At 35.8% G+C, this 57671-nt stretch carries 44 protein-coding genes and 1 tRNA gene; 32 read left to right on the plus strand and 13 right to left on the minus strand.

What is annotated here, in order from left to right; translation table 11 throughout:
* Nucleotides 1-190: 190 nt before the first annotated feature.
* Nucleotides 191-1372 (plus strand): response regulator, encoded by a 1182-nt coding sequence (locus GQR56_RS12380; protein ID WP_166111889.1) that lies wholly within the window; start codon nt 191-193, stop codon nt 1370-1372.
* Nucleotides 1373-1429: 57 nt separating this feature from the next.
* Complete coding sequence (locus tag GQR56_RS12385; protein ID WP_024612848.1) at nt 1430-2185, plus strand: class I SAM-dependent methyltransferase; 756 nt, start codon at nt 1430-1432, stop codon at nt 2183-2185.
* 452 nt (nt 2186-2637) lie between these two features.
* Here the strand turns inward: GQR56_RS12385 and GQR56_RS12390 are convergent, their stop codons facing one another.
* Complete coding sequence (locus tag GQR56_RS12390) at nt 2638-3300, minus strand: ankyrin repeat domain-containing protein (protein ID WP_166111892.1); 663 nt, start codon at nt 3298-3300, stop codon at nt 2638-2640.
* Nucleotides 3301-3658: 358 nt separating this feature from the next.
* On the opposite strand from GQR56_RS12390, the gene trmJ reads away from it, so the two are divergent.
* From trmJ to GQR56_RS12435, 9 genes are all read left to right on the plus strand, one after another.
* Nucleotides 3659-4384: a tRNA (cytosine(32)/uridine(32)-2'-O)-methyltransferase TrmJ gene (gene trmJ / locus GQR56_RS12395; protein ID WP_166111895.1), complete on the plus strand. Its 726-nt coding sequence runs from the start codon at nt 3659-3661 to the stop codon at nt 4382-4384.
* Nucleotides 4385-4633: 249 nt separating this feature from the next.
* A complete protein-coding gene (gene iscR / locus GQR56_RS12400) occupies nt 4634-5125 on the plus strand; it encodes a Fe-S cluster assembly transcriptional regulator IscR (protein WP_024612845.1) in 492 nt (163 codons plus the stop codon).
* Between the two features lie 23 nt (nt 5126-5148).
* Nucleotides 5149-6366: an IscS subfamily cysteine desulfurase gene (locus GQR56_RS12405; protein WP_024612844.1), complete on the plus strand. Its 1218-nt coding sequence runs from the start codon at nt 5149-5151 to the stop codon at nt 6364-6366.
* A 41-nt stretch (nt 6367-6407) separates the two neighbouring features.
* Nucleotides 6408-6791: a Fe-S cluster assembly scaffold IscU gene (gene iscU / locus GQR56_RS12410; RefSeq protein ID WP_007377675.1), complete on the plus strand. Its 384-nt coding sequence runs from the start codon at nt 6408-6410 to the stop codon at nt 6789-6791.
* A 9-nt stretch (nt 6792-6800) separates the two neighbouring features.
* Nucleotides 6801-7124: an iron-sulfur cluster assembly protein IscA gene (iscA, locus tag GQR56_RS12415; protein ID WP_007377674.1), complete on the plus strand. Its 324-nt coding sequence runs from the start codon at nt 6801-6803 to the stop codon at nt 7122-7124.
* A 111-nt stretch (nt 7125-7235) separates the two neighbouring features.
* Nucleotides 7236-7763, plus strand: a complete 528-nt coding sequence (gene hscB / locus GQR56_RS12420) for a co-chaperone HscB (RefSeq protein ID WP_024612843.1) — start codon at nt 7236-7238, stop codon at nt 7761-7763.
* 41 nt (nt 7764-7804) lie between these two features.
* A complete protein-coding gene (gene hscA, locus GQR56_RS12425) occupies nt 7805-9667 on the plus strand; it encodes a Fe-S protein assembly chaperone HscA (RefSeq protein ID WP_166111898.1) in 1863 nt (620 codons plus the stop codon).
* Between the two features lie 11 nt (nt 9668-9678).
* Entirely contained in the window at nt 9679-10017 is a 339-nt protein-coding gene (gene fdx, locus GQR56_RS12430) for an ISC system 2Fe-2S type ferredoxin (RefSeq protein ID WP_024610528.1), read from the plus strand.
* Between the two features lie 1129 nt (nt 10018-11146).
* The gene (locus GQR56_RS12435; RefSeq protein WP_166111901.1) at nt 11147-12574 is read left to right on the plus strand and encodes an NAD-dependent succinate-semialdehyde dehydrogenase; all 1428 of its coding nucleotides are present in this window, start codon (nt 11147-11149) and stop codon (nt 12572-12574) included.
* A 350-nt stretch (nt 12575-12924) separates the two neighbouring features.
* Here GQR56_RS12435 and GQR56_RS12440 read toward each other — a convergent pair whose 3' ends face one another.
* From GQR56_RS12440 to GQR56_RS12470, 7 genes are all read right to left on the minus strand, one after another.
* The gene (locus GQR56_RS12440) at nt 12925-14586 is read right to left on the minus strand and encodes an HD domain-containing phosphohydrolase (protein WP_024609435.1); all 1662 of its coding nucleotides are present in this window, start codon (nt 14584-14586) and stop codon (nt 12925-12927) included.
* Nucleotides 14558-16777, minus strand: a complete 2220-nt coding sequence (locus tag GQR56_RS21710) for an adenylate/guanylate cyclase domain-containing protein (RefSeq protein WP_166112048.1) — start codon at nt 16775-16777, stop codon at nt 14558-14560. Before GQR56_RS21710 ends, GQR56_RS12440 begins: the two co-directional genes overlap by 29 nt.
* Before the next feature lie 20 nt (nt 16778-16797).
* Nucleotides 16798-17631 (minus strand): MBL fold metallo-hydrolase, encoded by an 834-nt coding sequence (locus GQR56_RS12450; protein WP_206018170.1) that lies wholly within the window; start codon nt 17629-17631, stop codon nt 16798-16800.
* A gap of 3 nt (nt 17632-17634) precedes the next feature.
* Nucleotides 17635-23784 carry an Ig-like domain-containing protein gene (locus GQR56_RS12455; RefSeq protein ID WP_166111904.1) on the minus strand — a complete coding sequence of 2050 codons (6150 nt, stop codon included), beginning with the start codon at nt 23782-23784 and terminating at the stop codon, nt 17635-17637.
* A 39-nt stretch (nt 23785-23823) separates the two neighbouring features.
* Nucleotides 23824-24960: a FecR family protein gene (locus GQR56_RS12460; protein ID WP_166111907.1), complete on the minus strand. Its 1137-nt coding sequence runs from the start codon at nt 24958-24960 to the stop codon at nt 23824-23826.
* Between the two features lie 12 nt (nt 24961-24972).
* Nucleotides 24973-26298: an outer membrane beta-barrel protein gene (locus GQR56_RS12465; protein ID WP_166111910.1), complete on the minus strand. Its 1326-nt coding sequence runs from the start codon at nt 26296-26298 to the stop codon at nt 24973-24975.
* Nucleotides 26299-26648: 350 nt separating this feature from the next.
* Nucleotides 26649-26724: transfer RNA gene (locus GQR56_RS12470), tRNA-His, on the minus strand.
* Nucleotides 26725-27009: 285 nt separating this feature from the next.
* On the opposite strand from GQR56_RS12470, the gene GQR56_RS12475 reads away from it, so the two are divergent.
* Together GQR56_RS12475 and GQR56_RS12480 are read left to right on the plus strand one after the other, a co-directional pair.
* Nucleotides 27010-27828, plus strand: a complete 819-nt coding sequence (locus GQR56_RS12475) for a mechanosensitive ion channel domain-containing protein (protein WP_166111913.1) — start codon at nt 27010-27012, stop codon at nt 27826-27828.
* Nucleotides 27829-28017: 189 nt separating this feature from the next.
* The gene (locus tag GQR56_RS12480; RefSeq protein WP_166111916.1) at nt 28018-28800 is read left to right on the plus strand and encodes a DUF481 domain-containing protein; all 783 of its coding nucleotides are present in this window, start codon (nt 28018-28020) and stop codon (nt 28798-28800) included.
* 159 nt (nt 28801-28959) lie between these two features.
* Here the strand turns inward: GQR56_RS12480 and GQR56_RS12485 are convergent, their stop codons facing one another.
* A complete protein-coding gene (locus GQR56_RS12485) occupies nt 28960-30879 on the minus strand; it encodes an acyltransferase family protein (RefSeq protein WP_166111919.1) in 1920 nt (639 codons plus the stop codon).
* Nucleotides 30880-31513: 634 nt separating this feature from the next.
* Here GQR56_RS12485 and GQR56_RS12490 point away from each other — a divergent pair.
* The 19 genes from GQR56_RS12490 to GQR56_RS12580 all read left to right on the plus strand — a co-directional run bounded on the left by GQR56_RS12490 (nt 31514) and on the right by GQR56_RS12580 (nt 53093).
* Nucleotides 31514-34129 carry an SLBB domain-containing protein gene (locus GQR56_RS12490; protein ID WP_166112054.1) on the plus strand — a complete coding sequence of 872 codons (2616 nt, stop codon included), beginning with the start codon at nt 31514-31516 and terminating at the stop codon, nt 34127-34129.
* A gap of 272 nt (nt 34130-34401) precedes the next feature.
* Nucleotides 34402-36174 carry a hypothetical protein gene (locus tag GQR56_RS12495; protein ID WP_166111921.1) on the plus strand — a complete coding sequence of 591 codons (1773 nt, stop codon included), beginning with the start codon at nt 34402-34404 and terminating at the stop codon, nt 36172-36174.
* Between the two features lie 76 nt (nt 36175-36250).
* Nucleotides 36251-36967 carry a thioredoxin domain-containing protein gene (locus GQR56_RS12500; protein ID WP_166111924.1) on the plus strand — a complete coding sequence of 239 codons (717 nt, stop codon included), beginning with the start codon at nt 36251-36253 and terminating at the stop codon, nt 36965-36967.
* Nucleotides 36968-37067: 100 nt separating this feature from the next.
* Nucleotides 37068-37472, plus strand: a complete 405-nt coding sequence (gspG, locus tag GQR56_RS12505) for a type II secretion system major pseudopilin GspG (protein WP_166111927.1) — start codon at nt 37068-37070, stop codon at nt 37470-37472.
* A complete protein-coding gene (locus tag GQR56_RS12510; protein WP_331461422.1) occupies nt 37447-39120 on the plus strand; it encodes a GspE/PulE family protein in 1674 nt (557 codons plus the stop codon). The genes gspG and GQR56_RS12510 overlap by 26 nt, the downstream gene beginning before the upstream one ends.
* Nucleotides 39117-40307, plus strand: a complete 1191-nt coding sequence (locus tag GQR56_RS12515) for a type II secretion system F family protein (RefSeq protein ID WP_166111930.1) — start codon at nt 39117-39119, stop codon at nt 40305-40307. Before GQR56_RS12510 ends, GQR56_RS12515 begins: the two co-directional genes overlap by 4 nt.
* Complete coding sequence (locus GQR56_RS12520) at nt 40294-40794, plus strand: prepilin-type N-terminal cleavage/methylation domain-containing protein (protein ID WP_166111933.1); 501 nt, start codon at nt 40294-40296, stop codon at nt 40792-40794. Before GQR56_RS12515 ends, GQR56_RS12520 begins: the two co-directional genes overlap by 14 nt.
* Nucleotides 40784-41185, plus strand: a complete 402-nt coding sequence (locus tag GQR56_RS12525) for a type II secretion system protein (protein WP_166111936.1) — start codon at nt 40784-40786, stop codon at nt 41183-41185. Before GQR56_RS12520 ends, GQR56_RS12525 begins: the two co-directional genes overlap by 11 nt.
* A complete protein-coding gene (locus GQR56_RS12530) occupies nt 41166-41852 on the plus strand; it encodes a type II secretion system protein (RefSeq protein WP_166111939.1) in 687 nt (228 codons plus the stop codon). Before GQR56_RS12525 ends, GQR56_RS12530 begins: the two co-directional genes overlap by 20 nt.
* Entirely contained in the window at nt 41836-42675 is an 840-nt protein-coding gene (locus GQR56_RS12535; RefSeq protein WP_166111941.1) for a type II secretion system protein GspK, read from the plus strand. The genes GQR56_RS12530 and GQR56_RS12535 overlap by 17 nt, the downstream gene beginning before the upstream one ends.
* The gene (locus GQR56_RS12540) at nt 42675-43634 is read left to right on the plus strand and encodes a hypothetical protein (protein ID WP_166111944.1); all 960 of its coding nucleotides are present in this window, start codon (nt 42675-42677) and stop codon (nt 43632-43634) included. The genes GQR56_RS12535 and GQR56_RS12540 overlap by 1 nt, the downstream gene beginning before the upstream one ends.
* Nucleotides 43625-44173: a hypothetical protein gene (locus GQR56_RS12545; RefSeq protein ID WP_166111947.1), complete on the plus strand. Its 549-nt coding sequence runs from the start codon at nt 43625-43627 to the stop codon at nt 44171-44173. The genes GQR56_RS12540 and GQR56_RS12545 overlap by 10 nt, the downstream gene beginning before the upstream one ends.
* The gene (locus tag GQR56_RS12550; RefSeq protein ID WP_166111950.1) at nt 44170-44658 is read left to right on the plus strand and encodes a hypothetical protein; all 489 of its coding nucleotides are present in this window, start codon (nt 44170-44172) and stop codon (nt 44656-44658) included. The genes GQR56_RS12545 and GQR56_RS12550 overlap by 4 nt, the downstream gene beginning before the upstream one ends.
* Entirely contained in the window at nt 44655-46703 is a 2049-nt protein-coding gene (locus GQR56_RS12555) for a secretin N-terminal domain-containing protein (RefSeq protein ID WP_166111953.1), read from the plus strand. Before GQR56_RS12550 ends, GQR56_RS12555 begins: the two co-directional genes overlap by 4 nt.
* Nucleotides 46704-46711: 8 nt before the next feature.
* Nucleotides 46712-47965 carry a colanic acid biosynthesis pyruvyl transferase WcaK gene (gene wcaK, locus GQR56_RS12560; protein ID WP_166111956.1) on the plus strand — a complete coding sequence of 418 codons (1254 nt, stop codon included), beginning with the start codon at nt 46712-46714 and terminating at the stop codon, nt 47963-47965.
* Nucleotides 47956-49191 carry a glycosyltransferase gene (locus GQR56_RS12565; RefSeq protein ID WP_166111959.1) on the plus strand — a complete coding sequence of 412 codons (1236 nt, stop codon included), beginning with the start codon at nt 47956-47958 and terminating at the stop codon, nt 49189-49191. The genes wcaK and GQR56_RS12565 overlap by 10 nt, the downstream gene beginning before the upstream one ends.
* Entirely contained in the window at nt 49181-50473 is a 1293-nt protein-coding gene (locus GQR56_RS12570; RefSeq protein ID WP_166111961.1) for an oligosaccharide flippase family protein, read from the plus strand. Before GQR56_RS12565 ends, GQR56_RS12570 begins: the two co-directional genes overlap by 11 nt.
* Nucleotides 50474-50491: 18 nt before the next feature.
* Nucleotides 50492-51925: a hypothetical protein gene (locus tag GQR56_RS12575; RefSeq protein ID WP_166111964.1), complete on the plus strand. Its 1434-nt coding sequence runs from the start codon at nt 50492-50494 to the stop codon at nt 51923-51925.
* Between the two features lie 61 nt (nt 51926-51986).
* Nucleotides 51987-53093 carry an acyltransferase gene (locus GQR56_RS12580; protein WP_166111967.1) on the plus strand — a complete coding sequence of 369 codons (1107 nt, stop codon included), beginning with the start codon at nt 51987-51989 and terminating at the stop codon, nt 53091-53093.
* Between the two features lie 433 nt (nt 53094-53526).
* Here GQR56_RS12580 and GQR56_RS12585 read toward each other — a convergent pair whose 3' ends face one another.
* The 4 genes from GQR56_RS12585 to GQR56_RS12600 all read right to left on the minus strand — a co-directional run bounded on the left by GQR56_RS12585 (nt 53527) and on the right by GQR56_RS12600 (nt 57399).
* Complete coding sequence (locus GQR56_RS12585; RefSeq protein ID WP_166111970.1) at nt 53527-54807, minus strand: O-antigen ligase family protein; 1281 nt, start codon at nt 54805-54807, stop codon at nt 53527-53529.
* Entirely contained in the window at nt 54794-55519 is a 726-nt protein-coding gene (locus GQR56_RS12590) for a WecB/TagA/CpsF family glycosyltransferase (protein ID WP_166111973.1), read from the minus strand. The genes GQR56_RS12585 and GQR56_RS12590 overlap by 14 nt, the downstream gene beginning before the upstream one ends.
* A 144-nt stretch (nt 55520-55663) precedes the next feature.
* Entirely contained in the window at nt 55664-56494 is an 831-nt protein-coding gene (locus GQR56_RS12595; protein ID WP_166111976.1) for a glycosyltransferase, read from the minus strand.
* Nucleotides 56494-57399, minus strand: a complete 906-nt coding sequence (locus GQR56_RS12600; RefSeq protein WP_166111979.1) for a Wzz/FepE/Etk N-terminal domain-containing protein — start codon at nt 57397-57399, stop codon at nt 56494-56496. The genes GQR56_RS12595 and GQR56_RS12600 overlap by 1 nt, the downstream gene beginning before the upstream one ends.
* Nucleotides 57400-57671: the final 272 nt, after the last annotated feature.

Raw genomic sequence — 57671 nt, forward strand, 5'->3', positions numbered from 1 at the left:
AAAATACCCTCATAATCAAAAGATGATAAGGGTATTGTGAAGCAACCAAAAGATCGGTCAACCGATCAAAAATACCTTAACTGATCGGTGTTAGCCTCTATGGCGCTTTTTTATTGTTTTTTAATTATTATCTAGTAATTTTAACCTGCCGTACTATGCTCTTAATACACCTATTAAAATGGACTAAGGCATGGCAAAGTTGGTATTAGCGATAGATGATGACAAATACGTCCATCATATTATTGAAGAATCTCTAGCGGGGTTTTGTGAAATTATACATGCTAAAGATGGTGATGAAGGACTAAGGCTTACCAACAAATACAATCCAGATATTATTTTGCTCGATATAGAAATGCCAGGTAAATCAGGATATGAAGTGTGCCAAATAATTAAAGAAAATGAGTCAACTAAAGATATTCCTGTTATGTTTTTATCTTCTAAAGTTGAGCTTGCTGATCGCGTAAAAGGTTATAGTGTAGGCGCCAGTGATTATATAACTAAACCTTTTAATGCTGAGGAGCTAATGGCACGAATAAAAGTGCTATATGAGTACCGTCAGCAATGCGTAAGACTAAAATTCGATATAGAGAAAGCAAATAAAACAGCCGAAATGGCAATGACTGAATCGGGTGATATGGGGCGAATAATGCGCTATGTCGGGCAGAGCTATCATTCAAATAATTTTCAAACATTGAGTGAACATTTTTTAGCTTTTTTTAAGCCTTTTGATTTAGATATTGCTGTGGTTTTTTGGTACAAAAACAAAGGTATTTTTTATAGCCAGCAAAGCGGTGTATGCCCTTTAGAGCAAGAGCTATTAGAGCAACATAGACATGCCGAGCGATTTGTTGATATTGGTAATAGCACAATTATAAATTACCCTAAAATATCACTGCTAATAAAAAATATGCCAGTTGATAACCACTTATTGTACGGACACTATAAAGATTTATTCCCACATATTTTAAACGTTACCAACGAAAAAGTCGTTAGTATGGAAAGAGACGAAAGTGGTTACGAACAAGCTTCTCAAGTGAGCACTGCACTTCAAGATATTACAAAGCAATTAAATAGCCAAAATGTAATACAAAATAACACCACTAAGCAGTTTATAGAGCAACTACATGAGCTCGATTGTGCTATTAAATTGCAAAGTGAAATAACTAACACCGCAGATTTAGATTTGTATATGTCGCAACTTGATCAAACTATGCAGCTATTTACCTCGGCTAATAGTGATTTAGCATTTATTAAATATCAATTAAAGCATATTACCGAAAGTCGCAACGAGCTTTTAGCTAATTTACGCAGTAAAGCGGAAATTACTGTGGAGTCTAATGTTATTCATACTAACGATATAGAGCTATTTTAGTGCTTTAAAGAGTACTGGTTGATATACTGCGAAGGTATTTTATCGTCGGAGTTTATTGTGGTTATTCAGTGTGCTTTTAAAGAGTTACGCCCTTATTTAAATGAGCTAGAAACACGCTTTGGTTTAGCCCAATGGGCGCAACATAGTAATGGCTTTAGCTTACATTACGACGATAAAGGACTTAGTTTATATAAAACCGACGAGCCAAAATTAGGCGCAATTAGCGTAGATTTTGTAACTGGTGCTGCTGCTCACAGACGCAAGTTTGGCGGTGGTAAAGGGCAAGCAATTGCTAAAGCTGTAGGGTTAAACAAAGGTGCAACTCCGGTCGTGCTAGATGCAACTGCTGGCCTTGGGCGTGACGGTTTTGTACTTGCATCACTTGGGTGCAAAGTTATATTGCATGAGCGCCACCCAGTTGTAGCTGCGCTATTATATGATGGCTTACAGCGTGCTTATAGCGATACCGAAATTGGCTTATGGATGAAAGAAAACATGAGCTTAGTTTTTGGCTCAAGCCACACATTATTAGCACAATGCGAGAGCATGCCTGATGTTGTGTATTTAGACCCTATGTTTCCGCACCGCGAAAAATCAGCCTTAGTTAAAAAAGAAATGCGCGTATTTCAAGAGTTAGTGGGCGCCGATAACGACGCTGACGACTTACTGGAATTTGCCTATCCACTTGCTAGCAAACGTGTCGTTGTAAAGCGCCCCGATTACGCCCCGTTTTTAAATGATAAAACGCCGAGTATGCAAATAAAAACAAAGAAAAACAGATTTGATGTTTATGTAAAAGCAGCAATGGTTTAAATATCGCTATAAACATAGTCGCTTGCAGCGACAGAATTGTCTGTGAGAGCACAAATCTGTCTCAGTTATATTTTTCTATTTACAGCAAAGCCACTAAAACAATATTACACAGTTACTTGGCTTTTCTTATTTACAATTTTTGTGCAAAACTCTAAGTAATCACAAACTTCTTTTGGAGCATATCTTTGAAATATATTCATTAAAAAAGCTTGCCCGTTGAGGTATTACCTAAATTACCGAACATTCAGTCAACACTGAGTTTTTGATATTGACCCCGTATATAAACGTCACAGGTTATATCGCCTCTACACTGAGCAAGCATTTCTGCTCTATACTTTTCAAGATACTCACTAGTTCCCATAGCTGTATCTGAAATATCTAAACCAGCATTAATAATAAACTCTAACCGTTTAAGCTTTTTAATCTATTTTATCTCTGCGCTACAGCTAAGCTTAAAAACTAAGCAGTTTAGCCATTGCAGGATTTGAGCTGTTTATTGCAATGTCATAAGGGGTGAGACCCTCTTCAGTTATCACTTGTTTATTTGCTCCATGCGCCAAGAACAACTTAGTTAATTGGTAGCATGAATTACTTGCAGTTATATGCAAAGGTGTAACCCCCTTTGCATTGTGGGTATAGTAAGTTTTTGTTTGTGAAACATAATTAACGTTCGCGCCTTTTTCAATAAGTTTTTTAGCTTTATCCAATTGGTAATGAAAGGCTGCTCTAAAAAGAGGAGTTATACCGTCAAGCTTATCAACTATATTTGGGTTTGAATGCTCAAGAATCAAATCAAAATACCGAGAATCATCAACTCCCATAAACATAAATAAATAATAGATATCTGTACCGTCTTCATCAATAATAAAAAAGTTCTTATTATCTGTTTTTTCATAGGCACGACGAAAAACACCGAAGTCATGCGTTTTGATTGCGGCTATCATTTTATTGTTGACCACATAACTGTCGGCTTTTTTTGATTTTTCAGGCGTAACAGTAGCGGACTCAGAAGTGGATGCAATTGACTTAGGCTGTGTGCCTTCATTTCCATCATCCGAGCAGGCACAAATAAATAGCGCAATGGTAGTGACAAAAACGACTTTTGATAGATTCATTGATTAATACCTTATTTTTAATAAAGCATAATGAATAAATAGTGTATTGAATAAAGAAATAAGCAAACTAATACAAGAGAGGGATATAACGAATAATCTCAATTTAATAATTCCTTTTATATAAATTAAAAACGAACTAGCAAAAACAAAGATAAGAATCAGAAACGTAAACATCACACAATAATAAAATAGCATCCCCCTTCATTTTTTAACCCAAGTATTACTCCTCCCCAAGAAGCGGTATATCTCGCTTTATTAGTGTTTGATTTAAGGATCTAGGTTTTAGAATATAGGATCTTAGAGAGTTTTCATGTTAGAATTCGCGCAATTTTTTGGCTTATAGATAAGTAGCACAGCAATGATCTTAGATGATATTCGCGTTGTTTTAGTTAACACCTCGCACTCTGGTAATATTGGTTCGGCGGCACGCGCCATGAAAACAATGGGTTTATCAAAACTTTATTTAGTAGATCCTGCATGTGAAATTGACAGCCAAGCGAGCGCTTTAGCTGCCGGCGCAAGTGATGTTTTAGGTAATGTTGTAATTGTAGATACCGTTGCAGATGCGATTGCAGATTGTGCATTAACAATAGGCACTAGTGCTCGTTCGCGTACGCTTTCTTGGCCTATGGTTGAGCCACGTGAATGTGGTGAAAAACTAGTGGCTGAAGCGGTAAATGGTCCTGTAGCACTTGTGTTTGGTCGTGAAAATAGTGGTTTAAGCAATGATGAGTTACAACTTTGTAATTACCATGTGTGTATTCCTGCAAATCCAGAGTACAGTTCGCTAAACTTAGCAATGGCAGTACAAACGTTGTGTTATGAAACACGTATGGCATTTTTGAATCAACAGCCCAAAGCGACTGAAGAAGACGATACTGTTTACCCAAGCTCAAAACAAACTGAGTTATTTTACGATCATCTTGAAGACACGTTATTTAAAACGGGTTTTATAGTTAAACAGCACCCCGGTATTGTGATGACTAAATTACGTCGTTTGTTTAACCGTGCTCGCCCTGAAGATGCTGAAATGAATATTTTACGCGGCATCCTTACTTCAATTAATAAGTCTATACCTAAGTAATTAAACTATAGCAACTTAGGTATAGCTATTAGTTATAAAAACCAGTGGTTAAATAACTAGCTAATACTTGACTAAAATACTCAGGTAATTACAATAGCTGTAATACTTGACCAAAGAGGTCAAGTATTAAAAATTTGTTAATTCTAATTTTTAAATTAAGAGTTTCTAAATCAAATTTTTATCAAGTGATAATACTTGACTAATTTACTCTGGTAATTAAAATTTGCACTCTCAAGTGCAGGGGGCATTATGAAGTTAACATCAAAAGGCAGATATGCCGTTACAGCTATGCTTGATGTTGCACTGCACACAGGCGTAGGTCCTGTAGCCCTTGCTGATATTTCACAGCGACAAGAAATTTCTTTGTCTTACCTTGAACAATTATTTGCCCGCCTACGTAAAAATGGACTAGTAAGTTCTGTTCGCGGTCCTGGTGGTGGTTATTTACTCGGACGAGAAACAAACGTTATTTCTGTCGGTGATATAATTAGCGCAGTGGACGAGTCGGTAGATGCAACACGTTGCCAAGGCGCCGACACTGGTTGCCAAAGTGGCATGCGCTGTTTAACACATAATTTGTGGTCAGATTTAAGTGCTCGAATAGAAGAATTTTTAAATAATATTACCCTTGCTGAATTGGTGGAAAAATCTGATGTGAAAGAAATTGCATCACGCCAAGATAATAGTATTAATAATGCAATTAAGCAGTTGGAAAACATTCAAGTAAGCTGTCAACTTTAGGTTGACCTGCAGCGGAGAGAGAAATGAAGTTACCGATTTATTTAGATTACGCAGCGACTACGCCTGTTGATGAACGTGTTGCTAAAGAAATGATGCAATGCCTAACAATGGACGGTAAGTTTGGTAATCCTGCGTCACGTTCACACCGTTTCGGTTGGCAAGCAGAAGAAGCTGTTGATCAGGCGCGTACAGATATTGCTGATTTAATTAATGCAGACCCACGTGAAATTGTTTTCACCTCGGGTGCAACTGAATCAAATAACCTTGCTATTAAAGGTGCAGCACAGTTTTACAAAAAGAAAGGTAAGCACGTTATTACCGCTAAAACTGAGCATAAAGCAGTAATCGACACATGTCGTGAGCTTGAGCGCCAAGGTTTTGAAGTAACTTACATGGACGTTGAAGAAAACGGCTTACTTGATTTACAAAAACTTGCCGACACAATGCGTGACGACACAGTACTTGTAAGCATCATGCACGTTAATAACGAGCTAGGTGTAATTCAAGACATCGCAACTATTGGTGAAATGTGTCGCGAACGTAAGATTATGTTCCACGTAGATGCAGCACAAAGCGCAGGTAAAGTATTAATCGACATGCAACAGCTTAAAGTTGATTTTATGTCGTTCTCAGCACATAAAGTGTATGGTCCTAAAGGTGTTGGTGCACTTTACGTTCGTCGTAAACCACGTGCTCGCCTTGAAGCGCAAATGCACGGTGGCGGTCATGAACGTGGTATGCGCTCTGGTACTTTAGCTACTCACCAATTAGTAGGTATGGGTACCGCGTTTAAAATTGCTAAGCAAGATTTCGAAAAAGATCACGCACACATCAGCGCATTACGTAATCGTTTAATCGACGGTATTATGGCTGATATGGACGAAGTATACTTTAACGGCACGCAAGACCAATCAGTACCAGGTATTGTAAACATCAGCTTTAACTTTGTTGAAGGTGAGTCGTTACTTATGGCAGTAAAAGACATTGCAGTATCGTCAGGTTCAGCCTGTACATCTGCAAGCTTAGAGCCTTCTTATGTATTACGTGCACTTGGCCGTAACGACGAATTAGCGCATAGCTCAATTCGTTTTAGTATTGGTCGCTTTACTACCGAAGAAGAGATTGATTACACCGTCGAATTAATGAAAAACTCTATCGGTCGCCTACGTGAAATGTCTCCACTTTGGGAGATGCATCAAGAAGGTATTGATTTAGATTCAGTTGAATGGGCTCACCACTAATAGTGTGAGCACATACCCTAGCAGGTAATGAGGATAGAATAATGGCTTATAGTGATAAAGTAATCGACCACGTAGAAAACCCACGTAACGTAGGTACTCTAGATAAGAACGATCCGTCAGTGGCAACGGGTATGGTAGGCGCACCAGCATGTGGTGACGTAATGAAATTGCAAATTAAAGTATCTGCCGAAGGCGTTATTGAAGATGCAAAATTCAAAACCTACGGTTGTGGCAGTGCAATTGCTTCATCTTCACTTGTAACAGAGTGGGTTAAAGGTAAGACGCTAGACGAAGCTGCGACAATTAAAAACACTGATATCAGTGCAGAGCTAGAATTACCACCAGTGAAAATTCACTGTTCAATTTTAGCAGAAGACGCAATTCAAGCAGCAATTGCAGACTATAAAAGTAAACAAGCGAAGTAAGAGACTCTCATGGCAGTGACATTGACAGATGCGGCAGCAAACCGTGTACAATCATTTTTAGCAAACCGCGGTAAAGGTTTAGGCCTGCGCGTTGGCATTAAAACGACGGGCTGTTCAGGTCTTGCTTATGTACTTGAGTTTGTTGACGATTTAAACGAAGACGATGAAACTTTTGCAGCTAAAGGCGTTACATTAATTGTTGACGCTAAAAGCTTAGTTTACATCGACGGCACAGAGCTCGACTACACCAAAGAAGGCTTGAATGAAGGGTTTAAATTTAGAAACCCTAATCAAGCTGACGAATGTGGTTGTGGCGAAAGCTTTACCGTTTAAGCTTAAATGTGTTTCTCATACCTAAGTTACTTGGGTATAAATAAGCCCTGCCAGTAATTGTAGGGCTTTGTTATTTTTGAAATTAATTTCTGAATTTTATTGGTTGAAGTTATGCGCTATTTTGAGTTATTTGCAATACCAGTTGACTACAATATTGATTTAGTAACGATCAACAAACACTATTTAGAGCTACAGCGTACTGTGCATCCAGACAGACATGCAAACGCGAGTAGTCGCGATAAGTTAATGGCTGTACAAAGTGCTGCTGAAATTAATGACGCACTACAAATATTAAAGCACCCAGTAAAGCGTGCTGAATATATGCTAAGTGAGTTAGGTGTTGATATTCGTGCTGAGCAGCAAACCTTGCAAGATCCTATGTTCTTAATGCAACAGATGGAACTTCGCGAAGAGTTAGAAGAGCTTGAATCAGCGAATGACCCTGATACAGCGATTGCTAATTTTGAAAAACAAATCAAACAACTCAATGAACAATACAGTGCACAACTTGCAGAGCAATTAGCAAGCAACGATGAGCAGCAGTACCAACTCGCTGCCGATAATATTCGTAAACTAAAATTTGTTTACAAATTACGTGACGAACTTGAACGCATTGAAGACAGTTTATTTGACGATTAATTACTTGCTGCAAAGCGAGCAACACGAGTTTAAAGAGCATTATGGCATTATTGCAAATTGCTGAGCCGGGGCAGAGCGCGGCACCACACGAACATAAATTAGCGATAGGTATTGACCTTGGTACAACTAATTCATTGGTAGCTACTGTGCAAAGTGGCGAAGCACGCACGCTAACAGATGAGTTTGGCGAGTCTATGTTACCGTCGGTTGTTCGTTATCAAGCAGGTGGTATTACTATTGGTGCAGAAGCTGTACAAGCTGCAACGCAAGATCCTGCTAATACACTAATTTCGGTTAAACGCTTTTTGGGTAAAACTCAAGCCGAAATAGAGCAGAGCTATGGTCAATTACCGTATGATTTTTGCCAATACAATGGCGCATTAGCTATTGAAACTGCAGCTGGCAAAATTAGCCCAATTAAAGCATCTAGCCATATTTTAGGTGCATTAAAAGCGCGAGCTGAAAAAAGCTTTGGTAACCAAGAAATTTTAGGTGCTGTAATCACAGTACCTGCATACTTTGATGACGCACAGCGCCAAAGCACCAAAGATGCTGCTGAATTAGCAGGTATTAATGTACTGCGTTTATTAAACGAGCCAACAGCAGCGGCTGTAGCTTACGGCTTAGATTCAGGTCAGGAAGGTATCATTGCTGTTTATGACTTAGGTGGTGGTACGTTTGATATATCAGTACTGCGCTTACACCAAGGTGTGTTTGAAGTGCTTGCAACAGGTGGAGACTCAAGCTTAGGCGGCGACGATTTTGATTCTTTGTTAGTTGATTACCTTAAGCAAGAAACAGGTGTTACCGGTTTATCTCCTTCAGTTTTACGTTTATTTATAAATAAAGCTAAAGCATGTAAAGAAGCACTTAGCCAATACGCAAAAGTAAATGTGGGTCTTGAGTTTGACGATCAAAAGTACACGGTTGAAGTAACGCGCGAAAAGTTTGAAGAGTTAGCTATACCACTGGTTAAAAAAACACTTCGTTCTTGTCGTCGTGCTGTAAAAGATGCTGGTATAGAAAACGACGAAGTACTGCAAGTTATTATGGTAGGCGGCTCAACCCGTATGCCACTTGTACGTAGCCAAGTAAAAAGTTTTTTTGATAAAGAGCCACTTACTTCAATCGATCCCGATCGTGTTGTAGCACTTGGTGCAGCGCTTCAAGCTGATGTGTTAATTGGCAATAAGCCTGATTCTGACATGTTGTTACTTGATGTTTTACCATTGTCGCTTGGCCTTGAAACTATGGGCGGTTTGGTTGAAAAAATCATTCCTCGCAATACCACTATTCCAGTGGCACGCGCGCAAGAATTTACTACATTTAAAGATGGTCAAACGGCAATGTCGTTGCATGTACTGCAAGGCGAACGTGAGCTTGTTGATGATTGTCGATCGCTTGCTAAATTTAGCTTAAAAGGTATTCCACCAATGGCGGCAGGTGCTGCGCATATTCGTGTGACCTTTAAAGTAGATGCAGATGGTTTATTAAGTGTATCTGCAATGGAAAAATCAACAGGTGTGCAAGCTGAAATTCAGGTTAAACCTTCGTTTGGTTTATCTGACGACCAAGTTGCAAATATGCTAAAAGAGTCGATGAGCAATGCCAAAGGCGATATGCAAGCACGTATGCTTAAAGAGCAACAAGTAGAAGCACTTCGAGTTATAGAGGCGCTGAACGCGTCACTTGCAACCGATGGAGCATTACTTGATGAAATGCAGTTAGCTAATTTAAGAGCAGAAATTGCAGAGCTTGTAAAAGTGCGCGAAAATGCTCAAGAGCCAAACGAAATAAAAGCAGCTATCGAAAAAGTCGATAATGCGAGTAGCGACTTTGCATCGCGCAGAATGGATGCATCAATTAAAAAAGCCCTTACAGGGCAGTCAGTAGACAACATTTAAGAGAGATTAGAATGCCACAAATTGTTTTTCTTCCACATCCTGAATTGTGTCCTGACGGCGCCGCAATTGAAGCGCCAAGTGGTCAAACAGTGCTTGATGCTGCACTTAAAAACGGTATTAGTATTGCGCATGCGTGTGAAAAATCATGTGCGTGTACTACATGCCACTTAGTAATTCGTGAAGGATTTGATTCACTACAAGAAAGTGACGAGCTAGAAGATGACATGCTGGATAAAGCATGGGGCTTAGAGCCAGAATCGCGTCTTGGTTGCCAAGCAATCATAAGAGATGAAGACTTAGTGGTTGAAATACCTAAGTACAATCTCAATATCGTTAATGAAGAGCACTAGTTTTTAACGATTTATTTTTAAAAGCCGCTGTTTGATACAGCGGCTTTTTTGTTTGTATTGATGATGTAGGTGAGGTTTTATACCTCGCTTTGTTTTTATTAAAGCTACATTAGAGCTGAATTAAGGCAGTTACATGAGCGCGAAATAAATTCGCACCTACAAGTTTGGCGTATGTGCTGATGTAGGTGAGGTTTTATACCTCGCTTTGTTTTTATTAAAGCAGCATTAGAGCTGAATTAAGGCAGTTACATGATCGCGAAGTAAATTCGCACCTACAAGTTTGGTGTATGTATTGATGTAGGTGAGGTTTTACACCTCGCTATGTTTTTTTTAAAGCGGCATTAAAGCGACATCAAAACCAAATTACATGAGCGCCATATAAAATCGCACCTACAGGTTTGGTGTATGTGCTGATGTAGGTGAGGTTTTATATCTTGCTATGTTTTTATTAAAGCCGCATTAAAGCTGAATTTAAGCAGTTATATGAGCGCGAAATAAATTCGCACCTACAGGTTTGGTGTATGCGCTGATGTAGGTGAGGTTTTACACCTCGCTTTGTTTTTATTAAAGCAGCATTAAAGCAGTTACATGAGCGCGAAATAAATTCGCACCTACGGGTTTGGTGTATGTATTGATGTAGGTGAAGTTTTATACCTCGCTTTGTTTACTAAAGCGGCATTAAAGCCAAGTTACATGAGCGCAAAATAAATTCGCACCTACAGGTTTGGTGTATGTGCTGATGTAGGTGAGGTTTGCACCTCGCTTTGTTTTTATTAAAGCAGTTACATGAGCGCGAAATAAATTCGCACCTACAGGTTTGGTGTATGTGCTGATGTAGGTGAGGTTTTATACCTCGCTTTGTTTTTATTAAAGCGGCATTAAAGCCAAGTTACATGAGCGCGAAGTAAATTCGCACCTACAAGTTTGGTGTATGTGCTGATGTAGGTGAGGTTTTATATCTTGCTATGTTTTTATTAAAGCAGCATTAAAACCAAGTTACATAAGCGCGAAATAAATTCGCACCTACAAGCTTGGTGTATGCGTTGATGTAGGTGAGGTTTTACACCTCGCTTGTTACTAAATTAAAACGTACCTGTAATTTTTATACGCAGCCTTTAGGAGATCTATTTTGAATAATTTAACTTTCTCAGACTCATTTATTAACGGTGAATTTTATAAAACGAATACGCACTTTAGCGTTAACGATCCCGCTACCGAAAAAAGCATAGTTGATGTAAGTGATATCGACGAGCAGGGCGTAAATAATGCAATTAATGCTGCCCAAGGTGCTTTTGTTAAACTAAAAAAAACCAACGCAACCGAGCGAAGTGAAACACTAATGCGCTGGTACGAGCTTGTTATAAAGCATAAGCAAACACTTGCTGAACTTATGACTAAAGAGCAAGGCAAGCCACTTAAAGAGTCATTGGGCGAAATAGATTACGGTGCCGGTTTTATAAAATGGTTTGCAGAAGAAGCAAAGCGTAGTTACGGTGATGTTATTCCCCCAACAGATAACTCCCATCGTTTAACTAGTTTTAAGCAGCCAGTAGGTGTTGTAGCAGGCATAACACCGTGGAACTTCCCTGTTGCTATGGTTACTCGAAAAGTAGCACCAGCTTACGCTGCGGGCTGTAGCTTTATACTAAAACCTTCTGAGCACACACCACTTTGTGCTATCGCACTTGCTTATCTAGCCGATCAAGCCGGTTTTGTTAAAGGTGCATTTAACGTATTAGTATCACAGGATGCCAAAACAGTAGGCAAAATGCTGACCGATTCAGAGGTTGTTCGTAAATTTACATTTACCGGCTCTACTGGAGTAGGTAAGCAGTTACTATCACAATGTGCAGATACTATTAAACGTACCTCAATGGAACTTGGTGGTAATGCTCCTTTTATTATCTTTGACAACGCAAACCTAGATGAAGCAATTGAAGGGTTGATGGCGGCTAAGTTTAGAAACAGTGGACAGGCCTGCGTTGCTGCAAATCGTATTTTTATACAGCGTAATATTCTCGATGAAGTACTCTCAAAAATCACACCTAAAGTAACGGCGTTAAAAGTAGCGAATGGATTAGAAGATGATGTTGATATAGGTCCGCTTATTTACCCTAAAGCTAAAGATAAAGTGCAACAACTAGTGCAAGATGCACTTGATAAAGGCGCGACACTTATCGGTGATAACAGCGATTTAGGTGGGAGCTTTCAAAACCCTCTAATTGTAAATAACGTGACGACCGAAATGGACATTTATCATGAAGAAGTATTTGGTCCAGTGTTAACGGTTATTCCTTTTGATGAAGAGCGTGAAGTTCTCGCACTTGCTAACGATGTACCTTATGGTTTAGCAGCCTATTTTTATAGCCAAGATATAAAGCAGATTTACCGTATTAGTGAAGGGCTTGAATTTGGTATGATTGGCGTAAATGAAGGCGTTATATCAAATCCTGTGGCGCCGTTTGGTGGTGTTAAGCAATCAGGTTTAGGGCGCGAAGGCGGGCATCAAGGGCTTGATGAGTATTTAGAAGAGAAATACGTCTGCATTAAAATATAATTAAAAGCTCACTCAAGCACGAAATTACTTCGTGCTTGTCATTGATTTATCCATTTATCCACACTTTTTTATTACATTAATATGGCAGATATATGAACTTTCCCTTTTACTGTTGCTACCAATAGCGCTAAATGCTACCTTTGGATGCATATTTTTTGTTAATAAAACAACATTAAAAAACTAATAAAAAGTAAAAGGATTTCTATAAGTAGAAATAACCCCGTGTGTAAATGCCACCGTAAGGTGGCATTTTTTTGTTCTAATTAAAGCCTCAATACCCAACATTCATAAACTTTCTATTTATTAGCTTAAATACAGAAGAGTAATTTTAAACTTATAAGTTCAGTATACTAATTTATGGGGGTATAGCCTGGAAGCTTGTCAAAATCTACCTTATCCAATTGCTCTGGGTTAGCAAATTCATTGATATATTGCTTGTATACTTCAGACTCAATAAAAACAGCAAAAATATCAGGATCAAGGTGGTTATTACTAACCATAGTGCCTAAAATATTTAAGCATTCACTTACCGGTTTTGCTTTTTTATAAGGCCTATCTACAGCCGAAAGTGCTTCAAAAATATCAGTAATAGCCATCAGCCTAGCAGGCACCGACATTTGATCTTTCGTTAATCCGCGAGGGTAGCCTGTACCGTCTAGCTTTTCATGATGACCCAACGCATACTCAGCTACATTACTTAAGTGTTTAGGGAACGGCAGAATATCTAATATATTTTTAGTTATATCCATATGACGCTTCATTACGTCACGCTCACCTTGTGTAAGTGTGCCACGTCGTATCATTAGGTTTTCAACTTCATCGGCAGTAAGTAATGGTGTTTGTTCGCCATTTATTTTTAGTGAATACTGTTTTGATATTCTTATTATATGGGCTTGTTCTTCTTCACCTAAAAATTCCCCTCCAATATTCACTCTTTGCAATAATGCACGATCTAATGCTAATTGCTTAAGTTCAGTATCAAGTAATCGTTCAAATTGTAAAACTTCAATTGGCTTATTCTGTTTCAGTGCAGAGATAATTTGCTGCTGATAAGATAATTCTAAATCACGGCTAATAATTTCAAACTTAGCGTCAATAAACGCTATACGGTCAAAAATAGTTTCTAACTTGGTCGACTTTTCCATGATGTGATCTGGCGTAGCAATTTTCCCACAGTCATGTAGCCATCCCGCAACGTTTAGCTCATGGCGATCAGCAGGGCTCATTGTAAATTCGGCAAGTGGACCTTTATCTATTTCATGGACCGCATCAGCAAGCATTAACGTTAGTGCTGGCACTCGTTTGCAGTGACCTCCTGTATGAGGTGATTTTTCATCGATTGCCATTGCGATAGCTTCCGCAAAAGTTGAAAAAAGCACTTCCATATCTTTAATTAATGTGGAATTAGTTAATGAAATAGCACCTAAAGAGGCAAAAGATCGGATTAGAGTGACAAGATCTTCACTGAAAGGAATTATCTGATCGTTCTCATCTTTCACATTAATAAGCTGAATAACCCCAATAATATCGTCGTTATGATCTTTTAATGGAATTGTTAACATTGATTTAGTTCGATAGCCAGTGCGTGCGTCTATTTCACGCGCTGCGCTCATATCAAAAGGCAGTGCATCATAAACATCAGGAATATTAATTACTTTGCCTGAATTAACAGCGAGGGCAACTATCGCAGCTTCATTTTCTTCTCCATTAATAAAAAGATCAATACTAGGAAAGTCGACAGGGTTTCCTAAGTGACCACCTAAGTAGAGATCTAACGATTTATTAATTACTGTTTCAAACTTTAGCTTTTTATCATCTGTTATAGAGTAGATAGACCCAGCATCGGAGTTGGATATAGCCATAACAACTTGCAATATTTCATCAAGTAACTTACTTGAATCTTTCTCAGTTGTTAGCCTAATACTGATATCGATAAAGTGATGAAGATATGTTTTATCTTTAATGTGCTGAGGCATATTTTTACTACTTTTTTGTATGTATAAAGGCGCCATTCCAATCCTGTGCGAGTGTTTGCAAATCACTTTCTTGGATTCGCTTAATAAAAATAGTGTATACGTGAGAATTAAATAACGATGTTCTTTCTAGTTCTTTAAATAATAAAAGGGCTTGTTTCCAATCTTTATTATGGAAGCATATTATTGCTACTAATGATTTTTTTATTTCAGCTAACTGATCAGTATTTAGTTTTTTTGTAAAATCAATCGGCTCAAATAACAGTGCTGTAGTTGTCTTTCCTACAACTTGTACTTTATCTATCAAACGAAATGTAATATCCGAACATGCTAGCATTGTTTCCTCAGTAACTAGAATAGACACGTCGTAATACTTGGTCAAGCTTTCTACTCTTGCACCTAAATTAACAGTATCACCAAGTACTGTATAGGCTTTACGATAAATCGAGCCCATATCACCTACATTCATGTCGCCCGTACTTAAACCAATCCCAATTTTTATTGCCGGCAGGTTTTTTTCAACAAATAATACGTTAATGTGGGTTAGCCCTTTAATCATGTTTATTGCTGCTTCAACACCATGCTGAGCATGGTTATCATCTTTTAATGGTGCGTTCCAAAATGCCATCACCATATCGCCTACGTATTTATCAATAGTACCGTCATGGCTGAATATTATTTTAGTGATAGCAGTGAGGTATTCGTTTAAATATTCGCTTAACAAGTGCGGCGACATGTTTTCTGATAACGAAGTAAAACTACGAATATCGGCAAATAATACCGTCATGTTTCGTCGTTCACTTTTTTGAGATAAATCATTACCTTGCTGTATAAGCTGGTTTATACGTTCAGGAGGGACATATTGGTCAAACATAGACTTAATTTTTCGGCTGTGTTTCATTTCAGCAATTGACCCAACAACAATATAATAACTGGCTAATATTGTTATAAGCACAAGTGGCATCAATAAAGGCAAGCTAACCTTTTGTATTGACCATAAATAAATATTTAATAATACTGCCGCGCATGTAATAACAAGTGATAAAACAATGATAAAACGTGCACTTTTTCCATAACTAAAAAACGATAATACGCTGCCTATTAGTATAATAATGAGTAAGCTAGCAGCTAAAGTCCAGTTAGGTTTTGAGGGCAGTATTTCTGGATGCATTAATCCTTCAAATATATTGGCATGTATTTCAACACCTGGATATTGTAAACCAACAGGTGTTGCCCTTAAATCAGCTAAGCCAATAGCTGAGGTGCCAATAAAAGCAACTGTTCCTTCTAGTTCTTCCAAACCCACTTTTTGAGTAAGTACATCTGTGGCAGAGTAATAGGGAAAGCTATGTGCACGACCTTTATAAGGAATTAGTATTTGCCCATATTCATCAGTTTGAATCCATTTGTTTTGAAATTTTATACCTTCAAATAAAGTTATATCATCCAATATAGTGGAGCGGGTTTCTATGTTTTTGGCAAGTGTATAAAGCCGAGCTACCTCAAGTGCTAAAGAAGGGTAGAGTTGTTCACCAACTCGGTTAACAAGCGCTGCTTTTCGGATAAAGCCATCTTCGTCGCTGTGTGCATTAATAAAACCGGTACCTGTTGCAGCACTTTGCAGCTTAGGGATATTTACAATAGCGCTAGAAAATTGATTTATTTGTGAATTTGCATGATCAGTGTTTTTCCACAAAACACTGCTTTTAGCAGGCGAGCTATGGTGACTAAGTTTATCGTTAATTAATAAAAACCCAAGAGCGGTATCATTTTGAGATAGTGCGTTTGCTAGCTTTGTATCAGCATCTACTTGCTGTTTAATTACGGCAAGAGGGATATTATATTTTTTTGATAAATCAGGGATTTCAGAGATGATTTTTGTAACTGGATTTACTTCTGGTTCAGAAAAAAATATATCAAAGCCAATTACAACAACGCCTGCATCGCTTAGTTTTATAACTAGTTCAGCTATTTTAGATCGACTCCACGGGAATCGACCTTGTTCTTGCATGCTTTTTTCATCAATATCAATTATTACGACAGACTCATCAACACGCCTTGGTGTATCCGAGAGCGTTAGTGACAGGCGAGAGTCGTATATTATTCCTTCAACACGGTTAATTAGTTTTGCTAGTGATCCTGTCGAGAAGAGCTCGATCGATGCAATTAATAATGTAATGGCAGCGCCAATAAAAAAATGTTTTGAAATAATTGGTTTTAAAGAACTAATGACTACAGCTCCTTGATAGACTAAAAATCAAAAACTCGTCCTTCTCGGCCGCACTCTATTTTTACTTGTTGCCCGTAGTGTGTGTGTAAATGTTTTTCTATAGCTAATAACTGTTCATCAGTTCTTGATGGATCATGGCTAATAATAACCACATTTTTTACATCCGCTTTTATAGCAAGCTTAGCAACTTGATCTATGGTGCTGTGTCCCCAGCCATGTTTAAGCGGTAAGTCGGCATCTATAAACTGAGCATCATGAATAAGTAAATCAGCTCCTTTAATAAAATCAACCCATTCGCTTATAGTAGTTTTTGTCTTTTCTGGTGGGCTGAGTTCGTTATCTGTAACGTAAGCAACTTTTATTTCGTCAGCTTTAACACAGTATGCTGTGCCGCCTCCGGGGTGATTTAATAGCGCGGTCGAAACCAAAAAATCATTAATAGTAAATTGCTTTTGCGATGATAAAGCGGTGTTAAGGGTTATATTTGCGGGCAGATCCTGATAGCAAACAGGAAAATATGAGCCGCTCATTTGTTTTAATATAGCATCTTCAGTTTTTTTATCGTCAATGTTGCCCACCGCAATAGTTATATCGCGGTTGGGTTGGTAAATAGGTTTAAAAAAAGGAAAACCTTGAATATGATCCCAATGATTATGTGTAAGCAAAATAGTTATAGGGTGTTCTTTTTCGAGTAAGCGTGTACCGAGATCTACAATACCAGTACCAGAGTCCAAAATAAGATCTTTACCATTATTTTGCTCAATATACACACATGAGGTATTCCCTCCAAAAATGTGTGTATTGCTTCCCGGCGAAGCCATAGAGCCTCGCACTCCAAAAAATTCAACTTTCATAAATTAAGGCTTAACTCCACCGGCATAAAAATTAAACTTAGAAATGCTTACATTATTAGAAACCCCATTACTGCAAATGCTACTAACCACTATTTGGGTATCACTTTGTAAAATTATTGAGGTAAATGCGTGCGTGCTTACACATTGGCTTGCTTCATAAAACCCAGAACCATTTTCTCCAAATGTAGTGTCTATAGCGCCGTTAGCTAAAATACGAGCCAACATTCCTTTATTATTACTCATACCAGTTAATATAATATTATTGCTGCTATCAAGAGTTGCACTTCTTACCTCTGTATCGCCAGTAGAGGCTAGAACATACTGACCGACTCCATTTACTGCAAAGCTATTATCTATTGCACCAGATGCCAGTAATCTAATAACACTTGCCTTATTTGGAGTATCAACAAAGTTAGTAACTAAATAGAGCTTGCTTGAGTTATCAGCTAATATCGACACCATTTTATTGTCAGTGTCTGTCGTGGTTTCGCCGGTATATCTAAATAATTGGTTACCGTCAGAGTTAAGCTTTAAAGCTATTAGCTCAGATGTTGCACCCGATACAGATTTACCACCAACAAAAATATCGTCATTATTAATATATATGCTTTCATAGTATTCAAAAGGTGAGCCTAGTATTACTCCATCGTCACCAAAGTCATCCTCAAGTGAGCCGTCCGACTCAAGCTTCATAATAAATGCTCTAGGGGTTCCAGACATCACTGTAGAGCCAATAGCAACAATATTGCCATCATCAATTGCTAAGTCAGTTAGATTGAGTTTTTCGGCGCCAGTGATTGATGTTGAATAAATACCATCTGTTGCAAATGAAGTATCTAAATCACCATTTTGATTAACTTTAGCTACAAAACCTTCTTCACCGCCGGTTTTGTTTTTAGAGCCTGTAATTACTAAGCTTCCGGTATTTAGCTCAGCTAAAGCTATATCAGACGAGCTTAAGTCAATAGCGATTTCTTTGTGACCTGTTTTACTAAAGCTTGCGTCTATAGAGCCTGCACTTGTAAAGCGCGTTAATACTAACTTAATAATTGAATTCGATTGAGCTGTTGATGCAAGAATATACTTACCTGCATGCACGCCATTACTAAGTTGTAAAACCTGCATTGATTGATCGTCAGATTCCGCACTTATAGTATTAAAAGTAAGGTAGCCAACATCAGCAAAATTGGTAAATAATGCGGCTTGGTCGTCTATCGCAGTAACAAAAGGTTTTGTGTTTGAGTCGTCATTAACACCAGCTATCCATACGGTGTCGTTTGAATCTATAGTTGCTGCTTTGGCAAGTTGTTTACCACTAATACCCGAAACAATATTAATTCCTGATGCGCCATAAGCACTATCAAGTGAACCATCAGCAGTTAGAATTCGCGCAGAGAATAACTTTTCAGTAGCTGAGATCCCAGTTGTGCCTGACAAAATAATTTCATTTTTTATAGGTTCATATTTTATGCCGGTTATATCCGCTCCACCATTTCCACTGCCGCTATTGCCATCAATATCATAAATTGCAGTGCCGGCATTGCCAAAACTCGTTACAAGTAAACCGGTTTTATCAATTGCTAAAACAACAGCTTCTTTTTTACCACTGTTACGAGTTACGTAACCGCCCGCAAGTGCAGTAAAATTAATGTCTTTAGCACCGCCAATTGCAAACAGTTCATCATCTTTATTGTTATTAGATAGGTCAAATGTAAATGCTGATCCATTGTTAAAACTACCGCTGTTTTCACCATCAGAGATTAAATAGCGAATAAGTATGTCTTTATCGCCATTAAGATTCGTTACGCTACCAATAACCATTAGATCAGAGCTATCAAAGTGTTTAATAGCAAACGCTTCATCATCTCTGTTTGCACCGCTAACATCGACTATTTTTGGGCTACCTGCTTCAAACTCTAATGAAGATCTATCGTACTTTATCCATAAGCTATCATCGTCATTACCGTTAAAGGCTTTACCCACGGCTTGAATTTTATCATCATTAAACTCAAGGTCATTTATAGTTAAAGTGCCTGCCAGAGTCGTGCAACGAATACCTGAATCATTATCACCAGAGTCACTACTTAATACACCAGTGGTACTCATTTTTAAAAGGCAGGCTTCAGTATTAGTGCCATCAAAGCTAGAGTAAGCAATAAAGAGGCTTGTACCATCAGAGATAATAGCAGTGGCTTCTTCATCTTTTGCTAAATCTAATACTTTTACTCCATCGTTGTTAAATGCAGTATTTAGGGCACCACTTGTTGTATACGAGGCAATAACAATATCTTTGTCGTCGTTGTTGCTAAGCCCAACAAAGTAAATATTATTATTCAGTACAATGCTATCATTGAACTCACCGCTCGAAAAAACACCAGAAAGATCTAAATCGCCAGTAATAGGGCGACCAAAAGTTCCCTCCTCAACAGGAATAAGCGGATCAGCATCATCATTTATATTAATGGTTATACTGATTGTTGTTGTTTCACTTGGTGTACCATCGTCCATTACATCAATACTTAATGTATATTGTGAAGTGGTATCAAAATCAAATGGGCGTATGCCTTTTACCGTTAACAATCCCGAGGTGCTATTTATTTCAAATAAAGCAGTGTTGCCGCTAATAAGGCTGTAGCTTAAATTGTGGCTTTCAATATCTGAAGCGCTAACAGTGCCAATGTTGTCACCATCAGTTGCATTTTCACTAATATTAAAGCTCTGATCAGATGCAACTGGAGCATCGTTTACAGGTGTAACAGTGATTAATAAACTGCCAGTATTAGTGCCACCATTACCATCGTCTACGGTGTAACTTACGCTAACTACGCCATTAGCATTTGCTAGTGGTGTATATTGTAGTTTGTTATTTACTATTGATACGGAGCCACTATCGGCAGTAGCCGCTGTAATAGTTAGCGTATCGCCATCAGGGTCGGAGTCATTAGCGAGTACATCGATTAGTAAAGGTGCTGCATCTTCATCCATTGTGGCTGAATCTGCATTAGCTATAGGGCTGTCGTTTACTGGCGTAATGGTAATAGATAAAGTTGTAGAGCTTGTACCGCCGTTACCATCACTCGCAGTATATGTAACTGTGGCTACGCCATTAAAATTAGTATCGTTTGTATACTGAATTTTATTACTTATTACCGACACCGCTCCTACATTAGCAGACACTGCGGTTATAGTGAGGTTATCACCATCAGGGTCTGAGTCATTAGCGAGTACATCGATTAGTAAAGGAGCTGCATTTTCATCCATTGTGGCTGAATCTGCATTAGCTATAGGGCTGTCGTTTACCGGTGTTATTGTAATAGACAATATTGCAGAGTTTACACCACCGTTGCCATCACTTGCAGTATACGTAACTGTGGCTACGCCATTAAAGTTAGCATTGGCTGTATACTGAATTTTATTACTGACTACCGATACTAAACCAGTATCAACAGACGCTGCACTTATTACAAGGCTGTCGCCATCAGGGTCAGTATCATTGGCTAATACATCAATTAGAAATGGGGCTGCATCTTCGTTTCTCGTTGCTGAATCGCTATTTGTCACGGGCGGGTTATTACTTGATGTTGTAACGATAGTAACAAAAACAGTACTTGATGAATTACTCACACCATCAGTAATTGTATAGCTAATTACCTCAACTCCTGAAGAGTTTAAAACGGGTGTATAAGTGAGTTTATTATTTGTAACAACAACGCTGCCTCTGGCAACAGAAGCAGAGACAATAGTTAAGTTACTTCCTTCAATATCGCTATCATTGGCAAGTACATCAATTTCAATTGGTGAATCTGCACTTGTTGTTACTGAATCAGTATTTGCAATCGGGGCATCATTAATTGGTGTAACAGTAATGGTAACTGTTGCCGTGGTATCACTTGCACCAGGTGTACCAACAGCAAACCCGTCAATAATTGTGTAAGTTAGTACTATTTCACCTGAAAAGTTAGCTGGTGGAGTAAACTCAATTTGCTCGTTTACAATAGTCACTTCACCAACAGTGTTTTCTACATTGGAAATAGTAATTGTATCGCCATCTGCATCAGTATCATTAGCTAATACATTAAGTAATGTAGTAGGGCTATCTTCTTCTAAAGTAAATTGATCGTCATTTGCTTCTGGGAAGGTATTCACTCCGCTTTCACTTAATATTACTTGAGCGGTTGCGGTTAAACCTTGATCGTTCGAGACTGAATAAGTAAAGCTATCTACACCAACAAAATCTAAATTCGGTTGATAAGTAAAAGAGCCATCAATATTTAATGTCAGTTCGCCATTTTGAGTGGTAGTAATAGCGGTAGTATTAACAAAAAGATCGCCAGGCTCAATATTAAAATCGTTAATTAGCAGACCATTTTGCACTGTCGCTTCAAATAATTTATTTCTGCTAAATTGATACGCATCATCTTGTGCTACAGGGTTATCAGGCTCACTGTTTATTATTAAAGTCACCGTTGCAATTGCAGTCGCACCCTGAGAGTCGATTGCTCTATATTGAAATTGATCCACACCATTAAAGTTAGCATCGGGTATATAACTAAAGCTGCCATCAATCGCCAATAATAATTGACCGTGGATAGGAGCAACAATAAAATCTTCATCAACAGAAAAACTATCATCATTAGGGTCTGTGTCGTTGCTCAATACGCCATTAGCGGCTGTAACAAGTAATGTATTATCTTCGCGTAAACTGTAGCTGTCGTTTGTGGCAATAGGCGCTATGTTAGTGTTTGAACTTACAATCGTTACGCGGGCAACTGCTTGTGCACCCTGAGCATCAATAATTCGGTATTGAAAGCTATCTTCCCCTTGCATGTTTTGCTCGCCTTGATATTCAAAGCTACCGTCTTCAAAAAGTGTTAATTCTCCTCGCTCAGGCTCGCTAACAGGGGTTGTATCTACAATTAAGCTATCTAGATCAATATCGCTATCGTTGATCAATAAACCAGGCGATGAAACAACTAAGCTTCCATCATTTGCAATACTATAAATATTATCAAGTGCAACAGGGGTATCATTTACTGCTTGTATCGTAATTTCTACAACGGCGGTATCTACTAAACCAAGTTCATTAATAGCTTCATAACTAAAAGCATCTTCACCATTAAAGTTAGCTGCTGGGGTATAAGTAAAATCGCCTTCTTCGTTTATATTAAGGGTGCCATGTTGTGGCAATATTAATGTATCTGTATTTACGCGCAACTCACCAGTGTATTGGTTTGTGTCATTTATTAATACGTTGCCTTGAAGGGGTTGATCTTCATTTGTTTGAAATTGATCAGCAGTAGCTTCTGGCGAAAAAGCAAGCTCTCCACCAACTGGCGCTATATTTATAGTGCTAGAAAAACCACTTTCACCACTGCCATCAATACCAGTAACCAGTACTTGGTAACTTTTATCTATTAGCGACTGCGTAACGTTTAATGTGGTATCTAAAATGCTTAAAAACTGCTGCCCATTTTCTAAATCATTAATGTTATTAGGTGAAACACCAGCTTGAGTCGCAAGGTAAACGTTATAACGATTAAGTTCTGAATTTGGCTGCCATGAAAGGCTAATATTTCCGCCGTTACGCTGGGCTGTTACACCTTCAATTTGATATGGCTGCCAACTAAAAGTGATCGCATCAGCAAGTACTTGGTTATTTAAAGTATCAGTTATCCATATTTCTAAGCGTAACTCACCAGAAGTTACATCATAAAGTGCAGGGCTAAGACCTATAATAGACTGTTCATAGTCAAAACCACATTCAGAAGAGCAAAGCGATATGCTTTTGTTTACGCTAGGGAGTACTAAATTAACTTCAGCAATACCATCAGAATCAGAGGCTTCAAGTAAAAAAGAAACGTTACCTTGCACTGTTTCGTTTACCTGTGAAAAAACAATGTTAGCCTGTGCATTAGCAATTGTTGGACTAACAATACCTCTACTTGATGTAACAGCACCTAACACTTTTGCTTGTGTGGTTTGGCTACTTGCTATAACGCCAGCTAAATTTACATAGCTAGTAACAGCTAGTGGGCTTATTTCAACCGCTTCTGGTGATTGGACAGCTTCTTGCGTTGAGCTTTCTTCTGAGCCACCACAAGCGCTTAACAAAAACACCATAGAACCAAGCAAAAATATTTTTTTTGCTGTCATTTTAAATACTCCATAATAAAAGCTTTATATCCAATGTGTTTATGGTTCTAATTTAAAAGAACCAGTAGCATTTACATCTGGATTATTTATTTCGTTGAGGTTAAAACTGCCTGAAACTGTGTCTAAGTCATTTAAAAAAATAGCCTCAACATTACCTTCAGCTTTGTTATTAGCATGGGAGGCAAAGGTAACGGCTAAATCAAGTTTACTTAGGTTAATTAGCCCGCTATAAGCCGCGTACCAATTGCCGTTAGCATCATTAAAGCTAATTTCACCATCAGGAACAGTACCATTATCAAAATCGACAGCCATCATCATAGAAAAATCGCTTACTGCACCCGCGCTTGAATCTATATTAAAGCTTGATGCCTGATAGTTAAAAACACCTTGGCGCTGTGCAATCTGATCAATTAAAGATGCATTACTCACAGTTTGAAATTGTTGCTCAGAATAAACATCAGCAATGCCTGAATCCGTTTCAATAATATCTAGAACTTCAGGTTCAATCACCTCTGCAACAGAGCTCTGCTCAGACTCTTCTTTATCGTCATCACTTTTAGAATCAATAGCGACTATGTTTTGGTCAAAAACGTTTGCTGCACGGGTTGTTGTTAATACTTCACCTGAAGCAGTAATTTGTGCAAACGAATACGCCTCATTGTGACCTAAAGAAACCACATCATTATTTTTTAAAGTTAAATCTATCGCGCCATCCCACACAGCTAAAAATACATCGCCATTAACTAATTGAACTTCAAAGTGAGTTCCACGAATACCAATAGAGCCAACAGGGGTTTTTACATTATATGAGCCGCCATTTTTTTTAATGACCCCCGAAATAGAACGTAAACCACCTTTGAGTAACTCAATAGATGCAGACCCTTGTTGGGTATTGCTATCAAATTCGTAGTTAGCAATATTTAGCTCTGAATTTTCTTTTAAAGCAATTAAACCGCCGTCTGACATTGAGAATTGGGCTTTGCTTTTTTCACCAGTGGTAATTCGGTCTACACCAAATACAGTATCTCTGCGTTGTAACTTTCGTTGCAGTTCAGAGTCTCCATCAACAGCTAATACAGAGCCACGAGCTAAAATAGTTTTACCAGCAGGCTCACTTGCTTGTGTATAAAAGCTCACACACAGTAAAGTGGTAATTACAGGGAGTAAATGTTTCATAAGTACCTTAAATTAAAATGAGTAAGATGCGCTTAAATTAATATCTAAACGGTCATATTCGAATAAAGAAATATTGCTGGTTTTATCTTGGTAATTGGCAGCTAGCTGTATTGCTAAATCGCGATTAACTAAATAACGAACAGTTGTTGAGAGCATAAAGAGGTTATCGGCACGCTCTTGTAAAAATAAAGGGTGATCATCTTGATAATTAATCCATTGGTATCCAGCAATTGACAGTAATTGCCATTGCTTAGCTAATTGAGTGTTAGCTTGGTAATACAAGCTAGTAATATTGCGGCTATTAAATTCACCTTCTGTTATATCCGCTTCTTCATTTTTTGCATTAACACTCAAGCTTTGAAACCAACGGCTAGTTGCATAGCTAGCGCCTGCATTTATTGCATAAAATGAGTTATCTAGCTTTTCATCAAACTTATTGTTCATTATCCCAGCGGTTACAGATCCAAATAAATTAACTTGCTTATTTAGCTTAAAGTTAGTGCCTGCGGTTAAAGCTGATTCAGTACGATAAAGTTCACCATCAAGCATTAATGGAGCTGCACCGGCTTGCACGTACCAACTTATATCGTTTTGATTATATTGATAAGCAGCATTTATCTGGGCATTAATACGGTCGTATTGACTCAACTCAGCAAATTTATACCATCCAGCATTAATGTTTAAAGTTACTAAGCTTTTTTGATTGATAGGGTGTGAGTATTTACCTCTATAATTTAATCGCGCATAGTTATCTTGTGTATTTTTACTCTCTGGAGATAATAAAAACTCACCTATATCAGGAATAATAATTGTATCTTCTGCTGTACCAGCATTAACGTTACCATCCACGCCAAGGGCAAATTCAACATTTTGGGTATAAAAACGTCCAGTTTGTTGTTGCTTAAGGGCTGTAGAATTTAATAGCGATTGCGCTGATTTTTTTACGCTATCAGATGTTTGAGATGAGTTAATAAGAATTAAAGCTTGAGTATTAGCTGCTGGTAAATTGTCGACCATTAAATAGGCTCTAGCTAAATATAGCCGAGCTTCAAACCATCTAGGGCTGTTTTCTACTACACGTTCAAAGGCAAATACCGCAGGCGATGTGTGACCTGAGTTAAGTGCAGAAACACCAAGTAAAAAATCATAAGCAGGTTCACCTAAGTACTGATATTGATCACTACTTTTTTGATAAGCCTGTGAATATTTTTTTTCAGAAACTAATTCTTTTAGTTCAATCAGTAATTTATTGTATTCGTTATCATCTTTAGCTACTGAGCTAAAACTGAGTACAACCAAGTAGCCGCACAGAAAATACCCTAATACCTGTTTAATCATGCTTAATTTTATATCCCATAAAAAGTTTGAACGCATCATCAATAAAAATGGTGCTTAAAATAGAAACCTAGCACTTTGTGTACTTATATATGATTAATACAAACACATTAGTTAACTAATTGTTATTAGATGATAGGTTGAATTTTACACATTTAATATTTATTTCAAACTAATCACATAAAAAGAGCGCGCTGATTAAGTATTTTAGTTCTAAAAGTATATTAAACATTGATTTAATAGCTGTATTTAAATGGGAGATTTTAATTATTTAAGGTGTTGATTAGTATTTAGGAGGTACTACTGAATGTTTTTAAAACGGGGAAAAGAGTTTTTACTTTAAAAGAAAAAATTGGGGCGATTGACGGGGCTTGAACCCGCGACAACCGGAATCACAATCCGGGGCTCTACCAACTGAGCTACAACCGCCACAACACACCTTTGTTGGTGTGGCGCGCATAATACATAAAATAATAAATTTTGTGAAGCCCTAAAGTAAAAAAAAGCAAAAAAAATAAATGAATGAATATTTATTACCTAAAATAGTTAAAGTTTTATAAATGTTCGCTAATATATAACGACACATAAATGTATCTAAAAAACAGAAAGATGTTTCATTTTATAGTATTAATTCACTATTTAATGAGAATTAATTGTAAATTAATGTATAATCGTTGCAGAAAAAAACGCTTAATATAAACATTTGGAGTAAATATGGATTCAGTACTTAATTGGCTTAACGATAACTCAGGCCTAATTTTACATTACGGTATTCAAGCTGTGATTGCGCTTGTTATCTTTCTGCTTGGTAGTCGTATTGCTAAGTTTTGTTCTGGTTTAACTGAAAAAGGCTTCGCTAAAAAGAAAGTAGATAAAGCTGTTGGTTCATTTGTTTCAAGTATTGTGTACACACTTGTGTTTGCTGTAACTATTTTAATGGCACTTTCGCAAATCGGTATCGAAACTACATCATTCATTGCTATTTTAGGTGCTGCAGGTTTAGCTGTTGGTTTAGCATTACAAGGTTCACTTTCTAACTTTGCATCTGGTGTGTTAATTATATTACTTCGCCCTTTCAAATCAGGTGAATTTGTTGAAGCAGGCGGCAAAATGGGGACAGTTAAGAAAATCGAAATTTTCTCAACAGAGCTTCGCACTCCAGACAACAAAGTAATTATCGTACCAAACTCTCAAATAATGTCTGGTGCTATTACTAACTTCTCACGAGAGTCTACTCGTCGTATCGACTTAGTAATTGGTGTTGGCTACGATGCCGATTTACGCCAAGCTAAAGATGTTCTTAAATCTGTATTAGATGCAGAATCACGTTTACTTAAAGACCCAGCTTATACTGTTGCAGTAAATGAGCTAGGCGATTCAAGCGTAAACTTTGTTGTGCGCCCTTGGGTTAACTCAGCTGATTACTGGCCTACATACTGGTCTTTAATGGAAAATATTAAGATTGCATTAGATGATGCAAATATTACAATACCATTTCCGCAAATGGATGTTCATTTTCACAAGCAAGACTAATTTTTTAAATACCTATTAAATTAAGGTTTTACTTAATTATTGTAATAACAAAGCAGCTCATACTTGGCGAATTTGATATGTAGTATTTTTACATGAAAATTATTAACGTCATTTATGAGCTGTTTTGCTTGCTCTAACAGGTAACGGTTTAATAAAATAGATATACATTTATTCAAAGGTTATTTTTTAATGAAATTAAAGCTTTTATCAATTTTAGTTGCAGCGTCAGTTACAACTAACGCATTCGCAGAAGACGCAAAACAAAGAACCTGGGAAGTTACTAGTGAACTAGGTGCAATTATTACCAGTGGTAATACTGAAACAACCACGCTTAAAGGTGGCATTAAAGTACAGCACAACCTTGAAAACTGGAATAATGAATACAAAATAGACGGCATCTACAAAGAAGATGAAGTTGAAGATGATGATGGTAATAAAGATAAACAGCGTACAAACGAAAAGTACTCTATTTCAGCACAAGGTAACTACAAATTAAATGATGATTACTCTCATTTATTTATTTATGGTTCACATGTGTCAGATTACTTTGGTGCGTATAGAAGTGAGTCTGTAATTTCAGCCGGTTACGGTATGCGTTTATTGAACGAACAAAACATGTGGCTAAATGCTGAAGTTGGTCCTGGTTATAAATACTTTGAATACCCAAATGATAGCTCTGAAGTTGACGACAACGGCAACTCACTTGCTGGCGAATACGAAGGTGAAGTAATTGCATTAGGTAAATTAGATTACAACTGGCAGATTTCTGATAATGCACGTTTTACTCAGCTAGTAGCTGTTGAATACGGTGATACAAACACTAAAACGCGTTCAGAAACCGCATTACTTGCAAAAATTAATGGCTCTTTACAAATGAAAGTTGCTTTTAATATCACTAACAACTCAGATGTTGCTGATGATAAAGAAAGTACTGATACTGAAACGTCATTTACATTAGTTTATAGTTTTTAATTAACTTTATAAAACTTAATAAAAAGGGACGAAAGTCCCTTTTTTATTAATTTAAGAATAATGAATTTATTAAAAAAAATTAGCAACTACTTTAAATTGAATTACTTAAATTTACGATTTAATTATACTGCCTCTATTTTTAAATAGTTAATGGAAAAATTATTTAGAAGCCATTTCCTCTAACAATATTTTTTTAATTTTAGAGCTAATAACTGTTTGGGCGATGTACATTGACCCTTCAAGTGATAAATGACCGTAATCCCAAATTAAAGGTGTGTTTTTATCATCTATCTTAGCTAGGCATTTGTTATTGTCGTTGCATAAAGCATCAATAATAGATATATAGTTTATTTTACTATCGCTATAACGCTCTTTAAGGATTGAATTAATTGATAGTGTTTCTTCTACAAAATATACATCTTTAATGTAGCGTTCGCTGGGGTTAAAGTGCCTTTTAACTATAGCTTTAGGCAAAGATGGTCTCCACTGTGGTACTGGACCAATTAAAAGTATTGATGCATTTATGTTATTACTATCTAAGTAATTTTTAATTTCAAAGTAGTTATTTTTATCATGTTCTAATTTTTGCGCTAAAATTATAATTTTAGGTTTTATTTGTAAGATAGCATTTTTAGCTTTTGTATTTGATTTATCACAAGCAATTTTAAACTCACTTTTAGTGAGTATATCCTCTTTAACTAAGGGGCGGCAGCCTGATGTTGCAACTTGGTTAAATACAGTTTCAGTAAAAGTCGACCTTAATCCATACGATAAAGCTTGAGCGTGTGAGTCTCCCCATAGAAAAATACCGCCTTCACCATTATTTATACAAGAATCAGGAATATCATTTATTTTAGCTTTATTGCCGTCAAAGAAATTGCATTCTTGCTTATATTCAATATTTACATATTTAGATACATAATTTTCTTTTTGATATTTCTTCAAATATAAAGCATCTGGAGAGTTTGCAGCTGCTCTAAACTTCCAATTTACTCCATTAGAGATAAATATAATTATCGAAGAAAAACTAATTACTAACACGTAATGCAAAGGTTTAAATTTAAGAAGATTAATGAAGGTTATTTTTTCTATTTTATGTAATTTGATACATTCAATATATTTATATGATAACCATCCAAGTAATACTGATAATATAATATAGATAATAGGGGAGTGATTACCTCCACTACTTTCGTAATAGTAAACTGTAAGTGGCCAGTGCCATAAATAGATGGAATATGACCAGTAACCTAATTTTTGAAATACTATGTTACTAGTTAGAAGACTGTCATTTTGGTTAGCTTGAAGGATTAAAAAAGCACCGAAGCAAGGTATTAAAGCTAGGTATCCTGGCCATATATTTTCCTTACTTATGAATATATAAGATCCTAAAATTAAAAAAAAACCAAGCCATTGTGTCATTTTTTTACGATTACTACTAATATCTAAAGGGTATAAATAAGCAATTCCTCCTAGCATCATTTCCCAAGCTCTAGAGGGTAAAAAATAATATGCAAAATTAGGTGACGAATATGTAATATAAACGCAATAAATAAACCCTAAAATGGTTCCAATTAAAAGAACAATTTTTATTCTTTTTACAGACATTATTTTTTGCATTACAACCAGCAATACCGGATATATAAGGTAAAACTGCCATTCAACTGATAACGACCAAGTGTGTAGTAGCCATTTTTCATGTGAAATGGCATCGAAATATCCAGACTCTCTCCAATAAGCAATATTTGAGATGAATCCAATGCTACTACCAGCGTGTTTACCTAATAATTGAAACTCAGAAGGGATTAAAAAAAACCAACCAAAAACTAATAATACAAAGCAAAGTGCAGCTAGAGCTGGAATGATTCTGCTTGCTCTCGCAAGATAAAAACTAATTATTGAAAAACGCTCTCTCTCAAATCCCCTTATGATGATACTGGTCATCAAAAAGCCTGAGATTACAAAAAAAACATCGACACCTGCAAATCCTCCAGGCATCCAAGATGCATTAAAATGAAAGAGTACAACAGCAATTACTGCAATAGCTCTAAGCCCGTTAATATCTTTCCTAAAATTCATAAAACTGATGCACCTCCATGTAAATATTTGCCGATTATATAAGTAAGATCAAAGCTAAAGCAAAATAACATTACCTTATATGCTTAAAAACTTAAATTAATAGGAATTTAGATAAGTAAATTAGGGAGTGTTAACTTTTGTACTAAAACTTTCCAATTTGAGGTGATTTAGTTATGAGTTGATCTCTATAGTTAGGCGGGCTAGGTAGTGAATCCAAAGCTACTATAACGTCTTTAAAAATAGAGTAAAGCTAGCGCATACGTATTTTTTGTTGGTAATAAAAGTAAATCGACTTAGGGAATACTTAATAGGATACACCTTGCATTTGGTTGCTTACTGTTCATATTCGATAGTCAAACTGTACAAGATTAACTTAGTCTAAACATAAAAACACGTATCATAATGAGATAGTGTAACTAAATAAAAGCAACCTTACATGATGCGACAAGGGAATTTTTAAAATTACTTATTTTAAAAATTACACACTTTAGTCTTTATGGCTCGGAGCTTCTATTTAAAAGTAAATAATGTATTATAGCGGGAAATTTTGGTTCTTGATTTAGGGATATACTTACCAGTGAATGTTTTTAAACGATGTTTTAGTTTTTTATTATTACTTTCTAGTTTCCATTTAATGGCTTTTACGCCTACGGCGGCACAGCTAGAAAAGTTTAAGAAACTACCAAAAGCTCAACAAGAGGCACTTGCCGAGCAATATGGTGTAGATGTATCGACGATCGCAGGTACTAATAAATCGGAAACTCAAAGTAGTTTAGAAAACCAGCCAACAATAGGTCAACGGTCGGAACAAAAAGAAGAAGAATTAACCGACGAGGATCGTTTTAAACCTCAAATTGAAGAGGTCAAACCTTACGGATATAACTTGTTTGCGGGTGAGCCAACAACGTTTATGCCTAGTGAAAACGCCGCTGTACCTGATACCTACCTAATGGGGCGGGGAGATCAATTAACTATTAATTTCTACGGTAAAGAGAGTAATAGCTTTGATGTAACGGTAGATCGCGAAGGACGAATTAGTATCCCAAATCTAAGCCCTGTCGATGTAGCCGGATTAAATTTTTCTGAGGTTAAAGAGTTAATTAAAGCTAAAGTTGAGCAAGAAATTATAGGTGTCAAAGCTTTTGTTTCACTTGGACAGCTGCGTAGTATGCGAATTTTAGTTTTAGGAGAAGCATATAAACCAGGAAGTTATAGCGTATCTCCTTTAACAACTATTTCTCATGCTTTATTTGTAAGTGGTGGTGTATCAGACATTGCTTCATTAAGAAATATCCAAGTTAAAAGAGCGGGTAAAGTTGTCGTTAATTTTGATCTTTACGATTTACTTATTAATGGTGATAGTAGTAAAGATATTGTATTACAGCCGGCTGATGTTGTTTTTATACCAGCTGTAGGCGCACAGGTTACAGTTGAAGGGTTGGTAAAACGCCCTGCTATATTTGAGCTTAAAAAAGGCGAAACAGCTAAAGATTTATTACATATGGCAGGAGGATTAAAACCTGATGCCTATGCTCAAAGCGTATTCGTTGAGCGCTTTAGTCACCAGCGCAAAGAGATATTATCGATTGATTTTTCAAAAAATAATATAAGCTATATCCCTCAAGCAGGTGATAAAATTCGCTTTAACCCAATAAGCTTACAATATAAAAATTCTATTAGCCTTATTGGCGCTGTAGCTAGACCTGGCAATTACCAATGGTATAAAGGGAAACGTATTTCTGATGTACTTAAATCGGTTAGAGGTGATTTACTACCCCAGGCTGATTTAAGTTATGGCTTAGTCGTTCGAGAAGTAAATATAAATGGTGATATCGACATTTATCAATTTGATGTAGCGCAGGCGATTATAAAAAATGACGATAACGATTTTGAACTTCAAGCAAATGACAAAATCATGGTTTTTAGTCGCTTCGAAGAAAAAGAAGCAGAGCTAGTTGCACTTGAGAATATGGCTTTAAGTCAAAAGCAACAGCAAGAGCAATTAAAAGCAAAGCAATGGCATGAGTTTGAGAAAAAAGAGTTTGAAAAATATATTGGCATAAATGAAAAAGGCGAAGAATTAGTTCTAGATGATAATAAAATACTAACTATTGCCGAGTTTTCAAAGCGTAAAGCGGAAGAGGACCAAGAACTTAAGCCTGAAGATTATGCACTATTCAGTCGTCATAACTTACTCGAACCAATTATAGCGAAGTTAAAACAGCAAGCCTCATTTAATAACTCTATGCAATTAGTCGAGATAGCTGGGACTGTAACTTATCCTGGTATATATCCATTAATGATTGGCGGAAAAGTAAGTGACTTGATTTCTGCGTCAGGAGGTCTTTTAGAATCAGCCTATATTAAGCAGGCTGAAATAACACGTGTAGTTAGCTCCGATACATCAAAAATAGAACATATCAAATTTGATTTAGAAAGTGTTTTTAATGGAAATGCAGAAAATAATATAACTTTACGTAGTAAAGACAGTGTTAATATTTTTGCAATACCTAACTGGCAAGAAAATGTAAAAGTAGAATTAAAAGGTGAACTAAGGTTTCCTGGTACTTATACAATTCGCAGAGGTGAAACGTTAAATGATTTACTAAAACGTGCAGGTGGTTTCTCACAATTTGCAGAGCAAAAAGCAGCGGTATTCACACGTAAATCAATAAAGCAGCAAGAAGAAGAACAACTAGCGCGCTTATCATCAGAATTACGTAGAGATATAGCATCAAAGAGCTTTCAAAACTCAGAGTCAGGAAGTTCATTATCTTACGACGATATGACCAAGCTATTAAGTGATATAGCAAGTGTAAAAGCAGTCGGGCGGCTTGTGATTGATTTGCCATTAATAGTGAATAATCAACAAAATTTAGTGCTTCAAAATGGCGATCAGCTTTTCGTGCCGAGTAAGCGTGACTCGATTAGTGTTATTGGTGAGGTTAATTATTCTACTTCTCACTTATTTAAAAATGGAATTGATATTGAAGATTACATTAATCAAAGTGGGGGAATGAAATCTCGAGCTGCAGAAGATCGTATTTATGTAATAAAGGCGAATGGCTCAGTAAAAATTCCTAATAAAGGTAATTGGTTTGCAGCTAGTGAGTCAGAGCTGCTGGAGCCTGGCGATACAATAGTGGTGCCTTTAGACGCCGAACACATGGATAAATTAACCCTTTGGAGTAAGGCAACTCAAGTGTTATACCAACTAGGTGTTGCGGTTGCTGCATTAAGTGCTTTGTAAAAAAAGTTAATGCTTTAAGTTTAATTAAAATCAATAGGTTATTCCTTTTTTTAGCTTTTTATTTGAACGAAATGTGTATTTTTTTTAATAAAACCTTGAATTAATGTGGTTAAGTTATCATAATTGCCCCACCTCGAACTGATACTTCATTTGAGGAGTATTGGAAGAGTTTAAGAATATTAGTTTTCGTTGTTTAATTTAAAACAACGAAAATAAATTTTAAAACTGAACTGTACCCATCGGGTACTAATTAAATGGTCAAGGAGATAAAAATGAAGCGCTTTTCAAAAATCGCTCTAATCCCTGCAGCAGTAACAGCTGTTTTAGCAGGTAATGTATACGCTGGTACGGAAGCATGTTTTGAAGTTTACAAAAATGCTGATAACACTGGTGTTTCTGCATTTGACACTAAGTACACTGGCGCAGCTTGTGTAACACCGCGTACAACTGCTGGTGGAGCAACTTTAGAAACTCTTAATGAAACAAGCATTGCTTATGAATTAACTGGTAACCTTAGCATTGATTTCGATGATATCGAAGGCGATGGTACTTTTGGTGATCAGCAAATCATCTACATCCCAACTACCGATATCCCAGGTGGTTCTAAAATTGAATTTGAAATTACTGGTGCTCTTTTTGACGGTAATGCAAACCAAGTTCATTTAGTTAAATTAAATGACGACGGCGATATTGAAGCTATCGGTTCTTCAGATGGTACAGTTGATGGTACTAACGTTATCACTATCATTACAAAAGATAATGTTGTTGGCGCTGGTACTCGTCTAGCTTTCTCTCGTGTAGCTACAGGTAACGAGTTTGCTGTTGATCCAATTGGTATCAAAATTGCTAACGAAGAATGTACTACTGCAACTACATCTAAATCAGTAAGCATCAGAGCTACTGAAGCTATCTCAGATGGTGGTACTGGTTTCAGTATTCAAGGTGGTGTATCTTCATTCGTTAAGATCGCAGATATTTCTCCACAGTTTTATGCTTTCCAAGACGGTACAACAGCTGTTGGTGATGTAAACGCAGAAAGCAGCAATGCTGCTGGTCAAGCTGTTACAGCACGTACAGAGTTTGTTTTTGATGCTGATGCTTCTAAACAACTTGTTGTTAGAAAAAATCAAGTAATTTACAAAACTGCTTTCTACGACCGTGGTGCTACTCTAGACCGTAACATCGTATTAACTGTTTCTGATAAACTAGAAACTTCATTTGTTGCTTCAGTAATGCCTGGTACTACTGTAGATATGGGTCTTTTCAACTCTCGTACAGCTGCTACAGGTGTATTAGCAACTCAAGAGCCAGTTGAAATTGGTACTACTTGGGGTGACTTTGGTTTAACTAAAGCAACTGCTCCAGTATACGAAACGTATGCACTTGACGTATTCACTCCTGAAGCAACTGGTGGTGATGTTGAAACAAACGCTAAAACTTCTACTAGTAACTTATTTGGTGCTGATTACAACCAAATGTTTTACGCGGTAACTAATACTTCAGCTACTGGTATCATGAACTTTAACTACGATGTTAATACTCATTATACTTTAGACTTTGGTAACGCAGATTACATCGACCATTGTGAGCTTAGCAAAGTATCTCATGAAGTTGGCGTTAACGGTGCTGTACTTAAAGTTCCTTACGTTGTAAACGGCGAAGGTAACTTTGTACGTGTAACTAACGAACATGATGAGTCTGCAGAAGTTACTGTTGATGTATTCGGTGAGTCTGCTAATGGTAATACTAACAACCGTAAAGTAACTGCTGTTAAACTTGGTACTGTTGCTGCTAAGTCTTCTGTTGTTTACTTTGTACCTAAGCTTATTGAAGAAGCTGTAGCTCAAAAAGGCTACACTGGCGCAGACGGTGGTTACTCTGAAGGTGCTTTAGGCGCTAACACTACTTCAAACAGTAAACGTCATTCATTGACTTTCACTGTAACTGCACCACGTGACCTTGTTCACGGTGTAGCTGTACAACGTGTAGCCGGTGCTTCTGACCGTGTAATGCCTGTACTTGACCAAAATGAGTGGAGCCAATAATTAACAACTAGTTAATTATTAGCCGATAAACCCTCGCTTTTGCGGGGGTTTTTTTTGTTGAAAATAAGGAATATTAATGAATAAACTATTATTACTTTGTTTTGTCGCTATTTTATCTGGTTGTCAATCGGTACAAAACAACGAAAACACAGAACTTAAACAAGAGCTTGCACAATTAAAAGAAGTTCAAAGACAAATTGCCGTTAAAGTTGGATTAGGTTCGCTAGTTCGTCCAGAAAAAATTGAATTGTCATCAGATGCTGTATTTATTGGCTCTAAAGATGCTGAAATTGTGATGATAGAGTTTACCGACTTACATTGCCCATACTGCAAAAAGTTTCAACAAACCGTATGGCCTGATTTTAAGGCTAAGTTTGTTGATACTAACCAAGTTGCTGTTTCTGCAAGGGAATTACCATTAGCTAGTTTGCATCCCAAAGCACCTTACGCAGCTGTTACACTTCGCTGTGCCTATAATCAAGGGCAGTACGAAGGTGTAAAAAATCGTTTATTTGAACTTGGTAACTCAATGGAGCAAAACTCATTAGCTGAGATAATTAACGATTTTGAGCTAGACGAAGAGCAATTTAGCGCATGTTTAACCGATACCGGTATTCATAATATTATTACGCATTCTTTACAAGATGCTGCTGAACTAGGTTTAACTTCTACACCAACTTTTATCATTGGTAAAAAGGAAGGTAACTCTATTGTAAATTACGAACTTATTTCTGGTTCTGGTAGTTTAGAAAAATTTGAATCAGCAATCGACAAGGTACGTCAATCTAAATAGTTTATGTAGTTACATTACTGCGTGGCTATGATAAATTTGGGAGCTGAATTTAAAGCTCCCTTTTTATTCGTATTATTAGTAACACTTCATGGATTTGATTATGAAATACAAATTTAAAAATGTCGGTTTTACACTCGTAGAACTATTAATTGTAATGGTGATTTTAGGCCTTTTAGCTTCCATTGTAGCCCCAAGAATGTTCAGTAAAGTCGACTCTGCTAGAGAAGGCACAGCTAAAGCACAAATGCAGGTAATGGCGACATCGCTAGACTCATACCGCTTAGATATTGGTTATTATCCAACTAAACTAGATGAATTATTAAGCAGCTCTAATAAGCTTTGGGATGGTCCTTACTTCCCACAAAAAATCCCATTAGACCCATGGGGAAATGAATACAGCTATAGTGCAAGTTCAGATACAAATGGCGATATGTTCTCTTTAAAAAGTTTTGGCAGAGATGGCAAGCCAGGTGGCGAGGGTGAAGACGCTGATGTGGAACACTAAAGTAAGGGAATATGTAACTCAGCACAATCTCATTGATATAAATAGAATGTCTCAGGCGCTTGAATATCAAACAACTACAAACGAAAAGCTAGATATACTTTTACTAAATTCTGGCTGGATCGATGAAGACCAATTGTGTGCAATGTATGCAAATTTACTCGGTTGTAAAGAATGGGTTGGTCCAATTGAGTTAGAGCAAGGCAGTATAGAAAAAATAAGTAACGTGAATAGCGAGTTCTTGCTGGCTGCGCATTTGCTGCCTTTAGGGATCGAAGGTAAGACCTTAAAGTTAGGTTTCACCTCTCCTCATAATAAAGATGGTTTAGATTACATACGGTTTTTAGATTTTGATATTGAATTTTATGCACTAACAAAAAAAGATTTTGAATTACTTAGCGAGCAATTTAAAGCTTTGTCACAAGAACAACCTGAACTTGTAGGGTACTCAGACAATGTAGCTGTATTAAAAGAGCTAGCGCTTGGAGCACCTACTGTAAGCTTGGTAAATAGCCTTATAAATAAAGGCGTAAAATTAGGGGCCTCAGATTTACATATTGAACCTGTTGATGGTCGCTACCGTGCGCGATACAGAATTGATGGTATTTTAAAAGAAGCCGACCCTATTCCATATAGTTTACAATTAGCTGTTATTTCAAGAATAAAAATATTGTCTGGTATGGATATCGCTGAAAAGCGTCGCCCACAAGATGGTAAAATAGAAATGAAAGCTGGTTCTACGGATTTAGATATTCGTTGTTCAACTTTACCACTTGGTGTTGGTGAAAGTGTGGTAATGCGTTTTTTAATAAAAAATGCAGTTAAGTTTGATCTCGAAAAATTAGGATATTCTGAAGATCTGATCGCCTTTATAAATGAAGATCTTAAACGAACTTCAGGCGTTATTTTAATGACGGGTCCCACTGGTTCAGGTAAAACAACGTCATTATATTCATTTTTGAATCAAATAAATAAGCCAGATATTAAAATTATCACATTAGAAGATCCTATTGAATACCAACTTCCAGGTGTAAACCAAGTTCAAGTTAACTCAGATATAGGTTTTGACTTTTCGGCTGGTTTAAGAAGTATAGTACGACAAGATCCTGACGTAATAATGGTTGGTGAAATCCGTGATAATGAAACTGCTAAAATCGCGCTACAATCAGCTTTAACAGGTCACTTAGTGTTTAGTACCGTGCACACAAACGATGCCCCTTCTGCATACACACGTCTAATGGATTTAGGTATTGAAGAGTATTTATTAAACGCAGGCTTGGTTTCTATAATGGCACAGCGATTAGCAAGAACACTATGTAGTCACTGTAAACAGCCGCTAGGTCCTGAAGAAAGTAAACATTTTCATGAAAAGTATTCATTACATCAACTTACAGTGCCTAATCAAAAAGGGCTCTACCAAGCTGTAGGATGCGAGGAATGTGAAAACAGTGGATATGCTGGTCGAGTTGCATTTTTAGAGTATTTACCATGTGATAGTGATATTAAAAGAATACCTAAAGATGAAAAGCTATTAGATAATCTTTATCAATTAATGGCTGATAAAAACTTACGAAGCTTAAAGCAAGATGGACTACTAAAAGCGTTGCAAGGGATTACAACGATTGAGGAAGTTATGAGGGTTGCGGGATGAGCCAGCTTTTTAAGTTTAAAGCATACTCACATAGCGGAGAATTGGTTAATGGAGAGATCACCGCAGAGAGTGAAAAGGAAGCATTTTCTAACTTAAGAAAAGACTATAAATTAGTTATTAAAGTCAGTGCGGTTTCCCAAGCAATACAACGTAAAAGAATAACACTCTCTGATTTAGAGCAATCGACTAATCAGCTTTCTACATTGTTAAAAAATGGCTTAAAAATAGATAAAGCACTTTCTGTATTAGTTAAATCAAATCGAAAGTCAGCAATTGGTTTAGTATGGGCTTCGGTTTTATCAGATATAAAACAAGGGGCTTTATTGAGTGATGCTCTTGGAAAACGACCAGAAACATTCTCTACTTTGTTTGTTGAAATGGTTAAAATTGGCGAAAGTACCGGTAATTTACCACAGGTATTTAGCCGATTAAGTCAAAATCTGTTATTTCAAAATGCACTCAGAAATAAAGTAATTCAAGCAATTACATACCCGTTTTTTATTCTAATAGTTTGCGTACTCGCAATTTGGGCAATATTTAACTTTGTTATACCGAGTATGTCTACAATGTTTGAATCGGTAAGTGATATACCAAGTTATACGCAATTACTTATGGATGCTTCAAAATGGATACAAAATTATCAGATACATTTATTAATATGTATTGTTTTACTGATAACTGGCGCTGTTTTTGCTTTTCAAAAGCATGAATTAAGGCTCAAAATGATTCAAGCGACAGTTAAGCTCCCTCTTATAAAAACTATTGTAAAGCAGTCTGATCGTATTCGCTTTGCAACCTCTTTACAGCTTACCCTTGAAAGCGGTGTGAGCTTGTCTAATGGTTTAGAGCTAGCAAGTGAAACTGTTTTAGACCCTCAACTAAAAAAAAGCCTCCGAAAAATTGTAGTAACAGTGTCATCTGGTGGCATTTTGAGCGATGAATTGGCAAAGCTTTCACTCTTTGATGATATTGGTATTTCATTAATATCGGTAGGTGAGGAGAGTGGCACATTAACAAGCTCTTTTACTGAGATAGCAGAAAGAGCACGACTGAGTTTTGAGCAATGGCTAATCAGGTTTACAGCAATGTTAGAACCTTTACTCATTTTAGTTATGGGTGGAGTTGTTGGCTCTGTAGTAATAACAATGTTACTAAGTATAGTATCGATAAACGATGTCTCTTTCTAAATACAAAGGCTTTACATTAATAGAGCTGCTCATAGTTTTAGTCTTAATTGGTCTAACTACTTCATTTGTTTTGCCTAATATGTGGCAGCAATTTGATCAAGCTAAATTTTACAGCGAAAAAAAACAACTAGCATCAATTATAACGTTTACAAAAGAGTATAGCGTTTATAAAGGAGGCTCATTAACATTGGTTGTGTCTGATAATTTTTTAGAAGTTTATGAAGAAGATAAGCCATTAAAAAAAGCAGACGACGAGAAACTTGATGACAACAATATTATTAGTACAGAGCTAGCAGTTGTGGCACCTGATACAAATGAAGAACCGAATGAGCGAGAAACAAAGGGACATTTGGTTAAACGTATAGACTTTAAAACATTTACGCTAACCCCTGTAACGCATGTATTTAATGCCAATAATTACTTTAAAAAAATTAGCTTAGTGATTACCTCTAAGGGAACAAATAAAAGTGAGAAAATTGAAGCATAATAAAGGGATGACCCTTATTGAGGTATTAATTGCTTCTATTATTTTATTTATAGCCGTTAGTGCCATTAGCTTTGTTATGCGCTCATCTTTACTACATGAGAAGCGTTTAATGAATAATGTTGAACGTGGATTATTAGCCGAGTATATTCGCGATGAAGTGAGCTATCAGTATCAGTATCAAAACGTATCAGCGGGAACCTACGATATAAAAAATAGTACATATACATGGGTCTTATCTGTATTAAATTCTCAACCAGCCATACGCTTTATATCCTCAGAGTCCGAAAATACAACTACCACGACAGATGACAATATAGTGCTGTATGAAGTTACTGTTACGAAAGATGATAAAAAAATATTGAGTTTTAAAGATGTATATTGGAAGCAATAAATGTAATCAATCAGCTTTTACATTAGTAGAAGTGCTTGTAGCAATGGTTATTTTTTCTTTAGTGATGACCTTATCAGTTACCAGTTATAGGTATTCATTATCGACCCTTACAAAGGAAGACAAAAGTTACAAGGTTAAAACGCTAACAACAGTAAAACTAATTAATAAACAAATACGTTCACTTATCCCCTTTATATACCGCACAGAATTAAATGAACAGGTGCCTTTTTTTGAAGGTGATTCTAATAGTGTGTCATTTATAACTGATAAACCCATACAGGTTGATTCACCTATGGCTGTAATTACATTAAGTATTCGTAATAAACGCCTAGAGTATTGTGAAGCTGAATATGGCTCTTTTTTACTTGATAACATAACCCGAGAGGATCTTAGTTGTGAATCTCCGATTATATATATGCAAGGAGAGGGAGTAGAGTTTAGTTATTTTGGTTGGAAAGATGGCTTTGAATTAAGTAATTATTATTCAGAATTTTTTAGTATAGCTGTAAAACCTAAACCAATGTGGTCAAATGTATTTTCAGCAAAAAAAAGAAAAATATTACCTCTTTATATAAAAATAAATACACGAGAGCAATCTGCAATTATGTTAAAAATACCGCAGTTAAATTCTTTTGAGCAGGGAGCAACAAATGCTTTCGAAGGCTAAACATAATCAAGGGGTCGCTTTAATAATTGTTTTAATGATTACTGCTGTTATGGCTGTAATTATGCTTTATATGACAGGGCAAGGGCAAAATAACGCTCGATTAGCTGGCATATTGAAGCAAAGTACAGATGCTCAATTAAGCTTAGAGAACGCGCAAGCAGAGTTAATTTATAGCTACATGACTACTTCATTTAGTATTTTAGGTCCTCGAGATGACTTTCAAGGTCAATCAGTCACAAATGCTTTTACAAAAAACTTGGCTAGTGAAACAAAAGAACTTGCAGACTATAGCGTGTCAGTTCAAGACATAAGTGGTTTGGTGTCACTTGTACCTTTTAATAAGTCAGACTTTAATCTTTTATTACTTAATCAAGGCGTAAGTCAAGATGAGCTGCTTAGAATTAGTGATCGTTTGGATGATTGGCAGGATCAAGATAACCTAAAGCATTTAGAAGGCGCTGAACGTGGTGATTATAGTGAGCCCTACCTCCCTAAAAATGGTGTTATTCAAAAATCTAAAGAACTAGTTTATATATTGGGAAGTGAAGATCTTTATGAACAAATAAAACCATATATTACATTATATGCATCGGAGTACATAGTTCGACAATTTATGCCTAAATCTTTATACTCTGCCTTAGGAATTTTGGAGCAAAGTGCTCAAAATACGTCAGCGGATGGTGTGAATTACCCTAGCGGACGCTTTTTGATCAAAATCACTTCAAACAAAAATATTTCAATTACAAAAAAGTTTATACTATTACGGGGACAGGATTCTTTCAGTCCATATTCTATAACAGATGAAGAGCTGATTTTTAGATAATGAAAAATTTCTTAAAGAAGTTAGGTTCACCCTCGGCTTTTTGCCACTTTAAATACCATCTGACAACAGAAAGTGTTGTATCAAAAACAGAGAAAAAAAAGCCAAAAGTTACTTTAGCGACAGCGTGCTTAATTGATCGTAATTTATTTTGGGCTACTACACGAACATACGAAAACACACCAATAACAGAAATAAAAAATATCATTCAAGCAGAAAAAATTCAATTGCCTCCAATGGAAGGTGGTTTTTTTTGGTCAATAGATAAGTTATCGAGTAATCAATTTACTATTTCTTATTTTGTTGTTCCTGAATCTATTTTAGATAAGATACCAGAAGAATGTCGTGTTGTTATTCCATTGTATTCAGCTTCAGATGACACAGAGGCACAGCCTCTTTTAATTACGCATGCTAAGCCTTCATTTAATTATGAAAACCAACTAAGTAAAATTAATTGGTTGCAAGTTATAGGTTTATTTTTGAGTAATAAAAAGGCAGATAATAAACCTGAAAAGCTTAGCAATCGTAAATTGTTAATTGCAGTTGGTTCTATATTTAGCATAACCGCTGTTTTATTAAGTGTGTATTTAATGGTTGCAATTAATCATTACCAAGGAATAAAAACACATAACGAAACCGCCGTTAATGCAGTGTTATCAGAACGGCAGAATCGTATTAAAGAGATTAAATTAACGTCTGATTTTATAAAGTTTTTAGAAGATAATCCAAATGTCTTAAATAAATTAAGTTTAATCAATATAGATGCCGAAGGTGTTTTTATTGAAAGAGTAAAATTAATAACTAAAGGTGTTGAAATATTTGGCACATCAGAAAATTCAGCGACCAAAGTATTAGAACAGATAATTAAAACAGAATCGGTTAAAGAAGCTAAGTTTTCAAGAGCTGTAACAAAAAATAAAACGGGATCAGAGTCTTTTACCATTGAGGTTACATGGAAGTGAATACATCATCTATATCAATAAAAAAATGGGGAGTAGGGCTAATAGCTTTACTTTTGAGCTTTGAGTTTTTAATTTTTCCTTGGCTCGATTGGCTAGATACTAATAAACAAGAACTCGAAGGTTTAAAAAAGATTGTGGCTAAACAAGAGTTTGTTTTGGCATCAGAGCAGGAATTAAAAAATAGTTCTGCTCAACTAGAAGCTAATTCAAAAGAATTCTCAGGGCTACCTGTTTTAGAAAAAAACCAAGAGCCATCTTTACTTTGGTTACAAATAGTCGATGAAGCTGTTGCCCGATATGAATTAAACATAAATAATAAAGCACCTTTTAGAGAGGTGGAAATTAATACTGCCTATTCTGTTTATGCAGGGCAACTGAACGTATCAGGGGATTACAATCAAGTACTTAATTTGCTCCATGAGCTTGAAAATATTCAAGATGGAAATAGGGTAAGGCAAGTGTCACTAATACATGATAAAGCTATACCTGATCAAGTAACTGCAAATATTGAGTTTGTACGGGTATTTAAAAAATCATGAGAAATATATTAGTACTTTTATGCGCATGTATTGCGGCTTTCGTATGGGTAAGCGATTTTTTATTATTAAGTGATGATAATAGTAATAAAAAAGAGGTTAATTCATTTAATTTAGAAACGTCTAGAGTTTCACAAAAACAATTTGATATTGAGCAGTTAGCTAAAACACTCGGTGTAGATTATCAATACATAGGTAAAAATAAAGAGGATATCGTAGAGCCCGATATCATAGAAGTAACGCTCTCGTTGGTGGCAATATATACCAGTGGTGATATGGCAAAGGTTCGCTTACGGTTAAAAACTCCGACAGGAGAGGATACAATTGATGTCATTGAAGGCGATAAGTTTGAATCTTTAGAGCTGAGTAAGATCAGTGCTACAGAGGTTAAGTTGCTAAATAGCGGTCAAACTGTACAGCTTAAAATGTATAAACCACAAGTAATTAGTATTACAAAAACAAATGGTGTTGAGGAAGTAACAAAATGATTAGCAAACCATTAAAGGGATCTCTTTTAGTTTTATTAGCACTAACCATTTCAGGTTGTGCAACAAAAAGTACTAATGATAAAAAAAGTTTGATTAGTGACGATAAGATCTCTGTAAAAAGATCCATACTTAAAAGTACAGGTAAGCAAAATAGCGATATAGTCCGACAAGAGGAAGAAACTCAAAACGGAAATGATTTCAGTTCTTTAAAAATACAAGATTTAGGTGGTATTACTCGCTTAAAAGAAGATGCTAAAAAATCACCTGCGTTAAGCGGAGCACCTATTACATTTTCGGCAGATGAAATATCAATCAAGGAATTTACTAGCCGCGTATTCGACGAACTTCTAGGTCTTAATTACGTAGTAGCACCAGGCTTAGCTGCTTCAAATGACAAAATAACATTAAATATTTCTACAGAAATACCAAGAACCGACTTTTATAAAGTAGTTATAAAAACGCTTGAAGAAAGCTCAATTAGAGCTCTCAGAAAAGACAATATTTTATATTTATCAAAAACAACATCATCAGATCAAAAAAACTCCATTGCTATTGGTATTGGTAATCAAGAAATTGATATACCACAAATGTCTGGGGCAATTACCCAAATTGTTCCTTACGTTTATAGCAGTAGCCGAAACATAACAAGTATTATGAAAAAGCTATCTACTGCGCAAGTAACTGTAAATTCATTACAAAAATTAATTATTTTAGAAGGTGATAGAACTGAAATATTAAGAGCAATGAAAATAGTTAATATGTTAGATGTGCCTAGAGCATATGGACGACAAATTCGGTTAATTGAGTTTGCGCATATCTCACCTATTGAAGGCATTAAACAAATCGAAAAATTACTTGTTGAAGATGGTATGGAAGTGTCACAAGCTGGAGATGCTTCATTTGTGCCTATTCCTCGTATTAACGCATTTGTAGCCTATGCAGCGAGTGAAAAAATAATCGATCGTATTACTTTTTGGGCAAATAAAATAGATGTACCAATAGCGGGTGACGAAAGACAATATTTTATCTACAAACCTAAATATGCAAAAGCTGAAGATATGCTTGAATCAATTAGTACATTATTACTAGGGCAAACGAATACCCCTAATAGTAGTTCTAATTCTAATTCTGGTTCAGATGGAGCCGACAGCAGAAACCGTGGAAGTGTATCAAGCGAAGGTCCAATTCGCTTTAGTCTTGATAAACAACAAAATGCATTGATTTTTTATACCACGACCGATGAGTATCGTTTAGTAGAATCATTAATGGAAAAAATGGATGTACTACCAGGGCAAGTTATTCTCGATGTTACTATTTTAGAGGTAACATTAAGTGATTCTGTATCGTCGGGTATTGACTGGGTTTACCAAAATACAGGGCTTGAGCCTTCAAGCGGTCCTTTAACTAACTTTACAGGCTCACCAAGCAGTATTGTAGGTACAGTACTCAGTGGTAACTGGCAGGCTAATTTAAATTGGAATTCTACAAAAAGTGATTCTCGTGTTTTATCACGCCCTTACCTAATAGTAAGAGATGGAGAATCAGCAACTATTAGCTCGGGTGATCAGGTTCCAATTATTACGCAAACTGTACAAAATGTTGGTGACAATAACTCGGTGTCTAATTCTGTTCAGTATCGCTCAACAGGCGTAAACGTTACAATTACACCAATAATTAACTCTCAAGGAGTTATAAGCTTAAGTGTTTCAATGTCGGTAAGTAATGCGAGCGCAAATAACTTAGGTGGTAGCAGCTCTCCTACAATCACCAATCGTTCTATTACAACAGAAATCTTATCTGGAGATGGTCAAACAGTAGCACTTGGTGGTCTAATTCAGCAAACTAAAGACAATAAAGGTAATAGCATACCAGGATTAAGTACGCTGCCAATTTTAGGTAATCTTTTCAAAACAAAAGATGACGCGGTAGGCCGTACAGAACTTGTTATGTTAATCACGACCAAAGTAATTAATAACTCGAGCGAAGTTGACGAGTTTAGTGAAGCTATGACTGAGTTATACAGTACACCAATAACAATTAAATGAGTGAGTAAATGAAGTTATTATTAGTAGGTAATCACACATGTGGAAATAGAGGTGACGGAGCTATTTTAAGAGGTTTAATCGCCGAGCTAAGAAAGCAGGTACCTAATATAGAATTAGATATCTACAGTCGATTTCCTGTCAGCTCTAGTTACTTATTGAGTGAACGCCTACAAATGGATCCACTAGATCAATATCACTCATCTAGTGGTTCGTTTAAAGAACGCTTGTGGAAAAAGGTTAGTCGTCGATTTTTAGGCTATAGACTAGCTAAGCAACTTAAAGCTAAAAATTTCAAAAATTTACCAGTGCACATCAAACAGCATGTTAATACGTTAAATCAGTATGATGCTGTTATTCAGGTTGGTGGTTCTTTTTTTGTTGATTTGTACGGACCTGCTCAGTTTGAACATGCTTTATGTACATTAATAGCAGATAAAAAGTTATTTATGCTAGGGCATTCGGTTGGACCATTTAATAGCAGTAAGTACGCTAAACTTGCAAACCAAGTGTTTTCATCAGTCGATGGGCTTGCTTTAAGAGAGAGCCTAAGTCTTGATTATATGCATAAAGCATCTATTACCGATAGCAAGGTAAAAATGGGCTCAGATACGGCTTGGTTGGTACCAAACGAATTAGTGAACTTACCTAGCCATATTTCAGAATTAGCTAAATCGAAGCCTATTATAGCGATTACACTTAGAAAGCTCGCGCCATTCGACAAGCGTTTAGGTGTTACTCAGCAACAGTACGAAGAGCGTTTTGCGCTAATTATCGATGAGCTTATTAATGATGGTTATCAAGTTGTACTGTGTTCAACATGTACAGGAATTGATAGCTATCAGCGAGATGATCGAATGGTTGCATTAAAGGTGCAGGCGTTAGTTAAAAACCAAGCTCTGTGCTATGTCATTATGGATGAACTTAATGATATAGAGTTAGGTTCGTTTCTTAATACGTGCGTTTTAACAATAGGTACTAGATTGCACAGTGCCATTATTTCTATGAATTTTGGTACACCTGCAATAGCTATAAATTATGAGCATAAATCAAAAGGAATAATGGCTCAACTTGATATGCCTGAACTTTCAAAAGACATAGAGTCTTTATTTGATGGTGACTTATTAAATTCGGCAAAAGATATTTTAAATAATTTGAACCAAGTTGAGTTAAAAATGAATGTTCAAGTTGGCAAAGAAAGACAAAAAGTAAGAGAAATGATAAAGAATGCATTAAATAGCATTGCGAGTGATACATGCGAATAACTTTTTTTTTAAATCAATTCCCAGAGCCATCAGAAACCTTCGTAATAAACCAAATCATAGGGCTTATCAAGTTAGGGTATGAAGTAAATATTATCGCTACACGCAGAGGTGATTTTAGCCACAATCATCAAGCTGTTATAGACTACTCGTTAGTTGAAAAAACAACGTATTTAACGAATGAATCAGCAAAAGATAGTACGTTAACTATACGCTCAAAGCGCATTTTAAATACACTCAAACCTAAAAATATAATAAAAAAAATAAAAGCACTTAATATAAAGCATTTTGGTATTCACAGTAAATCACTACTGCTACCCAGTATAGTGAGTTGCAGCACTCACATACATGAAGCTGATGTTTTTATTGCCCATTTTGGTACTGCTGGCGTTGTAGCGAACAAAATGAAAGAGCTAAATTTATTAAACGGTAAATTAGTAACTGTATTCCATGGCTCTGATATTTCGGTTAAGTCAATATTAAACGTGTTTCAAAAGGATTATAAAAGGCTCTTTGAAACGAGTGATTTAATTCTTCCGATTAGTGAGTTATGGAAAAGTAAGTTAATAGAGTTAGGTTGTCAGGAACAAAAAATACGCGTAAACCGAATGGGTATAAATAGTCAGCAATTTGAATGTAGAGCATTCGATACTCCATTGTCTAAACCGCTAAAAATAATAACAGTCGCACGCTTTATTGAAAAAAAAGGTTTATTTGACGCGCTTTCTGCGATTAAAATTTTAAAAGATCAAGGTCTAGATTTTGAATATAGTATTGTTGGCGGCGGAAAGTTACAAGATGCAATTGAGGACAAAATTAAGGTCTTAAACTTGCAAAACTGTACTTCATTACTTGGATTTCAACCTCAAGAAAAAATAAGTAAACTATTACAAAGTGCGGACGTGTTTTTATTGCCTTCTATTACTGCCCCTAGCGGTGATATGGAAGGAATACCAGTTGCACTTATGGAAGCAATGGCTATGGGGCTAATTACAGTCTCTACTTATCATAGTGGTATTCCTGAGCTTATTACAAATCATAAAAGTGGTTTATTAGCACCAGAACATTCACCCGAAACCTTAGCACAAGCAATTACTAGCTTAGTAACTGGCGAACTAAATATTGCTAAAATGCGTGAAATGGCAAAATTAACAATCCAAGAGAAATACGAACAATCAATGTTGTATGAACAATTAGCTTCTTTGTTAGTTGAAGTGTATGAGCAATAAAAAGCAAGGATTATGGATTTTAAGCTCATCAGGCATTGCTGGGTTGAGCCAATTTGCTATCTATTTTCTTATTGCATTTTTTGGTGATGCTGAAAAGTTGGGTATACTTGCGATTGTTAATATAGTCGTTTCAGTTATCTTTTTAATACAAGATTTTGGTCTAGCAAGTTACTTCATCCACAAACAAGATATCGACAACCCGCAAAAAAATGCACTGCACTTTGTAAATTTAGGCCTAGGCGGCTTTGCTAGTCTCATTATGTTTGCATTAGCCTACCCCATATCTGTATTTTATGAAGAGCCAATAATATCCACTTGCTTATTAATTTTGTCAGTTAACTTTTTATTGTTAGGAGGCGCAGCTCAATATCAAGCCCACTTTATAAAGTCAGGTAAAAATATCTTGTTAGCTAAAATTGATATTATTAGCAAGATGAGTTTGTTAGCGGTTACTTTTTTGCTTATTAAGTCTGATGTATCTGTTTTATTTTCTTATGTATATGGGGTTGTAATTACCTCGATAGTTAGATTAGCCCTACTGCTTTTATTAGCAGAAAAAAGTTGGCACCCAAATTTTCAAGTTGATTGGACTATTGTTAAACCAGCTTTGAAATTTGGTGGTTATCAAATGGGCTCTCAAATTATAAATCAATTAAAAACCCAGTTAGATCAGATCGTAATAGGTAAAATAATGGGGTTAGAAGCCTTAGGTATCTATTCGTTCGCAAAAGAAATGGTGTTACAACCTGTAAAGTTTATAAGACCCTTAATAGGTCGGCTTTTTTATCCAAACATTGCCAAAATGCAAAAGGATAATAAAGCATTCTTAGGTTACTTAAATAGCTTTGTTACTCAGGTAAGTTTTTTAAACTTGGGTTTGTTTGTAATGATATTTTTCTTTTTTTACATATTCTCAGATTTAGTATTAGGGGATAAGTATCAAGGGTTTCTCCCTATTTTTACAATCTTATTGATCATAGGAATGTTAAGACCAATAGGGTTTGTACTAGGAGTAGCAGCCCAAGCAAAAGGGCGTGCCGACCATGAGTTTCTTTGGAATTTAATTACTTCATTTATTAGTGTGATTATTGTTTTTGCTTTTGCAAGCTTGAATGATCTTATATTATTTAGTTATGCCATGGGCGTTTTACAAATCGCTTTAACTATTTTCGCTGTAGTATATTTTTCTAAACGTGAAATTAAATTATCATTACCTACGATATTAACTATCTTGCTTCCTATTTTAAGTGTTTATGCACTATTAAATATTTATAGCTTTTAATTATTGGTTGAATTTTAAATGCAAAAAACAACAATAGTCGATTGGCGTCACCAATTTATTATCACATCAAACGCTACACTTATTGACGAGCTTCCTCAAAATTGGAAATTGAATAGTGTAATAGGAACCAATATTGAGTGTAGATACCATGATTCGTTACCTATTAATAAAGTCATGCTATATGAAAAAGAGCTACTGGTTTTAGGGTGGGCTATTAACCTTAAAACAGGTCTGTTAATTAACGAAGATTGTAATTTAAGATGTAAAAAAACTGATTTAGCAGGGCGGTTTATTGCAGTAGATATAAGCGATATGAGCGTTTTTGGCGATCCCCTAATGTCTCAACCCGCAGTTTTTAATTCAAAGCTAAATGCAATTGCATCTACTCCTAATGTTATTGCATCTTTTTTTAATGAAAGCTTAGAGTTTGATGCAGATATAGATCAAAATTTGAATGAAAATTCAGGTGGTTTCTATCCATTTGGTATGACTCCTTACATACATTATCGTCGTCTTTTATGTAATCATGAATACAGTTTATTAAGTAAGAAGACCTGTCGCTTTTATAAATTTACTAAATTAGCAAACTTAAGTGACGAGCAGCACTTAGAAAAAATATCTCAATCAGTAAGCCAAGTAATGTCAGCTTATATCAATGAAGGTGACACACAAATAGCGCTCAGTGCAGGAAAAGAAACACGGTTTATGCTTGCCTGTTCACTAGAAAACAAACATAAATTAAGGTTTATGACTCGTTATGATTACGATCCAGGGTCAGAGCAGGACTTTATTACAGCTAAACACATAGCAAAAAAATTCAACTTAAATCATGTTGGCATTATAAAGTCACACTATAAGAGCTTATCAACTGTTGATAAAGAGAATTGGTTATCTCGTGTTGGCTATGCAGTTGCAGGTAACCCACTTAAAAGTTATAACCTGATAGATAGTGAAAAAAAAGACTTCTTCTCACTAACAGGGATTGGAGGTGAATTCATTCGTGGTTTTTACTGGAATGCATATAAATCCTATAAAACAAAATTAACCCCTGAGTTATTATTAAAAATTACAGCCTTACCACTAACTAAATCTTATATTCGAGAAGCAACTACTTATCTAGATAGTCTAGATAAAAAATTAAATGATTATGATATTTTAGACGTCTTTTATCTTGAAAATAGAGTCGCTGCTTTTAGCAGCCCACACAAGTATGGCTGTATTAATGGTATTAACTTTGTTACACCATTTTCGTCTCGGTGTTTTATAGAGCACGGTTTTAGTTTAAGTAAAAAAATAAAGGCAACGGATATGTCTTTAGTTAAAGTTATTAAAGCTAAATCTGAGTTTTTGGGGAGATTACCTTTTAATTTACCTATAAATATTTATGGCTGGTGTAAGCCTTATTATTTCAAAAAAATTATGCGGGCGCTCAAATCAAGAATACTAAAATAATGTTTTTGATTTTTCACGGGTATATTTACACCATTTAGCATTATTTTAGGAGTTAATTTTTATGTCTTCAGGCGGACCTAAATACGATATTGGTTATCTTGATTTTTTAAGGGGATGGCTGGCACTGCTGGTTTTTTTCCATCATGCTGCCATTTTGGGCGGTGGACCTGGTTTTTTATCGGGTGAGATAGGGCAAGAAGCTGTTAATGCTTTTATGTTAGCGTCTGGGTTCTTAATTTATTTTCAGTGCTCAATAAGTAAACTATACGGAGGTTTAGAAACAAAAAAAGGTTTAAAGAACTTTTTTATTCGAAGGTTTTTTAGAATTGCCCCCGCGTATTACATTTCGTTAATTATAGCATTACTACTCTCTACCTACTTAGGGCAAAGCCGCGAAGCCATAGCAGAAATATTACCTTATACTTCAACAGATATGGCTCGGTATTATATAGATGAGCCGATTAGAAGTTTCTTTTTGCACATCACTTTTGTTTTTGGCGTAATACCAGAATATGCATTTAGTACACCATTGCCAGATTGGAGTTTAGGCTTAGAGGCGCAGTTTTATTTTATTTTTCCGTTACTATTTATTTTTCTAAAAAAGAATTTTTTAATCTTTTTACCTATCTCACTCTGTGGAATGTTTGCTATTTGGTTTATTTCTAATCGCTTAGGTTTACATTTTTCTATGCCCAGTTATTTACCGCTTAAATTTCATAACTTCGCCGCAGGGATAGTACTTGCTTATTTAATGTTAAATACTCAAAGTGCTAAATATATTAAAGTATTTTTGATTTTAGTTGTTTTATTCTTTTTATATGTAGGTAATAAATCACTGACAATACCTTTGCTATTTATATTTTCTTATTGGTGGATATGTGTAGAAAAAAATAAAAACAAAAAAGCATTAAGTATTTTAAACTCGTTATTTAATCATAAATCGTCTAAATTTTTAGCAGAAATATCTTATTCACTTTATATAATCCATTTAGTGATTATGTTGCCATTCTTTGCTTTTTTTCTAAATTCGTTCGATTTAAGTTTTACTACATGGTTTATTAGTACTGCTATATTATTATTAATAACAATTGTATGTTCTTATTTTATGTACCGGTTTATTGAAATCCCAGGTATTAACTACGGTAAAAAACTAACTCAAAATAAATAATGTAGCGACCAAGGCTTAGTGCAACAGAGTTCTTGAATTAACGTAGTAACGATAAAAGTTTGCTCTAAGGTAAGGTATAGCGTTTTTTACAGAGGGGCTTTTCTGTAGGCACAGTAATTTATATTTGCTCTTAAAAACGCCAAGCTAATTCAATTTAAGATATTTGGTAAACAGTGGTTACTTCCTACAAATGCGTAATGGTATGTACTTTAAGTACGAAAACGCTGTTCTCGAAGCGCTTTCTTTAAAGTTTTTACTTATTTTTATGAACTCAAGTCAATATAATTATTTAGAGGAAGCAACCGTATCAACTAGGTTGTAAATTACGCACTGAAATTAAATTGTTTTTTAAGTGAATTTCAATCTAAAAAATTGAAAGCAGCAATATTTATATTTAATGATATTGCTGTTTTTGCAGTTAATACTAAAATATTTAGGGTGTTTTATTAGGCTGCGATTGTTGTTTTATCAATGAGTTTATATAGGCTGTTAAAGCAATTACAAAACATGACCATAATGCAGACCTATAGGCATCGATTGGTGTACCTGTAAAAGAATAAAGAGATGCGGCAAAAAATGTTATATGACAACCTACACTAAGTTGAAACATCTGAAAGTTTAGCAACCCTTTTCGGTATAGCTTATTTGCATTAATACAAACCATAAGAGAGTAAGTGTAAAAGCTACTAATCATGAGTATAAATGCGCACAATCCAAATAAGCCATATCGGAATAGGTAGTCAAGATACGTATTCTCAATAATAATCCCATCCAACGCTCTTGGTGAGCCTTTATACCAGTGATTAAGACCTTCGTGTAACGCTATTAACGTTTGCTTAGTACGTGTTGAGGTAGAGCCATCAAGTTTACCGTCCAGTATCAGCTCAGCAAAGCGGGTTACGTAATCAAGGTTAACCTCAAGATAAATAATCGCAGCCACAAATAGCACTAATAGAGTACACATACTAATAAGTATTTTACTCGCAATGCCCAGCCTTAATAACATAGACAAAAAAGTAAAATAAAAGGCGATTAAAACGGTTGCAAGGTAACCTGTTTTTGATTGAGATAAAAATATAGCTAAAAAGGCAAGAATAATAGATACAAAGGCAAAAAGTTTTCGCTTTCCAAAGAAAAACTCAATGATATAAATCGCTAAAAAAAAGCTTAAAAAGTAGCATGTTATATAAACCCACTCAAATGTACCTGGTGCCCTAAAGCCAAACCCTTCGTAAACTTTTTTAGAGTTAAATAACATTAGCGGAGCAATATCGCCTAAAATTATTTGTAATAAAATAAAAATAATTTGTAATACAAATATAATAGTTAATGCTTTTTTTATTTTACCGCTATTTGCATGGGTAAAATGCGTTGTTAAAAATGAATAAAAAAACACCACAAACGAAAATAATAAAAGCGGTTTAATTAAAACCGATACATGAAAAAATGAAAAATACTGCATGCTAAACAAAAAAGTAATCATCATTATAACGAGCGGGAATAAATAAATATAAGCTACACTAGGAACTTTAAGGGGGGTTTTCGTTGCTAAAGTAATGGTTAAAAAATAAATTACCATTATAACAAAGTACACTTTTTGAAGAGCATGATCATCAAGTGCAGGCACAATGTAAGTAGGCCAGTAGCACAACATAAAAATAGTAGATAATACTAAGAATTGAGCCGAGCTACTAAAGGTATTATTTTTTTGCAATTTTTTGCCTTAGCATTGCATATAAGTATGAAAAAATAAATTTTGGATATGCTTTTAAAACTCTATCGCGTACATGTTTATGCATTGCCATACGCTGTAACCAGCGTAATCCCATTTTTTTTATTAAAGGGTGATAGTAGTCAGCTTTAATTGACGTTTGCGTTAAAAAACCACCACAGGTTATTATTACAGCAGGCTTTAACAGTGTCTGCTTTAAATTAATAGAAAAGCGCTCCTGGTAGGGGGTTCCCATGCCAACTAAAACTATTTCAACCGCTAAAGCATTTAGCTCATTAACAACTATATCGTTATCTTCAATATAACCGTTTCGACTGTAGACTATATTTAAATTAGGATAATGTTGTTCTAATACTTTTATAGCTAAAATGTTTTCATTTTCGGTTGCACCAATAACGGCAACTCGTTTACATTCGGCCTCTGCTATCTTTAAAAAAGGAGCGGCTATTGAGCTGTAATCAAAACTTGCTCTTGTTATTTTATGTAAAAATAAATTATGTAATATACATAATAATGAGCCATCAGAAAAATAATAGTCAACCTCTTCAACCAGCACTGCCTCTTTAGCTACCTCATAATAAGAAAACGGATTTAAAAATGAGATTATCGTAGATTTATTGGCATTAAATGCAGCTTGTTGAGTGTCGATAAAGTCTGCACCCGACTTGATTTTTTTATTTAGTTGAGGGTTCATAATAAAGCTCTAGGTTTTGTATAGAGGTAGGCATTGCGAATAATAATAAATCTGCAATAGTCATTATTGTTATTTAAAAAACGAATAATCACTTTAAGCTAGGTTTAAATTTATTTTTCGGGGTGTCAATAAAATATACACCAGTTAGCGCCTAAGTAACTTTTTAATATTATGCATTAAAGAATACTTATAAATATCAGAGTCAGATTTTAGTAAAAGGTATAAAGGTACCCATCGGCCCATAATTATAGATTCCCAACAAGCCATTGCATTACGTTGTCTTTTACTCATTAGTGCTTCGTGTTTTTCAATAAACTGGCGAAACCCAATAAGCCTACTCGGTGATCGAGTAATACTTAACTGGCTTTGTTCTTCATATTGTAAATACGTTGATTTTGGGAGTTTATTACCTTTTCCGTGTGCTTTTAAAAACCGTACCCAAGTATCTGCATCTTGACGTGCTTTAAAATGTGGATCAAAGCCATTTATTGATTTTAAATCGGCAGTTTTACAAAACAACTGATTACCTACTTTATTTACGACGAGTATGTCATTAAACGTTAATTCGCCAATAAAGTAATGGTGAGCAACCTTACTTTGTCCTTTACACACAGTAACAGGTGTACAGAGGGCCGAATAGTTATTGCTCCAATTTTCTAAAAAGTATGATAATCGATTCGGTGTAAAAGCATCGTCATCATCAAGTCCAGTAATAAACTCACCTGATGCAGCCTCAATAGCTTTGTTTCTTGCTACGCAGGCTCCTTGAGCTATTTCATGATGAAATACAATAATCCGCTCATCAGTTAAAACTAAAGAATCTAAATAGTCAGCCGTAGCATCTTTTGAACCATCATTAACAATAATTAACTGCCAATTAGTATGGTCTTGTGCTTGCACACTATGAACTGCACGTTTTAAGTTATTAACACGATTGTGCGTGGGCATATATACAGTTATTAAAGGAGAATGCATTAGCGAGCTCTATAAAATCGAATTAAACCTAAGAAGCAGCCAAACATACCCGCTAAAATAACACTTACCGCAACAATAAGAGCGCGCCTAGGTCCTGACTTTTCTTCAGGGACTAAAGCCGGATCAAGGGTAGTAAATATGTACTCACTTTTTATTTCTGTCAGCATTTTATTTTTAGTTTGTTCTTCAATTAAGCGATAAAAAACAGTTTTCATATCAGCAACATTTGTTTGAGTCAGTTTTTTGTTTAAATATTCAATGCTGTTATTGGCTTGTTCAATATCATAATTTTGCATTAACTGATTAATATCTTTAATTATATGTTCTACAATATATTGAGCAACGATCGGAGAAGGATGTTCGTAAGCCACGTTAATCAAGCCACCAGGAACCTTACTAATTATTAAATTGTCATTTAAGACCTTATAAGCAAGCCAATGTAAATTTTTATCTTCAGGTAATGTAAATGATTGAGTTTCACTATCGTATATATCGTCGTTGTACGTTATTTTATTGGTTTCTTTGTCCCAGCTTTCAATGGCAAGTATATTTACTAATAAGTCATGATTATTAATAAATTGATATAAAAAATCTTTTGTAAAAATTCTAGCTTGTGCTACTTCGGTCTTAAACCCCTTGTTATCTAAACCACCTAATCCAGCAAGTGACGCCAAGCCACCTAATTGAGATGAAACCTCACTGCCTTGACCTTGCAAGCTTTCAGTGGGTGCCAAAAGGGTTTCTGCTCGATATATATTTGGAGTATTAATTGCTATAAAAGCAGATGCGATAGCAGCAAAAAAACATAAAATAATAATATAAATTTTGAAAGACCATAATGAAGATATAACTTCACTTAGCTCTGGAGGAGGAAGATAATTATGGTGCGCTTCTTTATTAAGCATGTGTTTCAAAACCTTCTTAAATTAGTCTTAGGCTAAAAATCATCGAATTATACCTAACTTTTGGTAGGTTGCCAGTGGCAACTATGCTTATGGTTAATCGTGGCACTAAATGTATATTGGCATTTGTTTTTAAAAGGAGGTTTTATGATTGTTTTTATTGTTAAAAGTATTTTATTTAGGCACTGGTTCAGTTTTTATAAAAGCATGCATCCAACTACCCATTTTTAAGTGCAATGGCTTTATTGAATAGAGAGTACGTTAGCCCAATTTTA

It is taken from the genome of Pseudoalteromonas sp. Z9A5 (assembly GCF_011378875.1).
Lineage (GTDB): Bacteria > Pseudomonadota > Gammaproteobacteria > Enterobacterales > Alteromonadaceae > Pseudoalteromonas.

Excerpts from the sequence above, each read along its gene's own strand:
- GQR56_RS12440 (WP_024609435.1), bottom strand. The coding sequence starts at position 14,586 with ATGGCGCCTTTATACATACAAAAAAGTAGTAAAAATATGCCTCAGCAC.
- GQR56_RS12480 (WP_166111916.1), top strand. The coding sequence starts at position 28,018 with ATGAAATTAAAGCTTTTATCAATTTTAGTTGCAGCGTCAGTTACAACT.
- iscU (WP_007377675.1), top strand. The coding sequence starts at position 6,408 with ATGGCTTATAGTGATAAAGTAATCGACCACGTAGAAAACCCACGTAAC.
- fdx (WP_024610528.1), top strand. The coding sequence starts at position 9,679 with ATGCCACAAATTGTTTTTCTTCCACATCCTGAATTGTGTCCTGACGGC.
- GQR56_RS12380 (WP_166111889.1), top strand. The coding sequence starts at position 191 with ATGGCAAAGTTGGTATTAGCGATAGATGATGACAAATACGTCCATCAT.
- GQR56_RS12535 (WP_166111941.1), top strand. The coding sequence starts at position 41,836 with ATGCTTTCGAAGGCTAAACATAATCAAGGGGTCGCTTTAATAATTGTT.
- GQR56_RS12450 (WP_206018170.1), bottom strand. The coding sequence starts at position 17,631 with ATGAAAGTTGAATTTTTTGGAGTGCGAGGCTCTATGGCTTCGCCGGGA.
- GQR56_RS12570 (WP_166111961.1), top strand. The coding sequence starts at position 49,181 with ATGAGCAATAAAAAGCAAGGATTATGGATTTTAAGCTCATCAGGCATT.
- GQR56_RS12520 (WP_166111933.1), top strand. The coding sequence starts at position 40,294 with ATGTCTCTTTCTAAATACAAAGGCTTTACATTAATAGAGCTGCTCATA.
- GQR56_RS12515 (WP_166111930.1), top strand. The coding sequence starts at position 39,117 with ATGAGCCAGCTTTTTAAGTTTAAAGCATACTCACATAGCGGAGAATTG.
- GQR56_RS12555 (WP_166111953.1), top strand. The coding sequence starts at position 44,655 with ATGATTAGCAAACCATTAAAGGGATCTCTTTTAGTTTTATTAGCACTA.
- GQR56_RS12500 (WP_166111924.1), top strand. The coding sequence starts at position 36,251 with ATGAATAAACTATTATTACTTTGTTTTGTCGCTATTTTATCTGGTTGT.
- GQR56_RS12590 (WP_166111973.1), bottom strand. The coding sequence starts at position 55,519 with ATGAACCCTCAACTAAATAAAAAAATCAAGTCGGGTGCAGACTTTATC.
- GQR56_RS12565 (WP_166111959.1), top strand. The coding sequence starts at position 47,956 with ATGCGAATAACTTTTTTTTTAAATCAATTCCCAGAGCCATCAGAAACC.
- trmJ (WP_166111895.1), top strand. The coding sequence starts at position 3,659 with ATGATCTTAGATGATATTCGCGTTGTTTTAGTTAACACCTCGCACTCT.
- wcaK (WP_166111956.1), top strand. The coding sequence starts at position 46,712 with ATGAAGTTATTATTAGTAGGTAATCACACATGTGGAAATAGAGGTGAC.
- GQR56_RS12575 (WP_166111964.1), top strand. The coding sequence starts at position 50,492 with ATGCAAAAAACAACAATAGTCGATTGGCGTCACCAATTTATTATCACA.
- GQR56_RS12550 (WP_166111950.1), top strand. The coding sequence starts at position 44,170 with ATGAGAAATATATTAGTACTTTTATGCGCATGTATTGCGGCTTTCGTA.
- iscR (WP_024612845.1), top strand. The coding sequence starts at position 4,634 with ATGAAGTTAACATCAAAAGGCAGATATGCCGTTACAGCTATGCTTGAT.
- GQR56_RS12465 (WP_166111910.1), bottom strand. The coding sequence starts at position 26,298 with ATGATTAAACAGGTATTAGGGTATTTTCTGTGCGGCTACTTGGTTGTA.
- GQR56_RS12485 (WP_166111919.1), bottom strand. The coding sequence starts at position 30,879 with ATGAATTTTAGGAAAGATATTAACGGGCTTAGAGCTATTGCAGTAATT.
- gspG (WP_166111927.1), top strand. The coding sequence starts at position 37,068 with ATGAAATACAAATTTAAAAATGTCGGTTTTACACTCGTAGAACTATTA.
- GQR56_RS12545 (WP_166111947.1), top strand. The coding sequence starts at position 43,625 with ATGGAAGTGAATACATCATCTATATCAATAAAAAAATGGGGAGTAGGG.
- iscA (WP_007377674.1), top strand. The coding sequence starts at position 6,801 with ATGGCAGTGACATTGACAGATGCGGCAGCAAACCGTGTACAATCATTT.
- GQR56_RS12540 (WP_166111944.1), top strand. The coding sequence starts at position 42,675 with ATGAAAAATTTCTTAAAGAAGTTAGGTTCACCCTCGGCTTTTTGCCAC.
- GQR56_RS12390 (WP_166111892.1), bottom strand. The coding sequence starts at position 3,300 with ATGAATCTATCAAAAGTCGTTTTTGTCACTACCATTGCGCTATTTATT.
- GQR56_RS12475 (WP_166111913.1), top strand. The coding sequence starts at position 27,010 with ATGGATTCAGTACTTAATTGGCTTAACGATAACTCAGGCCTAATTTTA.
- GQR56_RS12580 (WP_166111967.1), top strand. The coding sequence starts at position 51,987 with ATGTCTTCAGGCGGACCTAAATACGATATTGGTTATCTTGATTTTTTA.
- GQR56_RS12600 (WP_166111979.1), bottom strand. The coding sequence starts at position 57,399 with ATGCTTAATAAAGAAGCGCACCATAATTATCTTCCTCCTCCAGAGCTA.
- GQR56_RS12460 (WP_166111907.1), bottom strand. The coding sequence starts at position 24,960 with ATGAAACATTTACTCCCTGTAATTACCACTTTACTGTGTGTGAGCTTT.
- GQR56_RS12405 (WP_024612844.1), top strand. The coding sequence starts at position 5,149 with ATGAAGTTACCGATTTATTTAGATTACGCAGCGACTACGCCTGTTGAT.
- hscA (WP_166111898.1), top strand. The coding sequence starts at position 7,805 with ATGGCATTATTGCAAATTGCTGAGCCGGGGCAGAGCGCGGCACCACAC.
- GQR56_RS12495 (WP_166111921.1), top strand. The coding sequence starts at position 34,402 with ATGAAGCGCTTTTCAAAAATCGCTCTAATCCCTGCAGCAGTAACAGCT.
- hscB (WP_024612843.1), top strand. The coding sequence starts at position 7,236 with ATGCGCTATTTTGAGTTATTTGCAATACCAGTTGACTACAATATTGAT.
- GQR56_RS12595 (WP_166111976.1), bottom strand. The coding sequence starts at position 56,494 with ATGCATTCTCCTTTAATAACTGTATATATGCCCACGCACAATCGTGTT.
- GQR56_RS12455 (WP_166111904.1), bottom strand. The coding sequence starts at position 23,784 with ATGACAGCAAAAAAAATATTTTTGCTTGGTTCTATGGTGTTTTTGTTA.
- GQR56_RS12490 (WP_166112054.1), top strand. The coding sequence starts at position 31,514 with ATGGCTTTTACGCCTACGGCGGCACAGCTAGAAAAGTTTAAGAAACTA.
- GQR56_RS12530 (WP_166111939.1), top strand. The coding sequence starts at position 41,166 with ATGTATATTGGAAGCAATAAATGTAATCAATCAGCTTTTACATTAGTA.